At 66.8% G+C, this 56,517-nt stretch carries 57 protein-coding genes, 1 tRNA gene and 1 pseudogene (1 of these 59 only partly in view); 21 read left to right on the top strand and 38 right to left on the bottom strand.

Going from position 1 to position 56,517, the window contains the following annotated elements:
* The 19 genes from atpA to A5744_RS09120 all read right to left on the bottom strand — a co-directional run.
* Nucleotides 1-57: the 5' portion of a F0F1 ATP synthase subunit alpha gene (gene atpA, locus A5744_RS09215; RefSeq protein WP_076060290.1), read on the bottom strand. The gene continues 1,647 nt to the left of window position 1, outside the view; only the first 57 of its 1,704 coding nucleotides appear in the window; its start codon is at nt 55-57; its stop codon lies off the left edge, out of view.
* Nucleotides 58-112: 55 nt separating this feature from the next.
* Complete coding sequence (locus A5744_RS09210; protein WP_076060289.1) at nt 113-1,453, bottom strand: F0F1 ATP synthase subunit B/delta; 1,341 nt, start codon at nt 1,451-1,453, stop codon at nt 113-115.
* 6 nt (nt 1,454-1,459) lie between these two features.
* A complete protein-coding gene (locus A5744_RS09205) occupies nt 1,460-1,978 on the bottom strand; it encodes a F0F1 ATP synthase subunit B (RefSeq protein ID WP_076060287.1) in 519 nt (172 codons plus the stop codon).
* A 20-nt stretch (nt 1,979-1,998) separates the two neighbouring features.
* Complete coding sequence (locus A5744_RS09200) at nt 1,999-2,244, bottom strand: F0F1 ATP synthase subunit C (protein WP_066928722.1); 246 nt, start codon at nt 2,242-2,244, stop codon at nt 1,999-2,001.
* Between the two features lie 47 nt (nt 2,245-2,291).
* Nucleotides 2,292-3,047 (bottom strand): F0F1 ATP synthase subunit A, encoded by a 756-nt coding sequence (atpB, locus tag A5744_RS09195; protein ID WP_076060285.1) that lies wholly within the window; start codon nt 3,045-3,047, stop codon nt 2,292-2,294.
* Nucleotides 3,040-3,501, bottom strand: a complete 462-nt coding sequence (locus A5744_RS09190; RefSeq protein ID WP_076060283.1) for an ATP synthase subunit I — start codon at nt 3,499-3,501, stop codon at nt 3,040-3,042. The genes atpB and A5744_RS09190 overlap by 8 nt, the downstream gene beginning before the upstream one ends.
* 228 nt (nt 3,502-3,729) lie before the next feature.
* The gene (locus A5744_RS09185) at nt 3,730-4,947 is read right to left on the bottom strand and encodes an MraY family glycosyltransferase (protein WP_139331303.1); all 1,218 of its coding nucleotides are present in this window, start codon (nt 4,945-4,947) and stop codon (nt 3,730-3,732) included.
* A gap of 24 nt (nt 4,948-4,971) precedes the next feature.
* On the bottom strand, nt 4,972-5,625 hold the full coding sequence (locus A5744_RS09180) for an L-threonylcarbamoyladenylate synthase (protein ID WP_076060282.1): 654 nt from the start codon (nt 5,623-5,625) through the stop codon (nt 4,972-4,974).
* Nucleotides 5,618-6,466, bottom strand: coding sequence for a peptide chain release factor N(5)-glutamine methyltransferase (prmC, locus tag A5744_RS09175; RefSeq protein WP_076060280.1), 849 nt, complete (start codon nt 6,464-6,466; stop codon nt 5,618-5,620). Before prmC ends, A5744_RS09180 begins: the two co-directional genes overlap by 8 nt.
* Nucleotides 6,463-7,536, bottom strand: a complete 1,074-nt coding sequence (gene prfA, locus A5744_RS09170; protein ID WP_076060278.1) for a peptide chain release factor 1 — start codon at nt 7,534-7,536, stop codon at nt 6,463-6,465. Before prfA ends, prmC begins: the two co-directional genes overlap by 4 nt.
* Before the next feature lie 75 nt (nt 7,537-7,611).
* The gene (gene rpmE / locus A5744_RS09165; RefSeq protein ID WP_076060276.1) at nt 7,612-7,863 is read right to left on the bottom strand and encodes a 50S ribosomal protein L31; all 252 of its coding nucleotides are present in this window, start codon (nt 7,861-7,863) and stop codon (nt 7,612-7,614) included.
* Nucleotides 7,864-8,017: 154 nt separating this feature from the next.
* Nucleotides 8,018-9,592: a fatty-acid--CoA ligase FadD1 gene (fadD1, locus tag A5744_RS09160; protein ID WP_076060274.1), complete on the bottom strand. Its 1,575-nt coding sequence runs from the start codon at nt 9,590-9,592 to the stop codon at nt 8,018-8,020.
* Between the two features lie 24 nt (nt 9,593-9,616).
* Complete coding sequence (gene rho / locus A5744_RS09155) at nt 9,617-11,473, bottom strand: transcription termination factor Rho (RefSeq protein ID WP_076060272.1); 1,857 nt, start codon at nt 11,471-11,473, stop codon at nt 9,617-9,619.
* A 266-nt stretch (nt 11,474-11,739) separates the two neighbouring features.
* Nucleotides 11,740-12,687: a homoserine kinase gene (gene thrB, locus A5744_RS09145; RefSeq protein WP_170874455.1), complete on the bottom strand. Its 948-nt coding sequence runs from the start codon at nt 12,685-12,687 to the stop codon at nt 11,740-11,742.
* A 13-nt stretch (nt 12,688-12,700) separates the two neighbouring features.
* Nucleotides 12,701-13,792: a threonine synthase gene (gene thrC, locus A5744_RS09140; RefSeq protein WP_076060270.1), complete on the bottom strand. Its 1,092-nt coding sequence runs from the start codon at nt 13,790-13,792 to the stop codon at nt 12,701-12,703.
* Complete coding sequence (locus A5744_RS09135; RefSeq protein ID WP_076060268.1) at nt 13,789-15,114, bottom strand: homoserine dehydrogenase; 1,326 nt, start codon at nt 15,112-15,114, stop codon at nt 13,789-13,791. The genes thrC and A5744_RS09135 overlap by 4 nt, the downstream gene beginning before the upstream one ends.
* Complete coding sequence (gene lysA, locus A5744_RS09130) at nt 15,104-16,531, bottom strand: diaminopimelate decarboxylase (protein ID WP_076060266.1); 1,428 nt, start codon at nt 16,529-16,531, stop codon at nt 15,104-15,106. The genes A5744_RS09135 and lysA overlap by 11 nt, the downstream gene beginning before the upstream one ends.
* Entirely contained in the window at nt 16,528-18,180 is a 1,653-nt protein-coding gene (argS, locus tag A5744_RS09125) for an arginine--tRNA ligase (protein ID WP_076060264.1), read from the bottom strand. Before argS ends, lysA begins: the two co-directional genes overlap by 4 nt.
* 189 nt (nt 18,181-18,369) lie before the next feature.
* Nucleotides 18,370-18,717, bottom strand: coding sequence for a hypothetical protein (locus A5744_RS09120; protein ID WP_076060262.1), 348 nt, complete (start codon nt 18,715-18,717; stop codon nt 18,370-18,372).
* A 79-nt stretch (nt 18,718-18,796) separates the two neighbouring features.
* Here A5744_RS09120 and A5744_RS09115 point away from each other — a divergent pair, with 79 nt between their 5' ends.
* Both A5744_RS09115 and A5744_RS09110 read left to right on the top strand, forming a co-directional pair.
* Entirely contained in the window at nt 18,797-19,021 is a 225-nt protein-coding gene (locus A5744_RS09115) for a helix-turn-helix domain-containing protein (RefSeq protein ID WP_076060260.1), read from the top strand.
* 74 nt (nt 19,022-19,095) lie between these two features.
* Nucleotides 19,096-19,168, top strand: a tRNA-Arg gene (locus tag A5744_RS09110).
* Nucleotides 19,169-19,224: 56 nt separating this feature from the next.
* Here the strand turns inward: A5744_RS09110 and A5744_RS09105 are convergent.
* Nucleotides 19,225-20,991, bottom strand: coding sequence for a GNAT family N-acetyltransferase (locus tag A5744_RS09105; RefSeq protein ID WP_076060258.1), 1,767 nt, complete (start codon nt 20,989-20,991; stop codon nt 19,225-19,227).
* 80 nt (nt 20,992-21,071) lie between these two features.
* On the opposite strand from A5744_RS09105, the gene A5744_RS09100 reads away from it, so the two are divergent.
* Both A5744_RS09100 and A5744_RS09095 read left to right on the top strand, forming a co-directional pair.
* Nucleotides 21,072-21,851, top strand: coding sequence for an alpha/beta fold hydrolase (locus A5744_RS09100; RefSeq protein ID WP_076060257.1), 780 nt, complete (start codon nt 21,072-21,074; stop codon nt 21,849-21,851).
* Nucleotides 21,852-22,141: 290 nt separating this feature from the next.
* Nucleotides 22,142-22,525, top strand: a complete 384-nt coding sequence (locus A5744_RS09095; protein ID WP_076060255.1) for a hypothetical protein — start codon at nt 22,142-22,144, stop codon at nt 22,523-22,525.
* A gap of 107 nt (nt 22,526-22,632) precedes the next feature.
* Here the strand turns inward: A5744_RS09095 and A5744_RS09090 are convergent, their stop codons facing one another.
* Nucleotides 22,633-23,133 (bottom strand): hypothetical protein, encoded by a 501-nt coding sequence (locus A5744_RS09090; RefSeq protein WP_076060254.1) that lies wholly within the window; start codon nt 23,131-23,133, stop codon nt 22,633-22,635.
* Nucleotides 23,134-23,277: 144 nt separating this feature from the next.
* On the opposite strand from A5744_RS09090, the gene A5744_RS09085 reads away from it, so the two are divergent.
* From A5744_RS09085 to A5744_RS09070, 4 genes are all read left to right on the top strand, one after another.
* Complete coding sequence (locus A5744_RS09085; protein WP_139331294.1) at nt 23,278-23,808, top strand: hypothetical protein; 531 nt, start codon at nt 23,278-23,280, stop codon at nt 23,806-23,808.
* Nucleotides 23,809-23,835: 27 nt separating this feature from the next.
* On the top strand, nt 23,836-24,516 hold the full coding sequence (locus A5744_RS09080; RefSeq protein WP_076060250.1) for an alpha/beta fold hydrolase: 681 nt from the start codon (nt 23,836-23,838) through the stop codon (nt 24,514-24,516).
* A gap of 90 nt (nt 24,517-24,606) precedes the next feature.
* On the top strand, nt 24,607-24,996 hold the full coding sequence (locus A5744_RS09075) for a heme-binding protein (RefSeq protein WP_076060248.1): 390 nt from the start codon (nt 24,607-24,609) through the stop codon (nt 24,994-24,996).
* A gap of 28 nt (nt 24,997-25,024) precedes the next feature.
* The gene (locus tag A5744_RS09070) at nt 25,025-25,327 is read left to right on the top strand and encodes a hypothetical protein (protein ID WP_076060247.1); all 303 of its coding nucleotides are present in this window, start codon (nt 25,025-25,027) and stop codon (nt 25,325-25,327) included.
* On the opposite strand, the gene A5744_RS09065 is transcribed toward A5744_RS09070, so the two are convergent.
* From A5744_RS09065 to A5744_RS09050, 4 genes are all read right to left on the bottom strand, one after another.
* Nucleotides 25,324-25,713 (bottom strand): DUF4189 domain-containing protein, encoded by a 390-nt coding sequence (locus A5744_RS09065; protein ID WP_170874462.1) that lies wholly within the window; start codon nt 25,711-25,713, stop codon nt 25,324-25,326. The genes A5744_RS09070 and A5744_RS09065 overlap by 4 nt on opposite strands.
* 49 nt (nt 25,714-25,762) lie before the next feature.
* Nucleotides 25,763-27,262: a DUF4185 domain-containing protein gene (locus A5744_RS09060; protein WP_076060244.1), complete on the bottom strand. Its 1,500-nt coding sequence runs from the start codon at nt 27,260-27,262 to the stop codon at nt 25,763-25,765.
* 179 nt (nt 27,263-27,441) lie between these two features.
* A complete protein-coding gene (locus tag A5744_RS09055; protein WP_076060648.1) occupies nt 27,442-27,864 on the bottom strand; it encodes a hypothetical protein in 423 nt (140 codons plus the stop codon).
* Nucleotides 27,865-28,042: 178 nt separating this feature from the next.
* Nucleotides 28,043-28,585, bottom strand: coding sequence for a carboxymuconolactone decarboxylase family protein (locus tag A5744_RS09050; RefSeq protein ID WP_240563004.1), 543 nt, complete (start codon nt 28,583-28,585; stop codon nt 28,043-28,045).
* Between the two features lie 81 nt (nt 28,586-28,666).
* Here A5744_RS09050 and A5744_RS09045 point away from each other — a divergent pair, with 81 nt between their 5' ends.
* Nucleotides 28,667-29,455: an SDR family oxidoreductase gene (locus A5744_RS09045; RefSeq protein WP_076060240.1), complete on the top strand. Its 789-nt coding sequence runs from the start codon at nt 28,667-28,669 to the stop codon at nt 29,453-29,455.
* Here the strand turns inward: A5744_RS09045 and A5744_RS09040 are convergent.
* Complete coding sequence (locus A5744_RS09040; RefSeq protein ID WP_076060238.1) at nt 29,452-30,264, bottom strand: SDR family oxidoreductase; 813 nt, start codon at nt 30,262-30,264, stop codon at nt 29,452-29,454. The genes A5744_RS09045 and A5744_RS09040 overlap by 4 nt on opposite strands.
* A gap of 83 nt (nt 30,265-30,347) precedes the next feature.
* Between A5744_RS09040 and A5744_RS09035 the strand changes: the two genes are divergently transcribed.
* Entirely contained in the window at nt 30,348-31,337 is a 990-nt protein-coding gene (locus A5744_RS09035; protein ID WP_076060236.1) for an NAD-dependent epimerase/dehydratase family protein, read from the top strand.
* The gene (locus tag A5744_RS09030) at nt 31,310-31,876 is read left to right on the top strand and encodes a TetR/AcrR family transcriptional regulator (protein ID WP_076060234.1); all 567 of its coding nucleotides are present in this window, start codon (nt 31,310-31,312) and stop codon (nt 31,874-31,876) included. Before A5744_RS09035 ends, A5744_RS09030 begins: the two co-directional genes overlap by 28 nt.
* 10 nt (nt 31,877-31,886) lie before the next feature.
* On the opposite strand, the gene A5744_RS09025 is transcribed toward A5744_RS09030, so the two are convergent.
* The 3 genes from A5744_RS09025 to A5744_RS09015 form a co-directional block, all read right to left on the bottom strand.
* Complete coding sequence (locus tag A5744_RS09025; protein WP_076060232.1) at nt 31,887-32,417, bottom strand: pyridoxamine 5'-phosphate oxidase family protein; 531 nt, start codon at nt 32,415-32,417, stop codon at nt 31,887-31,889.
* Nucleotides 32,418-32,447: 30 nt separating this feature from the next.
* A complete protein-coding gene (locus A5744_RS09020; protein ID WP_170874461.1) occupies nt 32,448-32,933 on the bottom strand; it encodes an NUDIX hydrolase in 486 nt (161 codons plus the stop codon).
* 85 nt (nt 32,934-33,018) lie between these two features.
* Nucleotides 33,019-33,489 carry an SRPBCC family protein gene (locus tag A5744_RS09015; protein ID WP_076060228.1) on the bottom strand — a complete coding sequence of 157 codons (471 nt, stop codon included), beginning with the start codon at nt 33,487-33,489 and terminating at the stop codon, nt 33,019-33,021.
* Between the two features lie 83 nt (nt 33,490-33,572).
* On the opposite strand from A5744_RS09015, the gene A5744_RS09010 reads away from it, so the two are divergent.
* A complete protein-coding gene (locus A5744_RS09010; RefSeq protein ID WP_076060226.1) occupies nt 33,573-35,297 on the top strand; it encodes an NAD-binding protein in 1,725 nt (574 codons plus the stop codon).
* Here the strand turns inward: A5744_RS09010 and A5744_RS09005 are convergent.
* Nucleotides 35,294-36,172 (bottom strand): LLM class flavin-dependent oxidoreductase, encoded by an 879-nt coding sequence (locus tag A5744_RS09005; protein ID WP_076060224.1) that lies wholly within the window; start codon nt 36,170-36,172, stop codon nt 35,294-35,296. The genes A5744_RS09010 and A5744_RS09005 overlap by 4 nt on opposite strands.
* A 68-nt stretch (nt 36,173-36,240) precedes the next feature.
* Here A5744_RS09005 and A5744_RS09000 point away from each other — a divergent pair, with 68 nt between their 5' ends.
* Genes A5744_RS09000 through A5744_RS08990 form a run of 3 tightly spaced genes read left to right on the top strand, consistent with a single transcriptional unit; the run spans nt 36,241 to nt 38,259 of the window.
* Nucleotides 36,241-36,654: a VOC family protein gene (locus A5744_RS09000; RefSeq protein WP_076060646.1), complete on the top strand. Its 414-nt coding sequence runs from the start codon at nt 36,241-36,243 to the stop codon at nt 36,652-36,654.
* A 2-nt stretch (nt 36,655-36,656) separates the two neighbouring features.
* Nucleotides 36,657-37,844 carry a class I SAM-dependent methyltransferase gene (locus tag A5744_RS08995; RefSeq protein ID WP_076060222.1) on the top strand — a complete coding sequence of 396 codons (1,188 nt, stop codon included), beginning with the start codon at nt 36,657-36,659 and terminating at the stop codon, nt 37,842-37,844.
* 25 nt (nt 37,845-37,869) lie between these two features.
* Complete coding sequence (locus A5744_RS08990; protein ID WP_076060221.1) at nt 37,870-38,259, top strand: VOC family protein; 390 nt, start codon at nt 37,870-37,872, stop codon at nt 38,257-38,259.
* Here the strand turns inward: A5744_RS08990 and A5744_RS08985 are convergent.
* From A5744_RS08985 to cysD, 3 genes and pseudogenes are all read right to left on the bottom strand, one after another.
* Complete coding sequence (locus A5744_RS08985; RefSeq protein ID WP_076060219.1) at nt 38,256-38,741, bottom strand: RrF2 family transcriptional regulator; 486 nt, start codon at nt 38,739-38,741, stop codon at nt 38,256-38,258. The two genes, A5744_RS08990 and A5744_RS08985, sit on opposite strands and share 4 nt — an antisense overlap.
* A 104-nt stretch (nt 38,742-38,845) precedes the next feature.
* Nucleotides 38,846-40,699 carry an adenylyl-sulfate kinase gene (cysC, locus tag A5744_RS08980; protein WP_076060218.1) on the bottom strand — a complete coding sequence of 618 codons (1,854 nt, stop codon included), beginning with the start codon at nt 40,697-40,699 and terminating at the stop codon, nt 38,846-38,848.
* Nucleotides 40,699-41,683 (bottom strand): annotated as a pseudogene (gene cysD / locus A5744_RS08975) (sulfate adenylyltransferase subunit CysD). The gene cysC and the pseudogene cysD overlap by 1 nt, the downstream one beginning before the upstream one ends.
* A gap of 113 nt (nt 41,684-41,796) precedes the next feature.
* Between cysD and kasB the strand changes: the two are divergent.
* Together kasB and A5744_RS08965 are read left to right on the top strand one after the other, a co-directional pair.
* A complete protein-coding gene (gene kasB, locus A5744_RS08970; protein ID WP_076060645.1) occupies nt 41,797-43,053 on the top strand; it encodes a 3-oxoacyl-ACP synthase KasB in 1,257 nt (418 codons plus the stop codon).
* A gap of 9 nt (nt 43,054-43,062) precedes the next feature.
* Nucleotides 43,063-43,476 carry a PaaI family thioesterase gene (locus A5744_RS08965; protein ID WP_076060216.1) on the top strand — a complete coding sequence of 138 codons (414 nt, stop codon included), beginning with the start codon at nt 43,063-43,065 and terminating at the stop codon, nt 43,474-43,476.
* Nucleotides 43,477-43,545: 69 nt separating this feature from the next.
* Here A5744_RS08965 and A5744_RS08960 read toward each other — a convergent pair whose 3' ends face one another.
* Nucleotides 43,546-44,037 carry a carbonic anhydrase gene (locus A5744_RS08960; RefSeq protein WP_076060215.1) on the bottom strand — a complete coding sequence of 164 codons (492 nt, stop codon included), beginning with the start codon at nt 44,035-44,037 and terminating at the stop codon, nt 43,546-43,548.
* A gap of 136 nt (nt 44,038-44,173) precedes the next feature.
* On the opposite strand from A5744_RS08960, the gene A5744_RS08955 reads away from it, so the two are divergent.
* The 4 genes from A5744_RS08955 to A5744_RS08940 are packed head-to-tail and all read left to right on the top strand — an operon-like array spanning nt 44,174 to nt 49,590.
* Nucleotides 44,174-45,148, top strand: coding sequence for an ABC transporter permease (locus A5744_RS08955; RefSeq protein WP_076060213.1), 975 nt, complete (start codon nt 44,174-44,176; stop codon nt 45,146-45,148).
* Nucleotides 45,149-45,195: 47 nt separating this feature from the next.
* The gene (locus A5744_RS08950; RefSeq protein ID WP_139329701.1) at nt 45,196-46,071 is read left to right on the top strand and encodes an ABC transporter permease; all 876 of its coding nucleotides are present in this window, start codon (nt 45,196-45,198) and stop codon (nt 46,069-46,071) included.
* Entirely contained in the window at nt 46,068-47,903 is a 1,836-nt protein-coding gene (locus tag A5744_RS08945) for an ABC transporter ATP-binding protein (RefSeq protein WP_076060210.1), read from the top strand. The genes A5744_RS08950 and A5744_RS08945 overlap by 4 nt, the downstream gene beginning before the upstream one ends.
* A complete protein-coding gene (locus tag A5744_RS08940; protein ID WP_083679246.1) occupies nt 47,896-49,590 on the top strand; it encodes an ABC transporter family substrate-binding protein in 1,695 nt (564 codons plus the stop codon). The genes A5744_RS08945 and A5744_RS08940 overlap by 8 nt, the downstream gene beginning before the upstream one ends.
* Here the strand turns inward: A5744_RS08940 and A5744_RS08935 are convergent.
* The 4 genes from A5744_RS08935 to A5744_RS08920 are packed head-to-tail and all read right to left on the bottom strand — an operon-like array spanning nt 49,577 to nt 56,234.
* Nucleotides 49,577-50,821 carry an alpha/beta fold hydrolase gene (locus tag A5744_RS08935; protein WP_076060207.1) on the bottom strand — a complete coding sequence of 415 codons (1,245 nt, stop codon included), beginning with the start codon at nt 50,819-50,821 and terminating at the stop codon, nt 49,577-49,579. The genes A5744_RS08940 and A5744_RS08935 overlap by 14 nt on opposite strands.
* Before the next feature lie 46 nt (nt 50,822-50,867).
* Nucleotides 50,868-52,481: a GMC family oxidoreductase N-terminal domain-containing protein gene (locus A5744_RS08930; RefSeq protein WP_076060205.1), complete on the bottom strand. Its 1,614-nt coding sequence runs from the start codon at nt 52,479-52,481 to the stop codon at nt 50,868-50,870.
* A 52-nt stretch (nt 52,482-52,533) separates the two neighbouring features.
* Nucleotides 52,534-55,095 (bottom strand): ATP-binding protein, encoded by a 2,562-nt coding sequence (locus A5744_RS08925; RefSeq protein ID WP_076060203.1) that lies wholly within the window; start codon nt 55,093-55,095, stop codon nt 52,534-52,536.
* Nucleotides 55,092-56,234: an exonuclease SbcCD subunit D gene (locus A5744_RS08920; RefSeq protein ID WP_076060201.1), complete on the bottom strand. Its 1,143-nt coding sequence runs from the start codon at nt 56,232-56,234 to the stop codon at nt 55,092-55,094. Before A5744_RS08920 ends, A5744_RS08925 begins: the two co-directional genes overlap by 4 nt.
* Nucleotides 56,235-56,517 lie beyond the last annotated feature (283 nt).

Below are 56,517 nucleotides of genomic sequence, written 5' to 3'. Positions count from 1 at the left end.
TACGTACTCCTCGACAGCGCTTTGGATGTCGTCAGCCGAGATTGTCAACTCTGCCATGGCTTTTCGTTCTTCCTACTTGATCGTCGTTCGCGTGGGATGTGGTTCGGGTGCTTTAGTCGGGTAGCTGGGCTTTGGCCGCGGCCAGACGGGACGCGAGCGTACCGTCGATCACCTCGTCGGCCACGGCGATGAGCAGTCCACCCAGCAGTTCGGCGTCGATCTGGAGATGCACCGTGACCGGATGACCGTAGATGCGGCTGAGCACTTCGGTGAGGCGAGTGCGCTGGGCGTCGCTGAGTTCGGCCGCGGCACTGACTTGCGCGACGATTTCGCCGCGCCGCGCCACCGCCACTTCGGCCAGGAGCTTCATGGCCTCCTCGGCCGGCTGGCCCCTCAGCAGCTCGACGGTCTGGGTGAGCAACGCCCTCGCGATCGGGGTGACCCTGCCGCTTGCGCTGTCAAGCACCTTGCGCAGCAACGCAACCCGTCCCTCGGCGGGGGCGGCGTAGTCGCCCAACAGGATGCCGAGCCGGGGCTGTGCCTCGAGGATGCGGGAAAACCGGAACAGTTGGTCTTCCACGTCATCGACCCGATCCTCGCGCTCGGCGACTTCCAGCAGCGCTTGCCGTGACACGTGCTCGATGGCATCGACCAGATCGGAGTTGGCGGACCAATGCTCCGAGACGGCCAACCGCAGCACGTCGAGCGTGGCGTCACCGACCTTGCCGGATACCAGCCGCTCGATCAGCCGGACACGGGGACCCGCGTCCTCGGCAGGCACGGTGAGATAGCGGGTGACAACGATTTCGCGGTCGAGCATTCGGGCTACCGACACCAGCTCGGCCGAGAGCGTGGTGAGCCCCTTGTTGTCCAGGTCCTTGGCCAGGTCGTTGAACCGCTCCGACAGGTCGCCCAGCGCCAGCCGACTGGCCGAGCGCATCTTCTTCAGCAGCGGGTACTCGACCAGGGCCGATGCGGGCGCCATCTCGTCGAGCTCGTCGAGAAATCGGTCGACCGTCGCCGCCTGCTGGTCCGCATCGGCGACATAGCTGCGCACCAATTCGCCTGCCTGGCGCACGGATTCGTGGCCCAGCTCCAGGCGAAGCTGACGGGTGAGCTGGGTCCGCATGAGCTCGATCTGGCTGGCGCCCTGCGCCTTGATGCGTTCGGCCTCGACCTCGGCCTGGGCCTGCAATTGCTCGGCGATGCGTACCGCGTCCGTCTTGGCCTCTTCGACGACCCGCTTCGCCTCTTCCTTGGCGGCTTCCACGGCCTTGCTGTGTGCCTCGGTCGACTCGGTCAACCGGGTGGCGGCCGCGGCCGAGTCCTCCAGCTGTTGGCGCACCGCGCTCTGCCGGGCGGTCATCAGGTTACGCACCGGCGGCACGACGTACCGCACCACCAGGAACACGATGACCGCGAACCCGATTAATTGTCCGATGAAGGTCGACATTGATGATTACCTTGTCGCGGCCGAGGTCGTCACGTCGACGCCGAGGATCCGGCTGGCCAGGGTCGCCGACATCGTTCCGACGTTGGCGCGCAGATCCAGTTCCACTGCGTCCCTTTCCCGTTTCAATTGCTCGGAGGCAACCTGCACCGTCGACATCACCTCTTGCTCGGCACGGGCCCGCGCGTCTTCGACGACCTTGCGGCCGTCCGCGCGCGCGTCGTCGCGGAACGACGATGCCTGCACGCGGGCTTCCTTCATGGCCGCCTCGTAATCGGCCTGCGCCGCTTCGAACTGCTCGGCCGATTTCTTGTTGTCGGCAGCGGTTTTGGCGACCATGGCGTCGCGTTCGCGCAGCACCTTCAGAATCGGCGGCACCACGAAGGTGCCGATGACGGCGAGCACGATCAGGAAGATGGCCAGCACAAAGAAGAAGGTGCCGTTGGGGACGAGGAAGTTACTGCCACCCTTGCCGCCCTCTGCTACCACCTGGCTGGCCGCCAAAACCATAGGGTTCACTTCACCCATTGCAACCCATCACAGCCGAACTACGTGACGGGGGTGGCGAAGACGAACAACGCCATGAACGCCAGGTTGATGAAGTAGGCCGCCTCAACCAGACCGACCGTGATGAAGAACGGCGTGAACAACCGGCCCTGCGCCTCCGGTTGCCGGGCGATACCCGAAACCAGCGCGTTACCGGCGATACCGTCACCTATACCGGCTCCGATTGCGCCGCCACCCATGATGATTCCACCGCCGATGAGAGCACCGGCAGCGATAGTGGGGTCCATTCTTTCCTCCTTTATGTGGTGGCTATCTGGTAGCGGTCTACCAGGTTTCAGTCATGGTGCTCCTCGAGCTCCATGGCTTGGCTGAAGTACAAGATCGTCAGAATCGAGAAGATGAAGGCCTGGATCGCCCCGACGAACAAGTCGAACGATTTCCAGATCGCGTTGGGCGCCCACATGATGTACGGCGGGAACATCGCGATCAGGGCGACCAAGATGCCGCCGGCGAAGATGTTGCCAAAGAGTCGGAGCGACAACGAGATCGGCTTCGCCAGCTCTTCGACGACGTTGATCGGCGCCAGAAATGCCACGTGCCCCTTGAGCACCTTGATGGGGTGCCCGACGATGCCGCGGCGCCAGATTCCGGCGACGTGATAGCAAACGAACACGAAAAGAGCCAGCGCCAGAACGTAATTGATGTCCGCCGCCGCCGACTTGAGCAACTCGGTGGTGTGGCCGGATTTGTCGGTGTACTGCAGCGGCAGCACCGACAGCCAGTTGGAGATCAGGATGAACACGAAGATCGTGACCGCCAGCGGCAGCACGAACGGCGCGATGCGCATCCCGACGGCGGCCTCGATCTGGTTGCGCATCTGGATGGTGAGCGCCTCCCAGAACAACTGGACTCCGCTGGGAACGCCGCTCGACGTGATCTTGGCGCGCAGGAAGAAGGCCAGGGCGATCACGATCACCGCCGCGATCGCGGTCGACAGGACGGTGTCGGTGTTGACGGTCATTCCGAGCCAGGTCGCGGTGGTGTGCTCGCCGACCTCGATTTGGGACCCGGCCAGGATCGTCTCAGTCATCGCTGGTGCTCCCTCCTTCCGCATCCGAGCCGGTCGCCGCCGGCTCGCCGGTGCGCAGCTTCTTCCAGACCGGCAGCGCGGTCGACGCGACCAGCAGCACCTGGAAGAGCGCCAGTCCGAACATCGCACCCAAGCCGTTCGGCCGGAAGACGTAGGCAATGATCAGCGCGACCACGGTGATGATCGCCAACCGTGTCGCCGAGTTGAGGGCCATCGAGCTCTTCAGTGGATGGTCTTTCGCGGTGATCGAGGCGACCGAGCGCCGCACCAGGAGTGCGTTGAGCAAACCCAACAGCAACCCGACGCCGAAGAACACGCCGAACATGAGGTGACCCGACAATCCGGCGGCCAGGATCGCCAGCGCGGTGATCCCGGCGCTGATCACAAACAGCCGAACCGGACGGAAAGCAACAGAGGGAAACACCAACGGCGCGTCCTGCGCTGGTGTCGTCACTGCAGCACCTCAATCCCAGGTAGTGGAGCGGAAGTCCCCCGACCGACCGATCGGTGGCCCGCCGAGCGTATCGCACGTCACACTGGAATCACCCAAGGGGTAGCTCCCTTTGTCGGTCGTGAATCGGCGCGACCGGATAAGCGTCCGGCGGGCCGGCTGGCCGGCAACCCTCGAGGCTTCAATTCGGGGTTCTACCAGCACCGTATCATACGGCGACCGAAACTACTACTAGCTGTCGTAGTCCTCGTCTTCGTAGTCGTCGCGGCGGCGCAGGAGCGGGATCGCCGTCGCCACCCCGGCCACCACGATGGCCCCCAGCATCACCGCGCCGGTATCGCGGGGGTTGAAAAATATCGTGCTCGCGGCGCCGAACGCGACGATGCCGACCCATAGATAGATGAGCAGGACCACCCGGCGATGCGAATGACCGATCTGCAGCAACCGATGGTGCAGGTGCATCTTGTCGGGGCTGAACGCGCTGCGCCCGGCGCGGGTCCGGCGCACGATCGCCAGCAGCAGATCGAGCATCGGAAAGAACATGACCGCCACCACCAGCAGGAAGGGCGACAGCAGAGCAAACACATCGCGAGCACCGTAGGCGTTCTGCGAGATGGGTCCGGCGGCCGTCGTGGATGCCGCGGCGAGCATCAAACCGATCAGCATCGAGCCGGAGTCGCCCATGAAGATCTTGGCCCGGTGGAAGTTGTGCGGCAGAAAGCCCAGACAGGCCCCCGCCAGCACCACCGAAATCACCGCGGGCGGGTAGAACAGCACGTCACCGCCGTGGTCGCGGAGCAGACCTACCGAGAACATGCATATCGCCATCGCCATGATGAGACCCACCCCGGCGGCCAGCCCGTCGAGCCCGTCCACGAAGTTCATCGCGTTGACGACCGACACGGTCAGCGCCAGGGTGAGCAGGATCGACGAGGCCTGGTCAAGGACCACCGTGCCGACACCGCCCAACGGGATATAGATGACACTCCATGCGACGCCCATGGTGACCAGCACGCTCGCCGCGGTGATCTGGCCGGCGAACTTGGTCAGCGCATCCAGGCCCCAGCGGTCGTCGATCAGGCCGATGCCCATGATCACCGCGCCGGCCACCAGCACCGCGGGCATTCCGGTGGAATAGACGAATCCGCGGGTCAGCGCGGGAAGCTGCGACGCCAGGAAGACGGCGCTGACAACGCCGACAAACATGGCTAGCCCGCCCATCCGCGGGGTCGGGGTCACGTGCACATCGCGTTCCCGCGGATAGGCGACCGCTCCCAATCGGGTGGCCAGTACCCGCACCGGTCCGGTGGCGAAGTAGGTGATGATGGCCGCGGTCAGCCCGACGAGGGCAAGCTCGCGCAGCGGGACACCGGCGCCGCGATCGGACAGGGCGAACAAGCCACCGGCAAGGCTGGCTAGGTCGCTGGACACGTCGAGACCGTACTGCACCAACCTGAGATCCACCGCGCCGAGCTAGGCGATGAGGCTTCCCGGGTCCGTCCCGAGCACTTCGGCGATCCGTTCGGCGCTGACCGGCCCCGCCCGCAGGATGCGCGGCGCGGCTCCGGTCAGGTCGACGATCGTGGACGCGGCCTGTTGCTCGGATGGGCCCGCGTCGAGATAGACGTCGACGAGGTCGCCGAGTTGGTTGCGCGCTTCGTCGGCGTTCACCGCCGGCGAGCGGCCGGAGACGTTGGCGCTGGAAACCGCCATCGGTCCGACCTCACGCAACAGCTCGATGGCGACGGGGTGCAGCGGCATTCGCAGCATCACGGTTCCGCGGGCATCGCCGAGATCCCACTGCAGCGACGGCGCTTGTGTCACTACCAAACTCAGTGCGCCCGGCCAGAATGCGCGGATCAGTTCGCGGGCGCCGTCGGGCATCGTGTAGACCAGCCCCTCGATCGTGTGCCAGGAGCCGACCAGCACCCCCACCGGCATGTCGCGGCCGCGGCCCTTCGCCGAGAGCAGCGCGGCCACGGCGGTGCCGTCGAACGCGTCGGCACCGATGCCGTACACGGTGTCCGTCGGCATGACGACCAGCCGGCCGCCCTTCAACGCCCCCGCCGCCGAGGAGATTCCCAGCGAACGCTGGTCGGGGTCGGCACAGTCGAATACCTCAGCCACGGATCCCCCTTCTGCGCGCCGTCACAAACCTTGGCCTGCCGGTCAGATCATGCCGCGCCTGGACGTCATCGAAAAGCCCTGTGCTCTCCACCAATTCGACGGTCCGCGACGACGTGGTGTCATCGTGCTCGACGGCGAACAGACCACCGACGCCCAGCCAGCGCCCGGCGAGGCGCACCACGGCGGCGATCACCGTCATGCCGTCCGGCCCGCCGAACACCGCGTGCGGCGGATCATGTTGGGCCACTTCGGGTTCCAGGACGACGCTGTCGGGAACGTAGGGCGGGTTCGCGACGAGTAGGTCAACCCGCCCGTCCAACTCGGGCAGCAGGCCCGATGCGGTGACATCGGCGCGGACGAGTTCGACTTCGGTGCCCTCGATGTTGTGGCGCGCGTAGTCGAGCGCGGCCTCGTCGTCGTCGATACCGATGACCCGGGCGGCGGGACGGTGCCGGGCCAGCGCCACGGCCAATGCGCCGGATCCGGTGCACACATCGACGATCAGCGGTCGGGCGGCCAGTGGCTGCGCGGAGGCCCACGCGAACAGCGACTCCGTCTCCGGGCGCGGTATGAAGACGCCGGGGCCGACGTGCAGCAGCACCGGGCCAAACGCCGCCGTCCCGATGAGATGCTGCAGCGGAACCCGCCGCGAGCGCGCGGCGACGGCGTCGGCGTAACGCGGGAGAAATTCGTCGTCGATGGACTCGACCAGGCTCAGCCGACCGCGATCGGTGCCCGCGAGATGCGCGGCCAATTCCTCCGCGTCGAAACGCGCAGAGTCGATCCCCGCTTCGGCCAGTTGCGCCGCAGCAGAGTCGATTGCGCGCCGCAGGACTGTCATGCCTGTTGCAACCGCGACTGCTTGTCGGCGGCGCTCAGCGCGTCGAACAACGCGTCCAGGTCGCCGTCGAGCACCTGGTCGAGATTGTGTGACTTGTAACCGATTCGGTGATCCGTGATCCGGTTCTCCGGGAAGTTGTAGGTGCGAATTCGTTCGCTGCGGTCTACCGTGCGGATCTGGCTCGCGCGGTCCGCCGACGCGTCGGCCAGCGCCTGCTCCTCGGCGATCGCCTGCAGGCGCGCCGCCAGCACCTGCAACGCGCGGGTTTTGTTCTGCAGCTGGGAGCGTTCGTTTTGACAGGTGACGACGATCCCGGTGGGCAGGTGCGTGATTCGCACCGCGGAGTCGGTGGTGTTGACGCCCTGCCCGCCCTTGCCGGACGAGCGGTACACGTCGATGCGCAGATCCGACTCGTCGATCTGCACCTCGCCGACCTCCTCGGGCTCCGGATAGACCAGCACGCCCGCCGCCGAAGTGTGCACGCGGCCTTGGGATTCCGTCACCGGGACGCGCTGCACCCGGTGCACGCCGCCCTCGAATTTCATTCGCGACCAGACGCCGTCGGCCGTGTCGCCCTTGCTGGAAATAGCCAGCGTCGCGTCTTTGTAGCCGCCGAGGTCCGACGTGGTTTCGTCCAGGACAGTCACGTTCCAGCCGTGCCGCTCGGCGTAGCGGATGTACATCCTGGCCAGGTCGGCGGCGAACAGTGCCGATTCTTCGCCGCCCTCACCGGATTTGACTTCCAGCACGATGTCGTCGGCGTCATGCGGGTCGCGCGGCGCCAGCATGTCGGTGAGTTGGGTATCCAGTTCAGCGACCCGGGATTCCAGTTCGGTGACCTCGTCGGCGAACGACTCGTCGTCGGCGGCCAGTTCGCGGGCGGTCTCCAGATCACCGCGGGCCGCCACCAGCTTGTTATAGGTGGCGATGATCGGGGCCAGCCGGGCGAACCGGCGTCCGGCTTTGCGCGCCTCGTCGGGATTGCTGTGCAGCTCGGGATCGGCCAGCCGCTGCTCGAGGGCGGCATGCTCGGCGAGCAGCACGTCGATCGTCTGCACCGGCTGCGTCATGTCACCTCCTCCCGCAAACGCAAACCGACGCCCGGCCTGTGCGAAATCAGCACAGTTCGGGCGTCGGTGAGCCAGCTATTTGTCGGCCTGCTCCGGCGCGGCCGCCTCCGCGGCGCCGCCCTTGCGCTTGCCGTAGCGCTTTTCGAAACGCGCCACCCGGCCGCCGCTGTCCAGGATCTTCTGCTTGCCGGTGTAGAACGGGTGGCATTGCGAGCAGACCTCGACGACGATGTGGCCGCCGGGCTTGGTGCTACGGGTGGTGAAGGTATTGCCGCACCCGCAGTGGACCGTGGTCTCCTCGTACGCGGGGTGAATGTCAGCTTTCATGTGTCCTCTTTGATCGTTGGCCGCCCGGACCGGGCGCGAACTCCATTGACCTGATCTGGTCCTTTGGGGTAGTCGACCGTCGATTATGCCAGGTCAACCTACATCAGCCCAAACGCCGAGCAGGGCGCCGGCATTCCCGGGGACGCCGGCGGCATCAGGCCGGGTTGTAGACGCCGGTTTTTCCGATACGCGTCCACAGCACACCGCCGTCGGGCTTGGTGCCGCGGGCGGCCAGCTCCCGCTTGATGATCTTGTTGGTCGCCGTGGTGGGCAGTCGGTCGGTGAGCCACACATGCCGCGGCCACGCCTTGGGGGATAGATCGGGCTGTTCGGCCAGGAACCGGCCGAACTCCTCGGGCGTCAGGGCGACGCCGTCGCGCAACACGATCGCCGCCATGACCTGGTCGCCGACCTGTTCGTCGGGTACCGCATAGACCGCCGCGTGGCTGACCGATGTCAACCTTTGCAGGATCCGCTCGATGGGCGCCGTGGTCATGTTCTCCCCGTCGACGCGCAACCAGTCACCGCTGCGTCCGGCGAAGTAGATCCAGCCGTCGGCGTCCCGGTAGGCGAGATCGCCCGACCAGAACATGCCGTTTCGAAGTCGGCTGTCGGTGGCCTGCGGGTCGTTGTAGTAGCCGGCGAACAATCCCGCGCCGGTGGTGTTGACCAGCTCCCCTATCGCCTCGTCGGCGTTGGTGAGCGCGCCGTCGTCGCCGAAAGTCGCGACCGGACACTCGGCCAGGGTGTCCGGGTTGTAGATGGCGACACCGGGAAAACCCCGGCCCAACGACCCGGGCGGGCAGCCGTCCTCGCGAGTGATGATGATGGCGCCCTCGGTGGAGCCGAAGCCGTCCCACACCGTGCAGTCGAAGCGACGGCTGAACTCGGCGATGTCGCGATCGCTCGCCTCGTTGCCGACCGCGACCCGCAGCGGGTTGTCGCGGTCGTCGGGCCGCTCGGGCGTGGCGAGCACAAAGGCCAGTGGTTTGCCGACGTAGTTCATGAAGGTGGCCCCGTAGCGGCGCAGGTCGGCCAGCAGCCGGGATGCCGAGAAGGTGGCGGGAACCATCGCCGCTCCGGCGCCCGCCGCCACGCTCCACCCGGTGAATAGGGCGTTGGCGTGAAACAGCGGCATCGCCATGTAGCAGACATCGGACGCGTCCAGCCCGAACCGCGCGATCAGCGTAGCGCCGGCGAACAGCACGGTGAGATGGGTGACCTGCACCGCCTTCGGGTCGCCGCTGGTGCCCGAGGTGAACATCATCATGAACGTGTCGGTAGCGCTGACCTCGCGATAGGGAGTCAGCGGCCCGGCCTCGTCGAGCAGCGCCCGCCAGGCCTCACCGGACACGTCGAACACCCGCACACCGGGCAGCTCGAGACCGTCCAGCATTGCCTTGTGCGCCGGATCGGTGAGCAGGATCTGGCAGTCCGCGTGCACGATGTCCCTGGCCAGGGCGGCGCCACGGCGGGTGTCATTGATCCCGCAGAGCACGTACCCGCCCAATGCCGCCGCCGCCATGGCGGTGAGCATCTCGGGGGTATTACCCAGGAGCGTGCCGACGTGCAGCGGGCGGTCCGGATCGGCGACGCGGATCAGGGCCGCGGCGGTGGCGGCCGCATCGGAAAGATGCTGGCGCCAGGTCCAGACCCGCTCGCCGCATTTCAGCGCCGGGGTGTCCTGGTCCAGGCGTTCGCGAAGCAGCTGCTGAAGCGTTTCCGCCACGGCCGGCCTCGCGCGAGCTGCCCGCTAGTCGGTATCCATGGATCCAGGCGTCGTCTTGGACACCTGAACCAGGAACTCGTAGTTGGTCTTCGTCTTGCGCAGCTGCGACATCAGCAAATCGATGGCCTGGTGGGAATCCAGCCCCGACAGCACGCGGCGAAGCTTGTGCACAATGCCGAACTCGTCGGGCGAGAGCAACAGCTCGTCCTTTCGGGTGCCCGACGGGTTCACGTCGACCGCGGGGAAGACACGGCGTTCGGAGATCTTGCGGTCCAGCTTGAGCTCGGCGTTACCGGTGCCCTTGAACTCCTCGAAGATGACCGTGTCACCGGTGGACCCCGTCTCGACCATCGCGGTGGCGATGATGGTCAGCGACCCGCCTTCCTCGATGTTGCGCGCGGCGCCCAGGAAGCGCTTGGGCGGATACAGCGCGGTGGAGTCGACACCACCGGACAGGATGCGGCCCGACGCGGGCGATGCGTTGTTGTAAGCGCGCCCCAGGCGGGTGATCGAGTCCAGCAGCACGACGACGTCCTTGCCCTGCTCGACGAGCCGCTTGGCACGCTCGATCGCCAGCTCGGCGACCGAGGTGTGGTCCGAAGGCGGCCGGTCGAACGTCGACGCGATGACCTCGCCCTTGACCGAGCGCTGCATGTCGGTGACCTCCTCCGGCCGCTCGTCGACGAGCACGACCATGAGGTGGCATTCCGGGTTGTTCTTGGTGATCGCGTTGGCGATGTCCTGCAGGATCGTCGTCTTACCGGCCTTGGGCGGCGACACGATCAGCGCGCGCTGCCCCTTGCCGATCGGCATGATCAGGTCGATGACGCGGGTGGTGAGCCGGTCCGGGGTGGTTTCCAGACGCAGCCGCTGGTTGGGGTACAACGGCGTCAGCTTGGAGAAATCGGGCCGCTTCTTGGCGTCTTCGACGGATCCGCCGTTGATGGTGTCGAGGCGGACCAGCGGGTTGAACTTCTGGCGCTGGTTGGGCTGCTCGCCTTCGCGGGGCACCCGAACCGCGCCTGTCACCGCGTCGCCGCGGCGCAGGCCGTTCTTGCGGACCATGTTCATGGAGACGTAGACGTCGTGCGGACCGGCGAGGTAGCCGGAGGTGCGGACGAACGCGTAATTGTCGAGGACGTCAAGGATGCCGGCCACCGGCTGAACGACGTCGTCCTCGCGCAGTTCGGCGTCGGCGCCGTCGCCACCTCGTTCACCGCGGCGCCGGCGGTCGCGCTCGCGGAACCGGCGTCCCCGCCGGCCCTGACGCCCCTCGCCGTCGTCGTCTTGCTGGTTCGAGCCGCCGCGATTCTGCTGGCCGCCCGACGCTTGCTGGTCGCCGCCGGCGTCCTGCCCCCGCTCGTCGGTCTTGGTGTCCTGTCGGCCCCCTTGACGCTTGTCGGCCTCGCCAGACTTCTCGGCCTCGCCGGAGGTCTTGCTGTCGCGGACGCCCTCGCGATCCGCCTCGTCGGCGGTGCGGGTGCCCGATCCTGCGTCACGGGTCGCGGCGCGCCGTTCCCGGCGCGGGCCGTCGGTCGCCGAATCGTTCTGTTCCCCTTGGGGTTCCCCTTCGGCGACAGGCGCTTCGACAGTTGTCGTGTCGGATTTGTCGGCGGCGTCAGGAGAGGCAGTGGGGGCCGACGCACCGTTGGCCTGTCCCCTGATTTCCTGAATCGCTGCAATTAGTTCGTTTTTGCGCATGCCTGACGTCCCCTTGACGCCGGCACGGTTAGCCAGCGCGCGCAGCTCGGGTAGCACCATGGTGGACAGGGAGCCAACCGGGACTTCGCTTTTGGCGTCTGGCGTGTCTGTGTTCACGGGATTCGACGGCTGACTGCCATCGGTACTTTCGCTCGCCGTGAACAGGTCCGTATCGGTCACGGATTTCCTTTCTTCCCCCGTTGATCACGTGATATGGGGGTTCGTTGCATTCAGCCAAATTGCCGAGTGCGACCAATCATCGACTCTGCAACGGTGATCGCCTTGATCGGCGGAGTAAGCGGCGAACCTCGTTCACGAGAAGAATTGGTGTTGTCCTAGCGGCAAGGCAGTATGTATGCAGATGCAGATCCTGCGATTGCTGGACGGCTCCGAGGATAACCCGCATCCCTGTCGGAAGCAAGCAAACCCTCCGGCCACGCTGTGGATTAACTGGGAACCGTGACTCCCGGGCTCCAGCGAACTGCTTCGCCGGCGGTCATCTCGGTGATGGTAAATCCGTTCGCGGCGCCGTACTCCAGCACTTCCGAGGGTAGTTCCGGCTCTGTAGTCAGTGCGATGAGCGACGGCCCAGCCCCCGAAAGTGTCGCTACCACGTTATTACGCCGCAGCAGTCGCAAATATTCCGACGAGGCGGGCATCGCCGGTGCGCGCTGGGGTTGATGGAGCACGTCCTCGGTGGCCGCCATCAACAGATCCGGCCGCTCGGTCAGCGCCACCACCAGCAACGCGGCGCGGCTGACGTTGAACGTCGCATCGTCGTGGCTGACCTGGGCGGGTAACAGCACCCGGGTCTCCGCGGTCAATGAGCGCGCTTCGGGGATCGCGCAGTACAGATGGATGCCGGGGTGAAGTCGCAGCGGAACGGCCGAGTATTTGGCATCGTCGCCCGCACGGTCGGTCCACGACACGACCGCACCACCTAAGACCGCCGCGGCGGCGTTGTCGGGATGACCTTCGAACTCGGAGGACAGCTGGATCAGCTCAGCGTCGGTCAGCGGCATCGAATCCGTTTGTGCGACAAGGCCGTTCACCGCCGCGAGGCCGCCGACCACCGCCGCCGCGGAGGAGCCCAGGCCACACGAATGCGGGATGGCGTTGCGGCAGCGCACCACCAGGCCCGCGGCCTTGACTCCTACGGCGCGCAACCCGCATTCGACGGCGCGCACCACGAGATGCTCGGGACCGAGTGGCACCTGCCCGGCGCCCTCCCCCTCGACTTCGACGGTCAGGCCGGAATCCGTTGTCTCCACGATGATCTCGTCGATGAGGCTCAGGGCCAGGCCGATGCTGTCGAAACCCGGGCCGAGATTCGCGCTTGACGCCGACACCACGGCGCTCGCCACCAGCCCGGCCGGCAGAATCTGGCTCACCAAAAGGCCTTAACCACTAGGCCAGCCCCAACTTCTCGACGACGAGCACGGGATCGACGGGCAAGGCGGACACGCTCGGCATGTCCCGCAGCGCCGTGTCGGGATCCTTGAGGCCATTGCCGGTCACCGTACACACCACCGTCGACCCGCGGGCGACCCAACCGTCGTCGATGGCCTTGAGTAGCCCCGCGATGCTGGCGGCGGAGGCCGGCTCGACGAAGACGCCTTCGCAGCTGGCGACCAGGTGATACGCCGCGAGAATCTCCTCGTCGGTGGCGGCCAGGAACCGCCCGTTGGATTGCTGCTGCGCCGCAACCGCGGCGGTCCACGACGCCGGTGCGCCGATGCGGATTGCGGTGGCAATGGTTTCGGGGTGGCTGACCGGTTCACCCAATACCAACGGCGCCGCGCCGGCGGCCTGGGTGCCCAGCATGCGGGGCAGCTTGTCGATCACACCCGCTTGGTGATACTCGGTGTAGCCCTTCCAGTACGCGGTGATGTTGCCGGCGTTGCCGACGGGAAGGGCGTGTATGTCCGGTGCTGCGCCCAGTGCGTCGACGATTTCGAAGGCCGCCGTCTTCTGACCCTCGATGCGCACCGGGTTCACCGAGTTCACCAACGAGATGGTCGGGAAGTCGGCGGCCATCTTGCGGGCGAGTTCCAGGCAGTCGTCGAAGTTGCCGTCGATCTGGATGATCTTGGCGCCGTGCATGACCGCCTGCGCCAGCTTGCCCATCGCGATCTTGCCCTGCGGTATCAGCACCGCGCACGTGATCCCGGCGCGCGCGGCATATGCCGCCGCCGAGGCCGAGGTGTTTCCCGTCGACGCGCACAACACCGCCTGCTGGCCGCGGGCCAACGCGTCGGTGACGGCCATCGTCATGCCCCGGTCCTTGAAGGAGCCGGTGGGATTGAGGCCCTCGACCTTGAGATGGACCGTGCAGCCGGTCTTTTCCGACAGCCGGGTCGCGGCGATCAGCGGGGTGCCGCCCTCGAGCAGCGTGACCGGCGTCCAATCGTCGCCGACCGGTAACCGGTCGCGGTATGCCGCGATCACGCCCGGCCACGGCTGGTGCGTGGCCGTCGGGGTCGCCCGGGGGGCGCTCATAGGCTGGTCCCTTCCAGTCGCAGCACGCTCGCCACGCCGTGCACAGAGTCCAAATCGGCGAGGGCATCGACGGTTTCGGAAAGCGCGGCGTCGGTGGCGGTGTGGGTGACCACCACGATCCGGGCTCCCACCCGTCGCCCGCCGTCGTCGACCACGCCTTCCTGGCGGACCTCGGCGATGCTCACCTCGCGCTTGGCGAATTCCGCCGCCACCGAGGACAAGACGCCGGGCTTGTCGGCGACGTTCATGCTGACGTAATAGCGGGTATTGATGAAACCCATTGGTGCGATGGGCAGTTGGGCATACCTCGACTCTCTCGGGCCACGGCTGCCCAACACCCGGTTGCGGGCGGCCATCACCAAGTCACCGGTCACCGCCGATGCGGTGGGCGCTCCCCCGGCCCCCTGGCCATAGAACATCAGCCGCCCCGCGGCCTCGGCCTCGACGACAACGGCGTTGAATGCCCCGTTGACCGTGGCCAGGGGATGCGACATGGGCACCAGCGCCGGGTAGACGCGGGCCGAAACCCGTTGCTGGCCATCGTCACCCGTGATGCGCTCACAGATGGACAGCAGCTTGATGTTGCAGCCCAGGGACCGTGCGGACACGAAGTCGGCCGGGGTGATCTCCGTGATGCCTTCGCGGTAGACGTCGTCGGCGGTCACCCGGGTGTGGAAGGCGATGGATGCCAGAATCGCGGCCTTGGCCGCGGCGTCGTAGCCCTCGACGTCGGCGGTGGGGTCGGCCTCGGCGTAGCCCAGCGCGCTCGCGTCGGCCAGCGCGCTCTCGTAGTCGGCACCGGTGCTGTCCATCTCCGAGAGGATGTAGTTCGTGGTGCCATTGACGATGCCGGCCACCCGGTGCACCGTGTCGCCCGCCAGTGATTGGGTGAGCGGGCGGATGACCGGGATTGCGCCCGCGACCGCCGCCTCGAAATACAGGTCGACGTGCGCGCTTTCAGCGGCCTGCGCCAATTCCCCGGTGGAGGTGGACAGCAACGCCTTGTTCGCCGTGACGACGGACTTGCCGTGTTCGAGGGCGCACAGGATCGCCTTACGGGACGGCTCCACCGGCCCCATCAATTCCACGACGATGTCGACGTCCTTGCGCGAGACGAGCTCTTCGACGTTGTCGGTCAGCAGCTCGATCGGGACGCCGCGATCGTCGGCGACGCGGCGCACTCCGACGCCGCGGAGCACCACGGGTGCACCGACGCGAGCTGCGAGGTCCTGCGCGCTGTCCTCGATGATCCGGACAACCTCGCTACCGACGTTGCCCAAACCCAGTACCGCCACGCCGACCGGCTTTTCGTCACCGGGCACGGTTCACCTCCAAACTCAGCAGATCGTCGACCGTCTCGCGGCGCAGGATCAGACGGGACCGCCCCGCACGCACGGCGACCACGGCGGGCCGGCCGATCATGTTGTAACGACTCGAGAGCGAATAGCAGTAGGCGCCGGTGGCCGCCACTCCCAGCAAGTCGCCGGGGCGCAGGTCGCCGGGCACCCAAGCGTCGCGCACGACGATATCACCGGTCTCGCAGTGCTTTCCGACGATGCGGGCCAGCGCCGCCGGCGTATCGCTGGCCCGCGAGACCAGCCGGACATCGTATTGCGCGTCATAGAGCGCCGTGCGGATGTTGTCGCTCATGCCGCCGTCGACGCTGACGTAGCGCCGGTTCGCCGTGGCGCTCACGTCGACGTCCTTGACGGTGCCGACCTCGTACAAGGTGATGGTGCCCGGTCCGGCGATGGCGCGGCCGGGCTCGACGACCAGCCGAGGCGCGGGCAGCCCGACCGCCGCCGACTCGTTGCTGACGACGGCGCTCAACTTGGCCGCGAGTTCGGCCATCGGCGGCGGATCGTCGGAGGCCAGGTACGAAATACCCAGGCCGCCACCCAGATCCACCGTCGAGATCTGCGCGGTCTTGTCGACCCCGAATTGGTCGACAATCTCGTGCAGCAGGCCGATGACGCGGTGCGCGGCCAGTTCGAAGCCGGCGACGTCGAAGATCTGCGAACCGATATGGCTGTGCAACCCGACCAGTCGCAGGTGATCGGCGTCGAACACCCGGCCCACCGCCGCCAGCGCCGCGCCGCTCGCCACCGACAGGCCGAACTTCTGGTCCTCGTGCGCGGTGGAGATGAACTCGTGGGTGTGGGCTTCGACGCCGACGGTGAGCCGAACGAAGACGTCCTGGACGACACCGGCCTCGGCCGCGATCGACTCCAGGCGCTCGATTTCGGTCATCGAGTCCAAAACGACATGGCCCACACCGGCTTTCACCGCGGCGGTCAGCTCCGCGACCGATTTGTTGTTGCCGTGGAAGGTGATCCGCTCCGGCGGGAAATCGGCGTGCAGTGCCACCGCCAGCTCCCCGCCGGTGCACACGTCGAGCGAGAGGCCTTCCTCGTCGATCCAGCGGGCGACCTCGCTGCACAAGAAAGCCTTGGCGGCGTAGTGGACGTTGTGGCCGCCGCCGAAGGCCGACGCGATTTCTCGGCAGCGCGAGCGGAAGTCGTCCTCGTCGATGACGAACAGCGGCGTTCCGTACTCCTGGGCGAGGTCGGTCAGGGGAACGCCGGCGATGCTGGCGATACCGGCGTCGTCGCGAGCTGTGTTGCGCGGCCACACATTCGGCGCCAACCGCAGCAGCTCCTCGGCGGATTGCGGCCGCGGCGGACTCTCGGTGTGCCGGGTCTCTTCGGCGTGCCGGGGACCGGCGGGATGGACGTTCACATTCGCTCCGGGGCGGTGACTCCGAGGATCGCCAGCCCGTTGGCGATGACCTGGCGAGCGGCCTGGCACAGCGCCAGCCGCGCGGTGTGCAGGTCGGTGGGCTGTTCGTCGCCCTGCGGCAACACCCGGCACGAGTCGTAGAACCGGTGGTAGTCGCCGGCAAGGTCTTCTAGGTAACGGCATATGCGGTGGGGTTCGCGCAGGGAGGCCGCCGTGTTGAGTACCCGCGGGAATTCGCCGATGGTGCGCAGCAGCGCGCCCTCCTTGTCGTGGCTGAGCAGCTCGAGGTGCGCGGTGTCGGGGATCAGGCCCAGTTCGGCGGCGTTGCGGGCCAGCGCGGAAAGCCGGGCATGCGCGTATTGCACGTAATAGACCGGGTTTTCATTCGATGCCGAGGACCACAGCGCCAGGTCGATGTCGATCGGCGTGTCCACCGACGAGCGGATCAGGCTGTAGCGCGCGGCGTCGACCCCGATGGCCTCGACGAGGTCGTCGAGCGTGATCACCGTTCCGGCCCGCTTGCTCATCCGGATCGGCTGGCCGTCGCGGACCAGGTTGACCATCTGCCCGATGAGCACCTCGACCGTGGCCGGGTCGTCGCCGAAGGCGGCGGCCACTGCTTTGAGCCGGGCGATGTATCCGTGGTGATCGGCGCCGAGCATGTAGATGCACAGGTCGAAGCCGCGCCGCCTCTTGTCCAAGTAGTAGGCGATGTCGCCGGCGATATAGGCCGGCTTGCCGTCGCTCTTGATCACGACCCTGTCCTTGTCGTCACCAAAAGCACTGGTGCGCAACCAGGTTGCGCCGTCCTTCTCGTAGATGTTGCCGGTCTCGCGCAGACTGGCGATGGCCTGGTCGACTCGGCCGCTGGTGTGCATCGAGTCTTCGTGGGTGTAGACGTCGAAGTCGGTGCCGAACTCGTGCAACGACTTTTTGATGTGGGTGAACATCAAGTCGACGCCGATCGCGCGGAAAGTCTCGCGCATGTCCGGTTCGGGCAGGTTCAGCGCGTCGGGCGCCTGCTGTAATACCTGCGCGGCGATGTCGGTGATGTAGGTGCCGGCGTAGCCATCGGCCGGGGCCGGTTCGCCTTTGGCCGCGGCGATCAGCGAGCTGGCGAAGCGGTCGATCTGGGCGCCGTGGTCGTTGAAATAGTATTCGCGCACGACGTCGGCGCCCTGCGTGGACAGCAGCCGGCCAAGCGCGTCGCCGACGGCGGCCCAGCGGGTGCCGCCGATGTGGATGGGACCGGTCGGGTTGGCCGAGACGAATTCCAGGTTGACCTTGTGGGTGGCCTGGGCCCCGGAATGGCCGTAGTGGTCCCCGGCGTCAAGCACGTCGTTGACGACCTTGGCCTGGGCGGACGCCTCTAGGCGCAGGTTGATGAAGCCCGGCCCGGCGACTTCGGCCGAGGCGATGCCGTCGGCCTGGGCCAGCGCTTGGGCGAGCCATCCGGCCAGCTCACGCGGATTAGCGCCGACTTTCTTGCCCAGCTGCATGGCCAGGTTGCTGGCATAGTCGCCGTGCTCGGGGTTGCGGGGCCGCTCCACGGTGACCGGCTGCGTTAAAACGGCAGCATCCAGCCCGCGCTCGGCAAGCACCGCAGCAGCGGTGGTTTTGAGCAGCTCAGCCAGGTCAGCGGGGGTCACGAACGTCCATCCTATGGGCTTCAGTCCCTACGCCCGAATCCATTACGGTGGCGGCGCCGCCACCGCCATGCGTTAGTCTGTCGGGGCCCAATGGCGCAACGACTGTGTTGTCGCGCCCCCCGATTTCATGACCTTGCTTAGGTAGTCACTAACTAGGATTACCCAGCATGGCAGCGCCCAGGTCCTGTCCTATGGGTTGTCGTCTAAATAAGGGGTGCTGAAATAAAAACAACGCACGGCATTTTCAGCAACGTCCTGGTCGAATCCCATCTGCTGTATCTTTTGAATTTCCGCCTTCTGAAATGCCTCGTTGGGAACACCGGAATTGAGATCCTGCCGCATCACGAACCAGAGCCTATTCACTTCGATTTGCCGCCCCGCGGTGCCCGGAATACCTAACATGCAACCCTCGTAATAGGTCTGGGAAGCGCGGTTGTCAGCGCGAGCGGACGGCCCATTCAGCACAACCGATGCCATGACCGGGGCGGCGATGGCCATACCGACCGCCGCACCAACATAGATGAAACGCATGCTCACAGTAATTACACCCTCGCCGAGGCCAGTAAGTCCGAATGGAAGATTTTTCCGTGCAGGATCGACCGTAGCCGCTCGAAGAGTGCGCCGGACGCGAAACGCCGTGGGCCTCAGTCCGTTGCAGCTGGTGCAGCGGGTTCGCCTCGAACGCTCGCTACATCTGTTGCGCACCACCCGCATGCCATTCGAGGAGATCGCCGCCGCGGTGGGGTTGGCCGATCCGGCGACTCTGCACCGACTGGTGAAGAAACACACCGGGCGATCACCCGGGGCGCTGCGCCCGAGTGCGCAGGCGCGGGCCTCTTGATCTGTGGCATCGTCACGGCCGTCACGTCCATGCGTTACTCTGGCTGGGCCCGATGGCGCAGCATCGCGTTTTGCGCCCCCGTAGCTCAGGGGATAGAGCGTCTGCCTCCGGAGCAGAAGGCCGCAGGTTCGAATCCTGCCGGGGGCACAACGCATTTAAGCAGGTCAGAGGTGGTTCTTGAGCGCCACTGGAGTAAACCGGACTCAGATCGTGCATTTCAGCCCGACGTGGGCGGCGTGGTACCCGAGCCGGCGATAGAACGCCCGGGCCCTTTCGCGAGCCTCGTCGGTGGTCACCTGCGCCAGCCGTGCCCCGCGCGCTCGGCCGTAGCTGTGCGCCCACTCGACAAGTGCAGTACCAAGACCCTGTGCGCGTTCGGCTTTGGCGACCCGTAATCCCTCGATCTGCAGCCGGGTGGCGCCGCCGCGGGAAAGGCCGGGGATGATCGTCAATTGCACAGTCGCGACGACCGTATCGGACCCGTCCAGGACGACCCCGAGATAGTTGGATCGGTTGCGAACGACAATGTCGTAGGCCGCCTCGTAGCGTTCGAGTTCGGCGTCTTCGCGATCCTGACCGAATTCATCGTCGGAGAGCAGCTGGGCGATCACCCCCACGTGTTCGCGCGTCGCGCGCTGCACCCGATAGGTACGGCCCGCTACCTGCAGCAGTCCTCGAACCGAGGACTGTGCGAGTGCCTGTAGACGCGCCACCAACAGGTCCAGCCACGCCCCGACGTTGGTTCGTGCCTCCGCGGTATCCGGGTAGCGGCATCGCAGATGTAGCCCGGACTCGTCCTGGATGAACCAGAGCATGACGCCGTCGGTGTCAACGCTCGCGCTCACATACTGAGCGTCGAGTCCGACCGAGTCGATGCGCACCGGAAGTCTGCTTTGGTCCAACCAGGAAATCGCGAACATGCCTGGCGCGGTGGGCATTCCACCCCACGGAGCCAGTACGTCGGCCAGTGGCCAGGAACCAAGCTGCACGGCTTCTTTGACGGCGGCGGCCGCGGCGTGCGGCTCGGCAACCGCCGACTCCAGGACCGAATTGGTGATGAACCAACCCACCGAGTCGTGCCATTTGTCTTCAAATCGGCTGTGCACGGGGAAGACCGCGCGCAGCGGCGCCCCGGCCAACTCGCGGGTCACCGCAGTCATGGCGACCACAGCGAGTGCCAGCGTCGAGACACCGTCTTCCCGTGCCTGCGCGACGAACGCGGCGCCGTCATCGACATCGAACACGTCGCGCACTTCAACGCGTTCCGGATGCGGCCCGGACGCACCCAACGGCAGCGGAAACCGTGGCATCACCCCGCCGCTGTCGCTGATGATTTGTGCCCATCGCGCGCGCACGCGTTCCGGTGCGGCCGGACGGTCCAACAGTGCTTGCGTGTGCACGACAAATGCCGGCGGTGGCTGCGGCGACGACGTGCGTCCGATCCGCGCGTCGGCGAGCATCGACAACAGGTCCCGGGCAATCACCAGCATCGACCACATGTCCACATGGGCGTGGTCAGCAGCGATCACCACCGTTAATCCGGCGGCAGTCTCCAACACACACAACCGATGTGAGGGCCGCTGGTAGGGCGAGCATGTCGCATTGAGAACTACTCGAAGTGCGTCGTTTACCGCCTGGCCCGGAGTGATCTCGTGCTCTACCCACTTGCCTGGGTGAACATCGATCTCATGCAGCTGCGGATCGCCGTCCGCCCCGGGTGTGAATGCCGTTCGGAGGGTGCCGTGGCGGGCGATCACGCCCAGCCACGCATCGGCCAACGATTGGCGGCTCACCCCCGCCGGCAACCGAATGGACAGAGCCATCCAGGAACCGGGTCGTGCGCCCGCACCGACGTGTATGCGCTGGTCGAAAGACACCGGGAGCTGCCGGCCGAGGTCAGACACCGACACGTCGTAGCCCCAGAGTCGCCCGAAGGGCAGCCGCAGGTGCGCCACGTTCGTCAGCCGCATGGCGGTACCCTAACGCCCCAGTTAGCCTGAATGCTCGGTCAGCGCGGGGCGAGCCGTCGGGTCGTGAAACGAGTTGGGTGATGTCCACTTTCGTGGTTCCCGGAGCGGAGCTTGCGGTTGAACTGAGCGACGAAGGTGGTCATCCGGTAGTTCAACTGCACGGGCTCACCTCCAGCCGCGCGCGTGACCGGGTGCTCAATCTCGACCTCGGCAGGGGCCTAAGCGGGACCCGACTGCTGCGGTACGACGCACGCGGCCATGGCAAGTCGACAGGGCGCAAGGTCCCGGAGGATTACCGATGGGAAAGCCTTGCCGAGGATCTTCTGCAGCTGCTCGACAAATGGTTTCCCGGCGAGCAGGTGCACGGAGTCGGCCCGTCCATGGGTGCCGGCACGCTGCTGCACGCTGCCGCCCGCGAGCCGGACCGCTTCGCCGGCCTCACGCTGATGGTGCCGGCCACCGCGTGGGAAACCCGGCCCGTGCAGGCGGCGATCTACCGGGCTGCGGCCGACTTCATCGAAACCGAGGGTGTCGGTGCCTTCATCGCGTCGTCGCGTGGGGCGACTCCGCCGCCAGCCACGGTCGGCAGGCCCGAAACGGTTCCCGATGTGGCCGACGCGCTGCTGCCGTCACTGTTTCGGGGCGCGGCTCTCAGCGACCTGCCCGCTCACGAAGCGGTCGCACGAATCGATGTGCCGACGACGATTCTGGCCTGGGTCGGCGACCCCGCGCATCCGATGTCGACAGCGGAATCGCTTGCCGCACTGATGCCGCGGTCAACGCTCACCGTGGCGCACACCCCGGCCGATGTCGAGACCTGGCCCCAGATCCTGAGCCAAGACGTCGCCCGCAAAGGCTGACTTGTACGCGGACGCCGCGTCGGCTCGTGCTTGGGCCGCGTCGGCATCGTTATCCGCTGAGTTCCTGCCGGGGAGCTTCCTCACCAGGGCCGTTTGCAGGTCCATCCCATAGACCGTTGACGGGTGAATAACGAGTAGCGTCCACCGTCCGCCCTGATTAGGCGTGGACAGTCGTCCGACCGCCGGTTCCCAAAGTTGTCCGGGAAAAACTGTCCGCGTTAGCCGAGTCAGACGCTCCTAGCTGTGAGCGCGGTCCACCCGGGTCCGCCCACGAAAGTACGGAGCACAGCGTGAACATCAACCCCTGCCTGGACATGGTCGGGCCCGCGGCGGCGATACGTAGAGCCACTGGGCGCAGGGCACTACTCGAACACCAATTCCGGCGGCGCCAGAATGCCGCGCTTTTCCTGAGCCTGGCGCATGAAGCCGGCATCGCAACCGAGGAGCGCGCCGACAGCCCCGTGATCCCGTGCATCGTCGGCAGCTCGATCAAGGCGCTACGCCTGTCGGGGGCCCTGATGCGACGCGGCATCAATGCCTACCCGATCCTTTTTGCGCCGGAAGACAAAGCGGGCCTGCAGTTCTTTGTCGCCAGCTGCTACTCGGAAGACCAGATCCGGTTCATGGTCAACGCATTGGCCGAGGAGCTGGAGCTGGTGAACGCACGCAGCTAGCTCCGCAAAATTTCTAAACATCCGCCAATTAGCTTGCCGCACAGCGATTTCAGCAAGCCGCTGTTCAAGACGCAGCGTCCCCTGATCTCGGCGATCGCTGACGACTTTCACACGCGCTGGGCAGTCATGTTGATGTCAAGCGTGCCCTGGCATGGACCGCTCAGGATCTCGGTGTGCATGGTGCCGGAAAGTGAGCCGTCGGGTTGGGGCGTGTAGCGGGTGGTGCCTCGGGCCGGACTCCATTGGATTGAGGTGTCGGGCATCATGCAATCCCACTGGAAATCGCTGGCTTGCGTCCATGATGACCCATCCCAGGTGAATTGAACCGGTTGCGGAACGGTCGGGTTCCTCGGCGGCGGGCCGCCAACGATCGTGGCGACACACTTGCCGCTCGCACAGCTCGAATGGAACGTGTACGTATCGGTGTATTGCACCTCAGGCTGACTGGCCGCCACGCTCGTCCCGTCCTTTGGACCGACGATGAACGTGATCGCGTAGTCGCCGTTCCAGGATGGAGTATCGCCGGAGGCAACTGAGGGAAGCGCAAGTGCGATCGCGAGCGACGCGGCGCCCAAACCTATGCGACTAATCAGACCGTCCGGGGTCATCGGTTTCTCCTCTGGGTCCGAACCCCCCTCTCCATACTGTGCCCCCGCCACCAGCGCGGACAAGTGTCCGGGCTCCGGCTCCGCCGGTCCACAAACTCCTTCGGAAAAAACTGTCCACGTCAGCGGAGCCCGAGGCTCCTACCTGTGAGCGCGGCCCACCCGGGTCCGCCCCACGAAAGTACGGAGCACAGCATGAACACCAACCGTTGCCTCGACACGATCGCGCCTGCGGCGGCAAAACGGAGAGCCACCGGGCGCTGGACGCTACTCGAACACCTGCGCCGGCGGCGCGCGAATGAAGCGCTCTTCATGAGCCTGGCCCGCGAAGCCGACATCGACACCGGCGACCCAGCGAGCGCCCCGATGATCCCGGTCGTCGTCGGCAGCTCGACCAAGGCGCTGCAACTCTCGTATGCGCTGCAGCGCCGCGGCATCAATGCCGACCCGATCATCTTTCCCGCCGTGCCGGAAGAAGAAGCGAGGGTTCGATTCTTTGTCACCAGCTGCCATTCAGCCGAACAGATCCGCTTCATGATCAAGGCGCTGGCCGATGAGCTGAAGCTGGTGAACGCTGGCCACCCGGGCCCGGCTCGGAACACTCGCCGCCGACACCTGCGACCGCAGGGTTTCCTCTGGCATCCCCTCAAAGGGCTTGCCGGAGCGCGGTTTCAGTAAGCCTCGACGAGAAAGGCGACTGACACCGTGAAGTTGTTCTGCTTTCACCACGCCGGGGGCGGCGGGTTGGCATTCAACGCCTGGGGTAAGGCACTGAGACCGGCGATCGACGTGATTCCGGTCGAGGTCGCCGACCGGCAGCGCTTCACCACGCTGCGGCAGCTCGTCGACGAGGTGAACGATCAGCTGCGGTCCGATCTCGACGAACCGCACATGTTCTTCGGCCACAGTTTCGGCGCCCTGCAGGCATACCGATTGGCGTGCGTGCGCGCCGCGCAGGGATCGCCGCTGCCACGGGCGGTCTTCCTCTCCGCCTATGGCCCACCGCACCTTCCGCCGCCACTGCATGCCGTGGACCTCCTCGACGACGACCAGCTTGCGACGCTGCTGTCGGACCTGGGCGGGCTCCCTCCCCAACTAACGCGATGGCCGACCCTGCACGAGCGAGCCGTCACCACCACTCGACACGACTTGCGGCTGTGCATGACCGACGAGGAAGACGACACAGCCCAGCTGCCCTGCCCGATCCATGTCTTCGGCGGCAGCGAGGACCCGCTCGTGAGTGAATCCGACTTGCGCGAATGGCGTTCGCGGACAACGGCGGACTTCTCCGTGCAGATCCTCCGGGGCGGCCACTTCTATCTGCGGGATCGTCAGCCGCTGTTCCAGACGCTGCGTCCCCTGATGTCGACGATCGCGGCGGCGTAGCTATATCGGAGCAGGCCGTTGTTGATGTCTACTTAGCTTGAGGCGGCTATCGGGTGCGGCCGGATCGTTTACCGCAGGAAGGAGCCAGCGATGTTCCTCTCAGAAATCTTTCCGCGCCGGGTGGTTGTCGGCGCGATCGGCGCTGCCGCGGCCACGGGCGCGCTGTGGTGCGCCACCGCTGGGACCGCCGCGGCCGATCCGCCGCCCCGCCCGCCCAACTGCACGGCCGCGGACGTCGCCAGTGTCGCGGCCGGTGTCGCGACGGCACTGTCGACCTACCTGTTCACTCACCCCGACGTGAATGGCTTCTACACCGGCCTCCAGGATCAGCCCAAGGATCAGATCCAAGGCGACGTGCAGAACTACTTCAGCGCCAACCCACAAGAGCAAGCCGACCTTGAGGGCATCCGTCAGCCGTTGACTGACATCAGGCAGCGTTGCCAGTGGACCCCGCTACTTGGGCAGGGCGTCGCTCCCTAACGCGATCGGAGATGGAAAGGAGATCGCGATGACCCTGTTGGTCCGGTCTGGGATCGCCGCGGGGATTACGGTGTTGGCCCTTACATCGATTCCTGAGATATATGCCGTCGTGCAGCCCTCCGGCGTGGCCAACGCCGACGTCTGCGCGAGCGTCGGCAGGCGTGTTTCGGTGAGCGGCTGCACCAATGTGGCCGACACGGTCAACACCTACGTGCCGCCGCCAGCCGACTATGCGCCACTGCCGCAGGACTTTCCGCCGCCACCACCCCCGCCGCCGGTAAGCGTCTGCGTCGGAGCCGGGCGCCGAATCCACATCAGCGGGTGCACCTAGCCCCCGCCGGCGCCCCCATCACCTTGACAGTGGCCGTGCCCGGCTTGGACCGTTCCGCCGCCGGCGATCCCTAGTGCGGCCGCCTCGGCTTCTTCGCGGGTCGGGCCCCAGCCGCCGAAATATTTGGTTTTCGCGCTGTTCAAAACGAGCGCGATGCACCCACCCTGCCCGCTGGCCAGCAGACGACAGTCGCTGATGGCCTTGCGACACGTCTCCATCGCCTTCTGCTCGGCGGCACCTTGACTGGTCCCACCGTCAACGAACTTGATCTGCCCGGTGGAATCCGACATCGCCATGGCGATCCAGTTGTTGTCGGCATGCGCGACCGGCGTTGCCACGAACGCGGCCCCGATAGCGATCGCCACTGCTGCTTGTCTCTTCATCAGGCACACACTATTACACAAACGCGGCATCACCGCAGGTCAAGCCGAAAGGCTAGGGCAGCACAGTGTGCATCAACATCACGTCATAGGCCGACCACAGCGACAGGTTGAAGTACAGGTCCCTGCCCGACGACCAGGGATGAATCATCGGGGCGTAGATCCCACCGGGCATCTGGAACGACGACACCAGCGGCTGCTCGGGACTCCACGGTCCCTGGGGAGCCGGCGCCGTCCTGGCCACGACGTCGTTGCTGCCGCCGTTGGTGTAGAGCACCAAGTACTGCTTCAGATAGCTGTTGTACTGGGACGACATTTCACCCACGGGCCCCGGGAAAACCGGCGTCGCCGCGCCCGGATTGTTCGGGACCCAGCGCCCGCCGTTATCGCCGTTCCAGTATTGGTACTTGGTGAGGTCGGGCAAAGCGTTCGGGGGGACTCGCGACAGGTACGCCGCGCCGCCACGTCCCGACGGGGTCCCGAACGAGTAGAGGTAACCGTCGTTACCCCGCATGAACGAACCCATCTGAAAATTCTCGTTGCCTGGGGTGAACCCGACGCCCGGAACCGCGTCGGCCGAGGCCGTGCGGATGGAGCCGGGGTAGATCCCCCAGTTCTGGCCGTTGTCAAGGGATCTCGCGATCGCCGAGTAGTTCGTCGTCCATTCACCGTCGCGGCCCCAATGCTGGATGGACATGTAGTTCATGTATTGGGTTCGCCCGATCGAGATGGCCGACGTCGGAATGATTCCCGTCTCGTGCGCTGCCTTGTGGATGGAGTTGACCACCTGCTTGGACAGGCCGTTGTTCCACACCGGTGAGCCCGAATAATTGTTATTGGGCACACCATCCGCGACGTGGATACCCTTGGACAGGTCACGGTCGTTACTGCGGAACAGTACGTTGTACCGCCATTCTTGGCCGCGAACCTTGCAGTAGCCGAACGTGTCACCGAACGCCATCAGGGCCTGCCGGTTGGCGGGATCGCCGTTGTCCCAAATGATCCCGAGGTCCGTTCCGGAGATACCGAATCGCTGCAGCGTTTTGTTGGGGCCGTTGGGTCCGGTCACCCAGTCGACGAGCGACGTCGGCGCCCCCGCGATATTGGCGGGGGGCGGCGGCGCCGGCTGAGGCGCCGGTTGCGGTGCCGGCTGAGGATTCGGTGCCGCATTCGGCTGCAGCTGCGTGGCATTGGGCGTCTGCGGGAAGCCCGGCGCGGGCGGGTTAGGCCCGGGCGGCGGCACCACCCCGGCTTGAGGTTGCAGTGGGGCCGAGTATCGCTGCCCGGGAGCAGTCGGCCTGAGGAAGGACTGGATCAGCGGGCCCAGCTTGGGGAGCGGCGCCTGGTCATTCGTATGGGTGGGTCGGCGCCCCGTCGGCGGCACCACGACGGGCTGCGGCGCGGGCATCTCCTGCCGCGGGGGTGGATCCACGTTCGCCTCGGGCGCGCCGCAAGGAGTGGCATTCGCCGATGGCGCCGGGCCCAACGCAACGATGAATGCGATAGCGGCCGTCGACACCACCCATAGCGAAGTGCCTCGAAGAATCGCCGACAAAGGTCACACCTTTCGGGGGGCGAGACGTCGCATTGACGTCTGCGGCTGGCCTATGTGACGATAGTGACTACTGGGGCTTTTGTGACCAGTGCGCTGCGAATGGGTATGCATCCGTGACCGTGTCGCAACCGGCTGCAGCGGGTTTGCGGGCGCAGGCCGGTGTATACGGACGGCGGACCTCATCCGGGCCGCGCGGCAAACGCCGCCACCGGCATTTCGACGCTTCCGCCGCACGGCCCGCCCGCGATGTCGGTGTGCCAGGTGCCACGCAGCGAACCGTCGGGTTGGGGCGCGTAGAACGCCCACGACTTCGCTGGTGACCAGACTTTCGGGATCCCGTCCCCCATGTAGCAGTCCCATTGGAAGTCGAAGTGCTCAACCCATCGAGTCCCGTCCCAGGTGTAATGCGACGGCTGCGGCAACGTTGGGTTCTTCGGCACGGGCCCATCGGTGGCGGTGGCGACGCAGGTGCCCGACGCGCACGACGTCACGAAGACGTAGTCGGCACTGAATGTTGGTTCGGCCTGGCCGGCGGCAGCGCTCGTGCCCGTCTTGTTGACCGCGTATCTCACCAGCGAATATTTGCCGTTCCATGCCGGCATCGCCGCGTGGGCCGCCACGACTGTGGTGCCGAGGATCGCCAGCGTGATACCGCCGAACACCGCAATCCGTCGCACCACCCTCGACCGCATCGCCTACATGGTGCTGGGTCGACGACACAGCGGGATATCGGCACGGACACAGCTGAAACTCTATGTCGCCGAACGGTTCCGAGCTCCGTCACTCCGGCTTCGTGCTGTCGATCTGATCCCGGTCGTAGCCGATGACGGGCGGTGAATCGCCGTAGACGTCGAGGGTGTGGATGAACCGGTGCACGCCCATCACGCCGGCGCAGGTGAACCCCAACTCGATGATCTGCGCGGCGGTGAAATGCTCCCCGAGACGCTTGTAGAACTCGTCGTCCATGGCGTGGTGGTCGGCGGAAAGCAGGTCGAGGAACTCGATGGCCATCTGCTCCTGGGGGGTCAGCGAGCCGTGGCCCGGCGCGAGCAGGCATGCCACATCCTCGTCGGTGATCGAGTCATGCTTGCGCGATTGGCTACAGGGTTCGCATTCGCCGAGTTGGGCGCTGCGGATGCGCAGCAACTCCAGGATGCGGCCGCCGAGCAGGCTGCCCGCACCCAGGTGGTGTCGGGCCATGTCGACCTGTTCGAGTTGTGCGCTGCGATACGCGAATATCTGCAGGGGCACCGGAGTCGCGTAGAGCCCGGCGGCAACGCCGGCCTCCACGATTTCGCGGGAGCGCGAGCTCAGCTCTTCCATTGGGATTGGCGCAATACGCGGCATAAATCAGGCTAACTTTCTTGTGCGGGGCCGAAAAGCCCCGATGATTGGGAGAACTCGATGTCCAGACTTGCCGAAAAGGTCGCGATAGTCACCGGGGGTGCGGGCGGAATCGGTGCGGCAACGGCGCACGAATTGGCCCGCCAGGGCGCCGCCGTCGCCGTGGTCGACGTCGACGAGGCGAAGGCCGCCGGGGTCGCCGAGGAGATTCGGCGAACGGGGGCCCGCGCGATCGCGCTCGGCGGCGATCTCGCGCAGGAGGCGACAGCGCGAGAAGTGGTGGAATCGACCGTGGCGGAGTTCGGCCGCATCGACGTGCTGCACAACAACGCGGCCCTGACAGCCAGCGACTTCTTGTCGCGGGACACCGCGGTCACCGAAATGTCGTTGGATGTGTGGCAGCGGTCCGTGCAGGTCAACCTCGGCAGTCAGCTGCTGATGTGCAAGCACGCGGTCCCCGAAATGCGAAGGGGTGGAGGGGGATCCATCGTCAACATGTCGTCGGGGGCCGCACTCAAAGGCGACCGCACCCGCCTGGCCTACGGCGTCTCGAAGGCTGGGGTGCACACCCTGACGATGTACGTCGCGACGAGCGAGGGAAAGGCCGGCGTGCGGGCCAACACGATCGTGCCCGGATTGATCCTCACCGACGCCGTTCGCGCGCACCTGTCCGAGGACGTCATCGACCGCCTCGGCCGCGCCACGCTGACGCCGTACCTCGGGCAACCGAAGGACGTCGCCGATCTCGTCGTCTTCCTGGCTTCGGACGCGTCGCGCTACATCACCGGGCAGATGATTGCGATCGACGGCGGGATGTCCGCTCATGTCGGCCTCGACACCGGCGACTAACCGCTCGTCGGACCCAGCGCGTACGCGCCGGTCTCCGGGTGGTGATACCAGCCGCTGGCGGCATGGGTGCCGCCGTCGACATGAATCGTCTGACCGGTGATGTAGCTGGACATGTCGGACGCGAGAAAGACTGCCGCGCCGGCCATTTCATCGACATGACCCGCCCGCCCCATCGGGACGGTGAGGCCGAATCGCTGCTCGGAGCCCGGCGGCGCGATCTGCCTGATGCCCTCGGTCAGCGTGATGTCGGGCGCCAGCGCGTTGACCCGAATGCCGTGCGGCGCAAGCTCGAGCGCGGCGGTCTTCGTGTAGTTGATGACACCGGCCTTGGCCGCCGCGTAGGTCGCGTAGCCGGGCGCGGCGCGCACCCCCTCGATCGAGGTGACGCTGATGATGCTGCCCGGCAGTGTCTGCTCCACGAGGATCCGCGCCACCCGCTGCGTGCACAGGTAGACGTGCCGCAGGTTCGACTTGTACAGCGCGTCCCAACCGTTCTCGCTGGTGTCGAGGATCCCCGACCAGAAAACCCCGCCGGCGTTGTTGACCAGGATCGTCACCGTCCCGAGTTCGGCCGTCGTCTGCGCCAGCGCGGCGTCCACCGCGGCGCTGTCCCGGACGTCGACGGTCAGGCCCAGCGCGCCGATCTCCTCGGCCACAGACGCACACGAGTCGGGGTTGCGTTCCCAGATCGCGACCCGCGCGCCGAAGGCCTTCAGGCCGGCCGCGATACCGCGGCCGATGCCGGCGCCTCCGCCGGTGACGACCGCGACGCGGTCAGTCAGGAGGACGCTGGAGGGATCGAGTGTCATGGAGATGAATATAGAACATTCCCACTTCAAGGTTTACAGTCAAAACCAAATCTGTTCGATATGTAACAACCGGGGAGGCCGCGATGGCCGGCACCATCTTCGTCACCGGCGCGACGGGTCAGACCGGCGGCAACGTCTGTCAGCAACTGATCGAGCGGGGCGACCACGTCCGCGCGCTGGTTCGCGATCCCGACGACGCCGCGGCGCTGGCCGGGGTCGGCGTCGAGCTGGTCAAGGGCGACATCAGGGATGCCGACGACGTGCTGCACGCGGCGAAGGGCGCCGAGGCGGCCATCCACTGCGCCGCGCTGCTGGGCGGCGCGAGTCAGGACCTGGAGGACTTCAAAGCGGTCAACACCGTTGGGACGACCAACGTCCTGGATGCGGCCAAAGCCCACGGCATGCGCCGGGTGGTCGCCCTGAGCACCGCAACGTTCCTCGACCTGAGCACCGGCGTCGATTTCGAAGAGGCACCCGTTCTGAAGAACCCGCCCGGCGACCCCTACACCGTCACCAAGCTGGCTGCCTTTCTCGAGGCGCACCGGCGTGCCGCCGCGGGCGACGACGTGCTGACGTGTCATCCGGGCGCGATCTTCGGGCCCGGCCTGGTCGTGGAACGCGCCCTGCACCGCACCAGCTTCAACCGGGTGCTGCTGGCGGGCATGCGCGGAAAGATCAAGCGCTATCTGGCTTTTCCGGTGACGTGGGTCGCCGGGGCGGATGTCGCGAAGGGTGCCATCGCCGCGCTGGACAAGGGGATGGCCGGCGAGCGATACCTGTTGGTCGGGCGGCCCGACGACACGTTCAGCACGGCCGGTGGCATCAATCGCGCGTGCGAGATCGCCGGAATCGACCACCGTGTCGAGGATCTCGACTACCGCACCGATCCCGCGGCGCTGACCGCCGAATTCGGGCCAACCTTGATGGCGATCGCGGAGGCCGCGGCAAAGACCAACCGACGGCCCAGAGCGACCGACAATCTGACCACCCGACGCCTCGGGTATGAGCCCATGTCCTTCGACGACGGCCTGCGACGGCTGATCTCATGGCTGCGCAAACTCGGCAAGCTGTAAGCCCTGCCGCGTCGGTCGCCGATCGAATCCTCGATGCGGCGCAGCGGCTCGCGTTCCGGACCGGCGCCCGCAAGTTGTCGCTGTCCGACGTGGCGACGCTGGCCGGGGTGTCCCGGCCGACCATCTACCGCTACTTCGTATCCAAGGAAGAGCTCATCGATGCGCTGGGAAAACGCGAGCGCCGGCGCTTCACCGCCGCATTGGACGAAGCGACGTCGGGCGTCGTCGGGGTCGCACGACTGGAAGCCGCGGTCGACGTCGTAGCGACCTTCGTCGAGGCCCAGCCACCCGGGCGCCTGCTCGATCTCGAGCCGGGCTTCGCGCACGAACAGATGGCGCAGGCGCTACCCATGCTCGCCGAAGGCCTGTTGGCGGTGTTGCAGCGCTGTGCCCGCGAGGGTGCCTTCCTCACGCCGGTCGACCCTCGTGCTCTGGCCGGCGCTATCGCACGAACCGCGTTGAGCCATTACATATTTCCCGATGCCGACCGCGCCGCCGCGCGCCAGCAGATCTGCGCCGCGGCCGGTTTGTCCGCGTAGTCTTTTCGAGTTAGCCCAGCTGAAACTTGGTGGCGCCGTAGGGTTCCGACGTGCCGAGAGCGAACACCGTCTCGGGCGTGACGCGATAGAGATGCCACGGCGCGGGGCCGGCCGAGGGAGCGCTGAACTCCGCCGTCAGTGCGTCGCCCTCGACCCGGCAAGGCCACCCGTCGCGCGCGAAAACGTCTGCGACGGACGCCAATTCACCGGCGTCGGTGACCCGCCGCGCGCGCCCTTCGACAACCAGATCGAACGGATCGGTGGCAACGGACAGTACGCATCGCGGATCGCGGGCCAAGTTACGCGACTTCCTGGTCGCCAGGCCGGAGGTGAAGTACCAGCTGCCTTCCCACGGAAGCACCCCGAGCGGCATCACATGCGGGCTGCCATCGGGATTGATCGTGGTGAGCCACACCGTGTGGCGTTGCGGGCCGCCGGTTTCCGGCGCCTGCGTCAGCTGACTGTCGAGCACGGCTTTGACCCGAGCCCACTGAATGGCCGGCGCCCCGTAGCCGTCGAGATTGCGTTGTGTGATCGTCATATCGGTGTTGACCGATGCCAGACCGAGAACTCATCGCTCCCGTAGCAGGAACAGGGCGTAGGCCGCGATCGACTGCGAGTCCGTGATCACACCCGAGCGGATCATCCGCTCGACGTCGTCGCGCGAGAACCATTGGCTGTGCATGTCCTGCTCCTCGTGCTCGCGGCGGGATTCGCCCTCGGAGATCCCGGTCGCCAGGAACACCCAGCCCCGTTGGCTGCTCAGTCCCGGAGCCACATCGAGCTGGCCGAGCGCCTCGAACGATGCCGCACGTAGCCCGGTTTCCTCGCGCAGCTCGCGCGCCGCCAGCTCGGACGGCTCGCTTTCCGCCAGGTCCGGGGCCGTGCCCTGGGGAAACTCCCAGCGCCGCGCGCCGAGGGGATACCGGAACTGTTCGACCAAGCGGAAACGCTGGCCGTCGTAGGGCAGCACGAGCGCATAGGTCGGCTTGTCCACCACCGCGAAGATGCCCGGGCTGCCGTCGGCGCGGCGGATATCGTCCTCTCGAAGCACCATCCACTGGTTCCGATAGATTTCGCGGGACGCGACGCGTTCGATGAAAGGCACGCCGCCAGTATCACGGTCGACGCACTCCCGACATCTATGAGGCGGGTGTTTCGGCGGCCCGTTTGATGCGCCGCAACGTCTCCTCGATCCCCTGGTTGACCTGACGTCCCCGCGGCAACAGCGCTTCTGCGAGTCGGGTGGGCGCCGAACACCATACGAACTCAAAAGACTCGGTGAGCGACGTGCCGGACGAGGACGGCTCCATCGTGTAAAGCCAACGCGTTTCTTCACGCCCAGTGCCGTCGTTGACCGTGGTGAAGCTGAATTCACGGCCCCGGTCGGCAACAACGACCACCGCCGTCCTTTGCCACCGCAGCGGACCGCGCCGGTTGTACCCGCGAAACCGCGCGCCCGGGGCCGCCGCAGTTGTCCCATCCAGCCATTCGCAGCGATAGCATTCGGGGCTCCACTCGCCCATCCGGGTGACGTCAGCGACGAGGTCGTACACGAGATCGGGCGGCGCGACGATCTCGATGCTGCTGCGCCCGCGCTGGGCTGTGGGCATGCTGCGACTCTACTTGTGGCACAACGATGTCGTGCGAAGCGGCACTTTTGCTGGGACAAATCCGCACGGTAGCGTGGGTGAGCATGCGTCGGCACATCATCGTCAGCGGTGACGACGCGCTGGCCACGACGATCGTCGAGGAGCTCAATAGCGCCGGCGTGCACATCGTCAAAGTCACCACTGCCGCCGAGCTCGCCGACGCCGGGGTGGCCCGCGCGCTCGCCGTTGTCTGCGCCGGAGACGATGACGCGACCAATCTCGAAATCGCCCTGCTGGCAAGGAAAGCCAACCCCAATGTACGGGTGGTGGCGCGGCTGGCCAACGACGTCCTGCGCACGGCTCTGACTGCCGACAAGCGGCCGGGCGCGATTCTGGACGTGGCGGAGCTCGCTGCGCCGTCGGTTGTCGAGGCATGTCTGGCGCACACCGCGCACCCGTTCGAGGCGGCTGGCATCAAATTCGTGGTCTCGGGCGCCGAGGCGCCGCGGAACGCGACGCTGCGCGAGATCTACGGCGACCTGGCGCCGGTGGCGGTGATTCACGGCGAGAACACCTCCGCCCCGGACGAGGTGGAGGTGTGCCCGGGCCGGGATCTGCCGGTGCACGCCGGCGATTGGACCGCAATGATCGGCACCGCCGACGAGCTGGCCACCCGGGGCATCAAGATCCCCCGCTCCACCGCGAGGCGCTCACGCCGGCCCCGGCTGCGGCGAGCTCTCGATGCCATACGCGGCGTGCGGGACGACCTCAATCCGATGTTCCCGCGAGCGCTGCTGGCGGCGGCCGCCCTGCTGCTCGGATCGACAGTCGTGTTGCGCCTGTTCTATCAGCCGCATCCGAAAATGTCCTGGCTCGACGCTCTGTACTTCAGCACCGAGACGATGGCGACGGTGGGTTACGGCGACTTCAGCTTCCTGTCGCAGCCCACCTGGCTGCGGCTGTTCAGCATCATGCTGATGTTCGCCGGCGTCACGACCACCGCACTGCTTGTCGCGTTCATCGCCGACCTGCTGCTCTCGCGGCGTTTCGTTCATTCGGCCGGTCGGCGCCGGGCCCGCCACCTGCGCAATCACGTCATCGTCGTCGGGCTGGGTTCGTTCGGCATCCGCGTCGTCAGCGATTTGACCAACGCCGGGTACGACGTGGCGGTCGTCGAACGCGACGAGAACAACCGCTACTTGTCGACGGCGGCAGACCTCGACGTGCCGGTGATATTCGGTGACGCGACGCTGCGTCAGACGCTGGAATCGGCCGGTGTTGCGCGTGCCCGGGCGGTAGCGGTGCTGACCCAGGACGACATGGTGAACATCGAGACCGGAATCGTGCTGCGCGAGATGCTCGGGCCCAGGGTGATGCCCGACGTCGTCCGGACCGACGTGCCGCTGGTGCTACGCGTATACGACCGCGCGCTGGGGAACGCGGTGGCGCAGCGGTTCGGATTCGAAAACGTGCGGTCGACCGTCGAACTGGCCGCGCCGTGGTTCATCGGCGCCGCCATGGGCCTGCAAGTGCTGGGGACGTTTTCCGTCGGGCAGCGCTCGTTCATGGTCGGGGGCATGCACGTGGCGGCCGGCAGCGAACTCGACGGGCTGAAAATGTTCGAGCTGTCCACCCAGACCCGCGTCATCGCGATCACCCGCGAGGACGCGCCCGTCGCGCTCCACCCGCGCCGCGACGCCTGGCTTCGCGGCGGCGACACCGTCTACCTCGTCGGCCCCTACCGCGAGCTGCTGGCGACGCTGCGCAAGGGGCAGCCTCCCCAGGAACCTGCCGCCGGCCCCGATACCACTGAGCGCGCGTCGGCCTAAAGCTGCCCAGCCACGTCGGTCGCGCGGCGCAGCTGGTCGAGATCCGAACTGGTCGGAATCAGCTGGACCTCGTCGGCGCCGATCGCTTCGAACTTTCGCAGGACGGCGAGCAACTCGTCTTCGCTGCCGGCCCAGCCGGTCATCGGTGCCATCGCGTCGACGTACTCCGGCGGTATCCAGTTCATATAGCGGCGCAGATGACGATGTACCTGGGCGCGCGCGCCCTCGGGCGGCCCGAACGCGAACCAAAACGACGTCACCAGGTGGGGTTTCGGCTTGCCGGCCTGCGCCCACGCCGTCCGGGCCACGTCGAACAACTCGTTCTGCTTGGCGGCGTCCAGATCCAGGGTGGTGCCGGCCAACCCGTCGGCCCAGGCCGCCGCGCTGCGGATGGCCTTGGGTCCCATGCTTCCCACGAGCAGCGGCGGACCACCGGCCTGGACCGGCAGCGGCCCCACCGGCAGCACCGACTCGCTGATCTTTTCGCCGGCCCACACCCGCTTCATCACCGCCACGCGGTCAGCCAAGGCGCGCATCGTCTGGGTCGCCGGATCGGCGCCGACGGCGTGGTAGTCCTCGTGCCTGCCGCCCACGCCGACCCCCACGGTCAGGCGCCCGCCGCAGAGCACGTCGCCGGTCGCCAGGGCCTTCGCCAGCAGCACCGGGTCGTGCAGCTGCGGCACGATCACCGTGCTCACCAGCCGTACCCGGCCGGTCCACGCGGCCAGCGCCCCGAGCAGCGTCAGGTGGTCCGGATTGTCGAAAGCGATGCGCTCGCCCCAGCACAGCGACGAGAACGGTCCTTCGTCGATGCCGCTGGCCCAGCTCTGCAAAATTCCCGCATCCAGATCCGGCTCCATCACCGGCATCGTCATGGCTATTCGCACGACGGCGATTCTGGCATGCCTTCAATATGCGGATCCTCAAGTGGCAGCATGGTCACGTGGGCGTCAACTGTTCTTCGATCGCGCATGTCCGCCTCACGGTCAGCGACATCGAGCGATCCCGGCGGTTCTACGAAAGCGTCTTCGATTGGCCGGTGTTGCTGGAGGTCCCCGAGAATGCCGACGAAGCAACCCGCGATCAGTTGAGCTTCCTGTTCGGCGGCGTGATCTACGACCTGGGCGGGACGCTGCTCGGATTGCGGCCGGTCGCCACCGACCGATTTCACGAGGACCGCGCCGGCCTCGACCACATCGCGTTCCGGCTGAACACCAGGGCCGAATTGGATTCCGCGGCTACACATCTCGATGAAATCGGTGTCGAGCACGAGCCGGTCAAGGACATCGGGCCGTCGTACATCCTGGAGTTCCGCGACCCCGACAACATCGCCCTTGAGCTGACGGCGCCGAAGTAGCCGTGACCGAGGATCCGCGCGCCGACGTCGTGTCTCGGCAATACGATCGGTGGCGCTATCCGCCCCCGATCCAGGACCTCGAGGTCTACTCCAAAACGAACTGGGAGTGGTTCGACCCGTTTCGATCCCATCGGATCTTGTGGCCCGACCGGGACTACCGACCCGACCTCGACATCCTGATCGCGGGATGCGGTGCGAATCAGGCGGCGGTGTTCGCCTTCAGCAACCGGGCAGCCAAAGTGGTGGCGGTCGACGTCAGCCAGTCGGCGCTGGATCATCAGCACTACCTCAAGGACAAGCACGGGCTGCACAACCTCGAACTGCACAAGCTCGCGATCGAAGAGTTGTCAGCGCTGCAACGAGACTTCGACCTGATCGTGTCCACCGGCGTGCTGCACCACATGGCGGATCCCTTGAAAGGCATGAAGGCACTCGCCAGCTGCCTGCGGCGCGACGGCACGATCGGTGTGATGCTCTATGCGAAATACGGCCGGATCGGGGTCGAATTGCTCGAGTCGGTCTTCCGGGATTTGGGGCTGTCCCAGGATGACGCGTCGGTGCAGCTGGTCAAGGAGGCGATCCCGACGCTGCCCGCGGAGCATCCCGTCCGGAATTACTTCAAGGTGGCACGCGATCTGCACGACGACGGCGCCGTCGTCGACACGTTCTTACACGGCCGCCAGCGAAGCTACACGGTCCAGGAGTGCCTGGAGCTCGTCTCCTCAGCGGGGCTCGAATTCCAGGGCTGGTTTCACAAGACGCCGTACTATCCGCACGAAATCCTCTTGCCGTCGAGCAGATTTCACGCCGCCCTGGCGGAACTGCCTGACATCAAACTCTGGTCGGCGATGGAGCGGATACAAACTCTGAATGCGACGCACTTCTTCATGGCGTGTCGCCCGGACCGTCCGAAAGAGCAGTACACGATCGACTTCTCGACGGCCGAATCCCTGGACTACGTTCCGGAATTCCGCACCGCGTGCGTCTTGTCCGAAGCCGACCTCATCTGGCCCGGCGGCGCCAGGCTGACGCTCAGCGCCGATCGGCTGCCCCTCGTGCAACTCGTCGACGGACGCCGCAGCATCCGTGAGATCGCGGCGAGCGTCGCACAGCCCGCTGAGGTGGCTCGCGAGCTCTTTCAGGCGCTGTGGCGTCTCGACGTGCTCGCCGTGGTGCTCGCCACGAGCTGATGTCGAGGGAATACTGGAAAGAACTATGTCCATCAGTTTCAACCACACCATCGTCGCCTCGCGCGACAAGCAGCAGTCCGCGGAATTTCTCGCCGACCTATTCGGCCTACCCAGCCCGAAGCCGCTCGGCCACTTCATGGTTCTCTCACTCGATCACGGCGCCAGCCTCGACTACGCGGACGCGCCCGAGGGTGAGGAGATCCGGCGGCAGCACTATGCCTTCCTCGTCTCCGAGCCGGAGTTCGACGCGATCTACGACAAGATCAAATCGCGCGGCATGCAGCACTGGGCGGATCCCCGCCAACAGCGGCCCGGTGAGATCAACCAGCGCGATGGCGGGCGCGGGGTGTACTTCCTGGATCCGTCCGGCCACGCCATGGAGATTCTCACCCGCCCCTACGGCTCGGGCGGCTAGTCGCCCGTGTGCGGTGAGCCGTGCCGGACGCTCTCCTGCGCCCGATAGTCATTCGCGAGCTGCGCGACATGCTTGGGCAGCGCTCCGGCTGCGACATCCGCCAACGTCGTTTCCTCCAGCACCGAGCGCATGCTGGCGCGCAGTGCGCGCCAGACGTCGGTCAGCGCCGTCGTCGGGCCCGAGTACGGCAGGTCCCCGAGCCCGATGTCGCGGACGCTGGCCAGCGGTCCGTCGATGCAGCGCAGCACGTCGGCGATGCTGATCTCGTTTCCCGGCCGGGCCAGCTCGTAGCCGCCTTCGCGGCCGCGGTGGCTTCGCACCAGGCGGTCGGTGCGCAGGTTGGTCAGGATATCGACGAGAAATTGCGGCGGTATGCCCTGTGCGTGCGCGAGGTCATCCGTCTTGACCAGCGAGCCAGCGCTGGCCGTCGCGAGCTGCACCATCGCCCGCACCGCATACTCCGCCTTGGCTGACATGCGCACCCTGAGGATTGTGCCATCCGCCCATAGCGACGATGCGGAACGCGGAGCGTTCCGAGGAGGAGCGGGGCAATTGAACCCCGCCGATAGCGACGACGCGGTCCGCGTTAGGGCCGGGACTCCAGCAGCTCGATGACGCTCTCCGCCAGCTCATCGAGCGGACGATCGGAGGTCAGCCGCAAGTCGGGATTCTTGGGCCGTTGATACGGGCTGTCGACGCCAGTGAAATGCGTGATCTCGCCCGCGCGAGCTTTGGCGTACAGCCCCTTGGGATCACGCCGCTCGCACTCCGAGAGCGGAGTGTCACAGAAGACCTCGACGAAGTCGAAGCCGGCGTCGGCGTGCACTCGACGGGCCATCTCCCGGTGTTCGGCCAGCGGACTGATCGCGGGCACCAGCACGATTTGGCCGGAGTCGGCGAGCAGCGTCGCCACATGGGCCAGCCGCCGCAGGTTCTCCGCGCGGTCGGCCATGCTGAACCCGAGGTCGGCGTTCAGCCCATGACGTAGGTTGTCGCCGTCGAGAACGTATGCGGGAATTCCCTTTTCGATCAGCTTCCGCTCGACGAGCATGGCCACCGACGACTTCCCGGCGCCCGACAGGCCGGTCAGCCACACCGTCCTGCCCCGGACTGCCCGGTCCGCGGCGGTTACCAGCGACGCGTGCCGCACGGTGTTGGGGCTCGCGGACTGCGCCGACACATCGCGCAACACCATGCCCGCCGCCACCGTGCCGTTGGTGTCGGGGTCGATGAGGATGAACGACCCGGTGCTGGCGTTGCGCGTGTACTCGTCGAGCAGCAGCGGCACCCGGGTGCGCAGCGAGATGCGGCCAAGTTCGTTGAGCTTCAACGCCGTTGCGGACTTGTCGCGGTGCAAAGTGTTGACGTCGAGCCGGTACTCCAGCGCGGTGACCCGCGCCCGCGTGGTCCGGGTGGTGTGCTTGATGACGTATTCGCGGCCGGGCTCCAGCGCGGAACCGTCGGCCATCCAGCAGACGGTCGCATCGAATTCCTGCGCGACCCGCGGGTGGTTGTTGGTGCGGGCGATCATGTCGCCGCGGGATATGTCGATGTCGTCCGCGAGGCTCACCGAGACGGCCATCGGCGGAAACGCTTCTGCCACAGGGCCGGTCGGCCCATCGATCGAGGTGATGCGGGTGCTCTTGCCGGTCGGCAGCACCACCACCTCGTCACCGGGGCGCATGACCCCGCTGGCCACCGTTCCCGCATAGCTGCGGTGGTCTTGATGCTCGTGGGTCTGTGGCCGAATCACGTATTGCACCGGGAAGCGCACGTCGACCAGGTTGCGGTCACCGGCGATGTAGACCTCTTCGAGGTGCGACAGCAGCGCGGGTCCCTCGTACCAGGGCGTCCGGTCCGACTTGGTCACCACGTTGTCGCCGTGCAGCGCGGAGATCGGTATGGTCGCCACGTCCTGCACATCCAGGCGTGCGGCAAAGGCGTGGAACTCGTCGCGGATCGCCTCGAATTTCTCTCTGTCCCAGTCGATCAGGTCCATCTTGTTGACCGCCAGCACGATGTGCTGGATGCCCAACAGCGAGGCCAGGAAGGCGTGCCGGCGCGATTGTTCGAGCAGGCCCTGCCGCGCATCGACGAGCACGATGACCAGTTGGGCGGTCGACGCCCCGGTCACCATGTTGCGGGTGTACTGGATGTGCCCCGGGGTGTCGGCGATGATGAATTTCCGCTTGGGAGTGGCGAAGTAGCGGTACGCGACGTCGATCGTGATGCCCTGCTCGCGTTCGGCCCGCAGGCCGTCGGTGACCAGCGCCAGGTCGGTGTATTCGTGGCCGCGCTCCTTGGACGTCCGCTCCACCGACGCCCACTGGTCTTCCATTACGGCCTTGGAGTCGTAGAGCAGGCGTCCGATCAGCGTGGACTTGCCGTCGTCGACGGAGCCGGCGGTTGCGATGCGAAGTAGCGTGGCGGGTGCGGCCATCAGAAGTAACCCTGTCGCTTACGGTCTTCCATTCCGGCTTCCGAGATCCGATCGTCGGCGCGGGTCGCGCCCCGCTCGGTCAAGCGGGACACCGCGGTTTCGGCGATCACCTCCGACACGGTCGCGGCCGCCGATTCCACACATCCGGTACAGGTGACATCCCCGACCGTGCGGAACCGCACCATGGCCTCGAACACCGGTTCGTCGGCGCGCGGCTGCATGTGCCGGTGTACCGCCAGCAGCATTCCGTCGCGGCTGAACACCTTGCGCCGGTGCGCGAAATAGATCGACGGCAACTTGATCTTTTCGGCGCCGATGTAGGACCAGATGTCGAACTCGGTCCAGTTGGACAGCGGGAAGACGCGAATGTGCTCGCCCTTGTGGTGGCGTCCGTTGTAAAGGTTCCACAGCTCGGGCCGCTGGGCCTTCGGGTCCCACTGGCCGAACTCGTCGCGGAAGCTGAACACTCGCTCCTTGGCCCGCGCCTTCTCCTCGTCGCGCCGCGCTCCCCCGAACGCCGCGTCGAACTTGTTCTCCCGGATGGCGCGCAGCAGCGTCACGGTCTGGATCGGGTTTCGCGAGGGGATGGTTTCGACGACCCGGCCGGCATCGATGTCTTCCTGCACCGACGCGACCACCAGGCGCACCCCGGCCTCGGCGACCAGTTCGTCGCGGGTCGCGATCACCTCGTCGAAATTGTGGCCGGTGTCGACATGCATCACCGGGAACGGCAACCGCCCCGGACGGAATGCCTTGAGCGCCAGGTGCAGCATGACGATGGAGTCCTTGCCGCCCGAGAACAGCAGCACCGGCCGCTCGAACTCGGCGGCCACCTCCCGAATGATGTGGATCGCCTCGGCTTCCAGCGAGCGCAGATGGCTCAGCTCGTACTGCCCGGCCGCCGGGGCGGCCTTCACATCGCTGGTCATGGGCCCCTCAAATAATCCCAATAAACTTGGTAGAACTGACCATGTTTACGGTCATTGCCGTATATAAAACCAGCCTCCCCCGTCGATGTCAATGACCTCCCACGTGGCGTACCTTGGGGCACGTCTCCGCTCGTCTGGAGCATGGAGGGGAAGGGTTTAGCGGACCTGATGGCACCGTTGGCTACGGGGAACGGTTTGCCAAACGTCGTCGTCACCGGCATGGCCATGACGACGGCGCTGGCGACCGACACCGAAAAGACCTGGAAATTGTTGCTGGACGGGCAAAGCGGCATCCGAACCCTCGACGACTCGTTCATTGAGCACTACGACCTGCCGGTGCGCATCGGGGGGCACCTGCTGGAGGATTTCGACGACGGATTGACGCGCGCCGAGCGGCACCGGATGGGTTACCTGGCGCAGATGTCCACCGTTCTGGGCCGCCGGGCGTGGGAAAACGCCGGCTCGCCCGATGTCGACGGCAACCGGCTGATGGTATCCATCGGCACCGGCCTGGGCTCGGCCGAGCAGATCGTGTTCAGCTACGAAGACTTGCGCGCTCGTGGGAAGAACGCCGTCTCGCCGCTGGCGGTGCAGAAATACATGCCCAACTCCGCCGCGGCGGCGGTCGGCCTGGAACGGCACGCTAAGGCCGGCGTGATCGCCCCGGTTTCGGCGTGTGCATCCGGTTCGGAAGGCATCGCCCAGGCGTGGCGCAACATCGTGTTGGGTGAGGCGGACATCGCCATCTGCGGCGGCGTCGAGGTGAGGATCGAGGCGGTCGCGATCGCCGCGTTCGCTCAGATGCGCATCGTGATGTCCACGAAAAACGACGACCCGGCGGGCGCCTGTCGCCCGTTCGACAAGGACCGCACCGGGTTCGTCTTCGGCGAAGCCGGCGCCCTGATGGTGATCGAGACCGAGGAGCACGCCAAGGCGCGTGGTGCCCCGATCGTGGCCCGCATCATGGGTGCCAGCATCACCTCCGACGGCTTCCACATGGTGGCGCCGGACCCCAACGGCGTGCGCGCCGGGCACGCGATGACCCGGGCGATCGAGCTCGCCGGCATCACCCCGCACGAGATCGACCACGTCAACGCCCACGCCACCGGCACCTCGGTCGGCGACGTCGCCGAGGGCAAGGCCATCAACAACGCGCTGGGCAGTAACAAGGCCGCGGTCTACGCACCCAAAGCGGCGTTGGGCCACTCGGTCGGGGCGGTGGGCGCTGTGGAGTCGATCCTGACCGTGCTGGCGCTGCGCGACCAGGTCATTCCGCCGACCCTGAACCTGGTCAACCTGGACCCCGAGATCGACCTGGACGTGGTGGCCGGCAAGCCGAGGCCCGGCAATTATCGGTATGCCATCAACAACTCGTTCGGATTCGGCGGGCACAACGTCGCCATAGCCTTCGGCCGGTACCCCTAGCCTGGACGGATGACCAACCCCTCGGGTCGCGATGTCATCGCGCAGTTTCTGCCGCAATCGCCGTTCGTCGCCAAACTGGGAATCGTCGCCGACCACCTCAGCGATGACGAAGTGCGGCTGCGGCTGCCGTGGGATCCCTCCAATGTCACCCTCGGCGACATGGTCCACGGCGGCGCCATCGCCACCCTCGCCGATGTCACCGTCATGGCGGCGGCCTGGTGCGGCGCCGCGGCACCACCCGACCTGCGCGGCGTGACGGTGTCGATGACGCTGGACTTCATGGCGCCGGCCCGCGCCACCGACGTGATCGGCGTGGGCCGGGTGCTACGCCGGGGCCGCTCGCTGACCAACTGCGAGGCCGAGATCCTCGACACGCACGGCACGCTGGTCGCCAAGGCCCTCGCGACCTACAAGGTGGGTTAGGTTTCCCGGCGAGCAGACGCAGAATCGCACTCGGTCGAGGCTTTTGATGCGATTCTGCGTCTGCTCGCGCTATAGGGTGACTTCGTCGAGCTTGCCGGTGGCGACGTCGAAGACGAACCCGCGCAACGAGACGTGCTTGGTCACGAACGGACTGTTTTCGATGCGGCGCATCGATTGCCGCACATCCTCGGCGGCATCCGGAAACGCCTCCGCGGCCCACGGCGGCTTGACCCCGGTCTCCTCCTGAATGGCGCGCTTGAAGTCGTCGTCGGTGAACGTGAGCATCCCGCAGTCGGTGTGGTGAATCAGGATGATCTCCCGCGTGCCCAGCAATCGCTGGCTGATTGCCAGCGAGCGGATCGCGTCGTCGGTGGCGACGCCGCCGGCGTTGCGGATCACGTGGGCCTCCCCTTCGCCCAGACCCAGGATGCGGTAGACGTCGAGCCGGGCATCCATGCATGCGAGGACCGCGACGTGTTTGCTCGGCGGCATGGGTAGCGGTCCCTTGAAACCGCTCGCGTACTGGGCGTTGTTGGCCAGGTAGTCATCGGTGACCGTCATAGCAGCCTCCTGCGGTATTGCGGCTTGAAATTAGCAACGGACCACCCGTAATTCACGCATGAAAATCAGGCGGATCACAAGGACGCCTCGAGACGCCTTAACCTGTCCCAATGCGGCACGGGCGGCTCGGTCGGGCATGATTCGCTTCCTGGCGCGCCGGTTGCTCAACTATGTCGTGCTGTTGGCGCTGGCATCGTTTCTGACCTACGGCCTGACGTCGCTGGCCTTCTCGCCGCTGGACAGCCTGCTCCAGCGCAATCCCCGCCCCCCGCAGGCCGTCATCGACGCCAAGGCCCACGCGCTTGGTCTGGACAAACCCATACCCCTGCGCTACGGGCACTGGGCCTCGCACGTCGTGCGCGGCGACTTCGGCACGACCATCACCGGCCAGCCGGTCGCCGCCACGCTGTGGCGCCGCGTCGGAGTCAGCCTGCGGTTGCTGGTGATCGGCTCGGTGGCGGGCACCTTGCTGGGCATCGCGGCGGGCGCGTGGGGCGCGATCCGCCAGTACCGACTCAGTGACCGTGTCGTCACCATGCTGGCGCTACTGGTGCTGAGCACACCGTCGTTCGTCATCGCCAGCCTCTTGATTCTCGGTGCCCTGCGGGTGAATTGGGCCGTCGGCGTCCAGCTCTTCGACTACACCGGGGAGACGTCGCCCGGGGTGACGGGTGCCGGGCACGAATTGCTCGACCGGCTGCGGCATTTGATCCTGCCCACGCTGACGCTGACTCTGATGGCCGCCGCGGGATACAGCCGATATCAGCGCAACGCCATGCTCGACGTCCTCGGCCAGGATTTCATTCGCACCGCCCGCGCCAAGGGCCTCACCCGCCGGCGCGCGCTGCTGAAGCACGGGCTGCGCACCGCGCTGATCCCGCTGGCGACGCTGTTCGCCTACGGGGTGGCCGGGCTGGTCGTCGGAGCCGTGTTCGTCGAGAAGATCTACGGATGGCACGGCATGGGCGAGTGGCTGGTACAGGGCATCTCGACCCAGGACACCAACATCATCGCCGCGATCACCCTGTTCTCCGGCACGGTGGTGCTGCTGGCCGGCCTGCTGTCCGACGTCATCTACGCGGCGCTTGATCCAAGGGTCCGGGTGTCATGACGTCTAGCTCGCAAACCGCTGCGGCCCAGGGGGTTTCGGTTCCGGAGGTGGCAGGTTTCGCCTCGCGGCGCACCCTGGTGCTGCGCCGGTTCGCCCGCAACCGGCTGGCGGTGGCGTCGCTGGTGCTGTTGGCGCTGCTGTTCGTCGGCTGCTACGCGCTGCCTTCGCTGCTGCCCTATTCCTACGACGACCTCGACTTCAACGCGCTGCTGCAGCCGCCGAGCACCCGTCACTGGCTGGGCACCAACGCGCTGGGCCAGGACTTGTTGGCGCAAATCCTGCGCGGAATGCAGAAGTCGATGCTGATCGGCGTCTGCGTGGCGTTCATCTCCACCGGCATCGCCGCCACCGTCGGGTCCATCGCCGGCTATTTCGGCGGGTGGCGGGACCGGGTGCTGATGTGGGTGGTCGACCTGCTGTTGGTGGTGCCCAGCTTCATACTCATCGCCATCCTCACGCCGCGGGTCAAGAAGTCGTCCAGCATCCTGTTGCTGGTGCTGCTGCTGGCCGGCTTCGGCTGGATGATCAGCTCGCGCATGGTCCGTGGCATGACCATGAGCCTGCGGGAACGCGAATTCATCCGCGCCGCGCGGTATATGGGAGTCTCCAGCCGCCGGATCATCGTCGGTCATGTGGTGCCCAACGTGGCGTCCATCCTAATAATCGATGCCGCGCTCAACGTCGCCTCGGCCATCCTCGCCGAAACCGGCTTGAGCTTCCTCGGTTTCGGCGTCCAACCGCCCGATGTGTCGCTGGGCACCCTGATCGCCAACGGCACGCAGTCCGCGACCACCTTCCCCTGGGTGTTCTTGTTTCCCGCCGGGGTCTTGGTGCTGATCCTGGTGTGCGCCAACATGACCGGCGACGGCCTGCGCGACGCGCTGGACCCCGGCAGCGGGATGCTGGGGGGCGGTACCCGATGAGCCTCTTGCAAGTGACGGACCTGGCCGTCAGCTTTCCGACCGACGGCCAACCGGTCGCCGCAGTGCGCGGCATCAGCTACCACATCGAGCCCGGCGAAGTGGTGGCGATGGTCGGCGAATCGGGATCGGGCAAGTCGGTGTCGGCGATGGCGGTGGTCGGGCTGCTGCCCGAGCATGCGCGGGTGCGCGGTTCGGTGCGGTTACACGACACCGAGCTGCTCGGGCTTGGCGACGAGGCGATGTCGCGCTTCCGCGGCAAGACGGTCGGCATGGTGTTCCAGGATCCGATGTCGGCGCTGACACCGGTCTACAGCGTCGGCGACCAGATCGCCGAGGCGATCGAAGTCCACCAGCCACGCGTGGGCCGCAGGGCCGCCCGCGGGCGCGCGGTCGAACTGCTCGAGCTGGTGGGGATTTCGCAGCCGGAGCGACGGGCCAGGGCGTTTCCGCACGAGCTGTCCGGCGGCGAGCGGCAACGGGTCGTCATCGCGATCGCGATCGCCAACGATCCCGACCTGTTGATCTGCGACGAGCCCACCACCGCGCTGGATGTCACCGTGCAGGCGCAGATCCTCGACGTGCTCAAGACCGCGCGCGACGTGACCGGCGCCGGTGTACTCATCATCACGCACGACCTCGGCGTTGTCGCGGAGTTCGCCGACCGGGCGCTGGTGATGTATGCGGGACGGATCGTCGAGTTCGCCAGCGTGGCCGATCTGTACCGCGGCCGCCAGATGCCCTACACCGTGGGACTGCTGGGATCGGTTCCCCGGTTGGACGCCGCGCAAGGTACCCGGCTGGTACCCATTCCCGGTGCGCCCCCGTCGCTGGCCGGGCTCGAGCCCGGCTGTCCGTTCGCGCCGCGCTGCCCGCTGGTCATCGACGAATGCCGTTCCGCAGAGCCGGAATTGGTCGAGGTCGGTATGGATCACCGGGCGGCCTGCATCCGCACCGATCAGGTCGGCGACCGTAGCGCCGCGGACATCTACGGGGTCAACACCTCCGCACCTGCCACGGCGGCCGGCGACTCACCCGTCGTCGTGCGGGTGCGCGATCTCGTCAAGACCTACCGGCTGACCAAAGGCGTGGTGTTGCGCCGCGCGGTCGGGGAGGTCCGCGCCGTCGACCGCATCAGCTTCGAGTTGCGGCAGGGGCGCACCCTGGGCATCGTCGGCGAGTCCGGCTCGGGCAAGTCGACGACGCTGCACGAGATCCTGGAACTCGTTGCGCCGCAATCGGGATCGATCGAGGTGCTGGGCGCGGATGTTGCCGTCATGAGCCCGACGAGTCGGCGGACGCTGCGACGCGACATCCAGGTCGTCTTCCAGGACCCGGTCGCCTCGCTGGACCCGCGATTGCCCGTCTTCGAGCTGCTCGCCGAACCGTTGCGGGCCAATGGTTTCGGCAAGAGCGACACCAACGCGCGGGTCGCCGAGCTGCTCGACATCGTGGGCTTGCGCCGCGCGGACGCGGCCCGCTACCCCGCCGAGTTCTCCGGCGGGCAGAAGCAGCGCATCGGCATCGCGCGGGCGCTGGCGTTGCAGCCGAAGATCCTGGCCCTCGACGAACCGGTGTCCGCCCTCGACGTCTCCATCCAGGCGGGGATCATCAACCTGCTGCTCGATCTGCAAGAGCGGTTCGGCCTGTCGTATCTCTTTGTTTCCCATGATCTTTCGGTGGTCAAACACCTCGCCCACGACGTGGCGGTGATGTATGCCGGCGCGATCGTGGAACAGGGCGACAGCGACGAGATTTTCAGCAATCCGCAACACGACTACACGCGGCGGCTCCTGGACGCGGTCCCGCAACCCGATCCGGGCCGTTATGTCTAGGCGGGGCGTGTCGAGGCGTGGCGTGTCTAGGCGTCTTCGGGCGCTTGTCCTCGTTGCGCTCGTGGTGTCCGGCTGCTCGCCGGCCATCAGCCTCCCGCCCCCGACGGGCGACGTCGCGTCGATCGGCACGACCAGCGACCTCAACCCGCGAGACCCGGCCACGCTGCAAGCCGGCGGGGATTTGCGGCTGCCGCTCAGCGATTTTCCGCCGAACTTCAACATCCTGAACATCGACGGCAACTCGGCCGAAGTCGCCGCGATGATGAAGGCCACCCTGCCGCGGGCGTTCATCATCGGGCCGGACGGCTCGACGACCGTCGACACCGACTACTTCACCAGCGTCGAGCTCACCGGGACCAACCCGCAGGTGGTCACCTACACCATCAATCCCAAGGCCGTGTGGTCGGACGGCACGCCGATCACGTGGCGCGACATCGCGAGCCAAATCCACGCCCTCAGCGGGGCGGACAAGAACTTCGCGATCGCCGCACCTGGCGGCGCCGACCGCGTCGCGTCGGTGACCCGCGGGGTCGACGACCGGCAGGCCGTCATGACCTTCGCCAAGCCCTACGCCGAGTGGCGGGGCATGTTCGCCGGCAACGGCATGCTGTTGCCGGAAAGCATGACCGCGACGGCCGAGGCGTTCAACAACGGGCAGCTCGGCGGTCCGGGTCCGTCCGCCGGTCCGTTCATCGTCTCGTCCCTTGACCGGACCACGCAGCGAATTGTGTTGACCCGCAACCCGAAATGGTGGGGACGGCCGCCGCGCCTGAACACCATCACCTTCCTGGTGCTCGACGACGCGGCCCGGCTGCCCGCGCTGCAGAACAACACGATCGACGCGACCGGTGTCGGCACACTGGACCAGCTGACCATCGCGCAGCGGACCAAAGGCATCTCCATCCGGCGCGCCCCCGCCCCGAGTTGGTCGCACTTCACGTTCAACGGCGCCCCTGGGGCCATCCTGGAAGACAAGGCTTTACGGGTCGCGGTGGCCAAGGGCATCGACCGCCAGACCATCGCCCGGGTCGTCCAATACGGCCTCACCGGTCACCCGGTGGCATTGGACAACCACATCTATGTCGCCGGCCAGGAGGGCTACCAGGACAACAGCGCCACCGTCCCTTACGACCCCGCCGCAGCGAGACGAGAGCTCGACGCGCTGGGCTGGAAGCAGCGCGGCCAGTTCCGCGAAAAGGACGGGCGCCAGCTGGTCATCCGCGACCTGTTCTACGACGCACAGGGCAGCAAGGTGTTTGCCCAGATCGCCCAGCACGACCTGGCCCAGATCGGGGTCAAACTCGAACTGGTCGCCCGGTCCGGCAGCGGGTTCTTCACCAACTACATCAACGTCGGGGCCTTCGACATGGCCCAGTTCGGCTGGCTCGGCGACGCGTTCCCGCTGTCCGCGCTGACCCAGATCTATCAGTCCGACGGGGCCAGCAACTTCGGCAAGATCGGCAGCCCGGAGATCGACGCCGCAATCGAGCGCACGCTCGAAGAGCTCGATCCCGGAAAGGCCCGGGCGCTGGCCAACGACCTCGACAAGCTCATCTGGGCCGAGGGCTTCAGCCTGCCGCTGACCCAGTCGCCCGGCGACGTCGCCGTGCGCAGCACGCTGGCCAACTTCGGCGCACCCGGACTGGCCGACCTGGACTACACCGCGATCGGATTCATGCGGACCTGAGCCGTCGTCGCATCGCCGGCACGGTGGGCACCGCGCTCTCGGCGATGGCGGCCGCCGCAATCGCCTTCCACAGCAAGCGGACTGCGGCGCGCGGGGGGATCTCGTCGAGAGCCGGGGCCTGGGCAACCAGCCCGTCGAGATCGCCGCGGAACACGGCGCCCGCGATGGCCAGGGCCGCGGGCTCACGAAAGTCCAGCGCGCTGTGGGCCATCGTGGGCAATTTCATCAGCACGGCGTTCGGCAGCACCGACGCCACCCGCTCGGCCACCGCGGGCGGAGTGATCAGGTCGCGGCCGCCGGAAACCACCACGGTGGGCCAACCGAAGTTCGGCATCTCGGCCGGCAGGTCGTACGGCTCGTCGTCGAAACTGACCTTTTGCGTCCGGATTTCGCGCTCGGCCACGGCCGGGTCGAGCGGCAGGCCGTCGGGCTCGGCGGCGTAGTCAAGCTCCCGGAACGCGATCCGGCTCACCAGGTCTTCCTCGTAACGGAACGGCAGGTTGGACAGGGTGGTGAATCGGGATATTGCCCACCACAACATCTTTCGTCCGTCGAGCAACAGATCCAGTTGACGATCCAGCAGGCCGGCGCCGCCGTGTCCGTAGATCGTCGCGATGATCTGCGTCGCCGATGCGGTCATCACGCCCGCGTCGACGAGCTTGCGGACCTTGGGTGCCAGGGGCGCGGTTTCGGGGCTGTCTCCCTTGAGCAATAGCCGGCGAATTGCGCGGCGCACGATCACGATGTCGTGCCGTGACAGCAGCGGGGAATCGAGGACCATCGCGCGCAACCGCGCCGGATGGCGAACTCCGACGCCGGCCGCGATGTAGGTGCCGTACGAGGTGCCATAGATGACGGCCGAATCCGCGCGGGCGTCGTCGAGCACCGCGGCCACGTCGTCGACGACCTGGTTCACGGTGAGCGCGCGGGGCGGCAGGTCGGCACCCGAGTCGTCATGGCGTGACATTCCCACCCCGCGGTGCTCGATCATGATCACGTCGAGACCGGCGGCGGCGGCGCGCCGTCGTAGTCCTTTGTACATCTGCACCGACGCGACACCCGGGCCGCCGGGGATGATCACCAACGGGTGGGTGGACCGGCGGCCGGTGCGTACGTAGAACAGGTCGAACTCGTCAGCGCTGGCCGGCGAGACGGGCCGGCGTACCCGGCGCACGCCCGGCAGCCTCGCCAGCTTTTCGTGCGCCCGGCGCCGCTTCGCGTCCATCGTCATCGGTGTCGGCCCGCCATCGTCCCATTCTGCCGACACTCCGCGCGCGTCAGCCTCGGATCAGGTCGGCCGCCTTCTCGCCGATCAGCACCGACGGTGCATGCGTGTGCCCGCGCACGGTGCTGGGCATCACCGACGCGTCGGCCACCCGAAGCCCGAAGACGCCCCGGACCCGCAACTGCGGATCCACCACGCTTGAATCGTCGCTGCCCATGCGGCAGGTACCGAGCGGGTGGTACAGGGTGTGGGAGTTCGCGGCGAGCGCGACCTCGAGGGTGGCCTCGTTCAGCTCGGTGCAACCGCGCGGCCGGGCGATTCGCCCGAGCAGGTCTTTCAAGGCGGGAGCCGCGGCAAGCCGGGCGCATATGCGCAGGCCTTCCATCATCGCGGCACGGTCGACGCCGCCGGGATCCGACAGATAGCGCGGTTCGATGACCGGCTTGTCCCGCGGGTCGGCCGAGCGCAGGGTGATCTGGCCGCGGCTTTCCGGGGCGACCAGGATGGGCCCGAACACCACTCCGTGCCCCGGTTGCTCGATCAGCAGGCCCTCGTCGTAGAAGGGCGCCGGAGCAAAGATCAGCTCGAGGTCAGGAAGGTCCAGCTCGGGGCGGCTGCGGACAAATCCGTAGGCCTCGCCGACATTGGAAGTGAGCATGCCGCGCCGCCGCAGCAGGTACTTGAGCAACTGTCCTGGCTTTTGCGCGTCGGCCAGGCTGTCGCCGGCGACCTCGAAGCCCAGGGGTGTGACCAGGTGGTCGAGTAGGTTCTGCCCCACCTCGGGCGAGTGGGCGACGGTGTCGATGCCGAGATCGGCGAGGTGATCACGATCGCCGATGCCGGAAAGCATCAGCAGCTGGGGGCTGTTGATGGCACCGCCGCAGAGCACCACCTCGCGGCGGGCGTGAGCGACGCATAGTTCATCGTGTTGCCGGCGGTGTTGGTGGCCGTGCCGTCGGAATTCGACGCCGACCGCGCGGGGTCCTTCGAACAGCACTCGGGTAGCGGTGGCACCGGTGAGCACGGTGAGGTTCTTGCGGCGCATGGCCGGCTTCAGGTAGGCGTCGGCGATGCTGAACCGGGCACCACGGCGCTGAGTGACAACTGTTTCGCAAAAGCCTTCCGGCCGAGGCGAATTCGGTTGAGCCGGGGGAAATCCGCACTCGCGGGTGGCGGCCAGCCAGGCGGCGGTTGAGGGCCGCGGGCTACGTTGGCGCGAAATCTGCAGTGGCCCGGTGACCCCGCTGTCGTCGCCGCTCACGAAGTGCCACGCGGCGGTGACGTCCTCAATGCGACGGAAGTATCCGAGCACGTCGGCGAAGGACCACTGCGGCCCGGCTCGCACCGCCCATTCGTCGTAGTCGGCGGCGAATCCGCGCACCCACATCATGGCGTTCATCGCCGACGACCCGCCGAGAACTTTGCCTCGGGGCCAATAGATCTCGCGGCCGTCGAGCTCCGGCTGCGGTTCGGTCAGGTAATCCCAGTCGATTTCGCTGCGGAACAGCTTGGAAAAGGCGGCCGGGATCGGAATGAATCGGTTCTTGTCCGGCGGCCCCGCCTCGAGCGCAACCACCACGGTGGACGGATCGCTGCTGAGCCGATTCGCGACGACCGCGCCAGCAGATCCGGTACCGACCACAAGGTAGTCGCACTGAATGTCCATGGTGCACTCCCGTTTCGGGGTGAGTGTAAGACGCTCCCGACCGCCGACGGTGCTAAACGTTCAGATCGATGCGCTGCGCGCCCGTGACGCCGTCGTAGCGGTCGGGACTGCACGTCAGGACGATCACCTGACCGTGGACGCCCACGGTGTCGAAGACCTGACCCATCTTGGCCAGCCGATTCGGGTCGGTGAACCCGAGCGCGTCGTCGACGACTACCGGGACGGAGTCCTCCTTGGCGACCAGTGCCGCGCCGGCCAGCCGCGCCAGAATGCCGAGTTGCTCCTTGGCCCCGCCGGACAGGGATTCGTAGGGCACCGTGACGCCGTCCAGCGTTCGGCTGCGGATGCATAGGTCGCTGTCGATGTCGACCTCGAACGTCGGCCCGAACACGGGACGGCCGAGCCGCTGCAGTTCCGTGCGGTAGGGCTCGACATAGCGCAGCCGGGTGGTGTCGCGGTGGCGTGCCATTACCGACCGCAATAGCTCCGCGGCGCGGGCCCGCTGGCCGACCCGGGTGTGTTCGCTGGTGGCGTGTTCGAGTTCGGTTTCCGCCGCGTCGAGCTTGCCGTGGCGACCCTCGCTGCCGATGACGGACAGTTCAATGCTGATCTCGCGCAGCGCGCGGGCGGCGTCTTCGTAGCGATCGTCCAGAGACTCCGCCGCCCGCTTGGCTTCGGCCAATTCCGCGGCGACCGCGTCGGGTGCCGCGGCGGCCAGTTCCTCGGCCAGCTCCGCGGCGCGTTGCTGCGCGGTGGTGGCGGCCCGCTGGCTCGACTCCGCCGATGCCGACAGAACCTCATCGCTCACCGACGCACGCTCGAGGGCAAGTTGGTTGGTTGCCCTTTCGAGCTCGGCGCGTTGTGTTGCCGCCTTGTCGATCAAAACCGTTGCGCGGGTGGATGTCTCGGTCAGGCGCGACGCGGCCGCCACCGCCGCGTCGCGAAGCGCCTGCCATTCGGCCTGCGCGGTCGCCCTCGCGTCCTCTGCCGCGCCGGCGGTGGTATCCGTGGGTTCCGGCGGCTGCTTAGCATGCAACTGCGCCAGGCGCGCGCGCAGCTGGTCTACGTCTTCATCTCCGCACAGGCCGGACAGCGTCGCGTTCAGCTGGTCGCGGCTAATCTGCAATTCGCGACGCCGTTGGTCGGCGCTGCGCGCGGCCGTGAGGTCGGCGACGCCTGCGGCGGCGAGCGCGGCGACCAGCTCCTGTTGTGCCGCAGCATGTTTCGCCTGAACATCGAGCGCGGTCGCGCCGGGCGTGATCCGCGCGTTCAGGACCCCGGGAATATCGACTTCGGTTGGGCCGGTGGCCGTGGTGGACCAGGTTTGACCGGCCGGCAACGTGATCCGTTGGTCGCCGAGGGTGAGCTCGAGGTCGGCCGCGGCGGTGAATTCAACCGCCGCCGAGATCGCCGCCAGCTGGTCGGCGGTGCGATCGACCGCGGCCACCGCGTTTTCGATTCGTCGCAGCGTCTCATCGCTGAGGACGATTGCGGAGAGCTCCTGACTGAGCCCGTCGCGGTCACGCTGGATGGTCTCGATTTTCGCCAGCCGGGCGCTCAGCCGGGCGGATTCGATGCGGCGTTGCAGCTCCTCCAGGGCCTGGTCGGCCTTCTCGGCCGCCGCGACGGAGGCCTCGGCATCGGCGCGCGCCGTCGACTCGGCGTCGGCGGCTTCCTTCGCCTCGGCCTCGGCGGCGGCGACAGCTGCGGTGCGGGTTTGGATTTCGGTGAGCAGCCGCGACCGTCCGCTGTGCGCGACGGACGCCGCGTCGCTGGTCGCGGTCGCGGCCTCGGCGACGAGCTTGGCTTCACGCGCTTGGCGGGTGAGTTCGGCGATCTTGTTGGCGGCGGCCTGCGCGGCGGCCAACCGCGGGCCGGCGGCCAGGCGCAGCTGCGAAAGCTCGGCGACTTCCTCGGTCAAATCGGCGTGGCGCCGCACCCGGTCGTCGACCTCGGCAACCGCCGCAGCGCATTCGGCGACCGCGGCCTCGGCGTCGGCCAGCCGGGAGATCGCGGCGGCCCATTCCCCGGTGGGCCGGCCGGTGGGGGTGAAGTAGCGCGCGTACTCGGTGTCGATCCGCTCGATGAGCAACGGCTCGGTACCGGACAGCGCCGCGTCGGTGTCGGATTGCGCGGCCGCCACGTCGAGCGCACGCGACAGCGCGTCGCAACCGGACAGGTCCACCGCGGCGGTCGACGCGGCCTGCAGCACCCGCTGGGCGTGCCACAGGTCGCTGTCCACCGTTTCGGCGAGCATCGCCCGGACGCGTTCGTGCGCCTCGTCGCCCGTCAGCTGTTCGCGACGGGGCGCCAGCACCGTCAATTCCGTTTCGCACTTCTTGTGGAACCGTTTGCGGTAGATGAAACGATAAGCGCCGCAGCTGATTTCGGCAGTCACCTCGGAGCCGACGTCACTGTTGGTCGGCTTGACCTGCTTGACTTCCTTCTTCGTCGAGCGATCCCTGGATTCCAGCAGTAGGTCCAACGCTTCGATCATCGACGACTTGCCGATCTCGTTGGCGCCGCTGACCACGACCACGCCGTGGTCGGGAAACTCGATCTCGCGGTGTGCGATGCCGCGGTAATTCGTCAGGACCAACCGATGCAGCTTCATGCGGCGCCCCGGTCGGTGAGCCGCAGCAAGAGTGCCAGCGCCGCCTGCGCGTCGACCGCCGATTCGGTGTCGCCTTCGCGCGCCGTGGCCACCAGCTCCTCGACGGCCGCGGCGGCGAACCCCCCGATGCCGAGGTCGGTGAATTCGCCGTCGGCGGGTATCACGGCCAGATCCGTGTGGCTGTCCCAGGTGCGTAGGTGGGCGAACAGCCGGGCGTATCGGTCCAGGCAGGCATCCAACGCGGCACGGTCGGTGACGGTCAGCGAACCCGTCAGCGCCAGCCGCACCACAGTTCGGTCCTTCTTTGTCAATTGGTCGAGGTTCATGTCGAGGTCGGCGATGTCGCGACTGCTGTCGACCTGGCGCTGCAACGTGACGAACCGCCAGCGGCCGATGTGCCGGGGCGTTACGGACACTTTGTGGTTTTCATCGATGTCGACGACAAGGACGTGGCCGGGGTCGGATTCGACGTCGTCGAAATTGGTGACTTCCGGCGATCCGGAATACCAGACTCGGCCGGTGTCGCCGACCCGGGTGAGCGAATGCTTGTCCCCCAGCGCCACATAGTGCAACGCGCCGCGGGCCAGCGCGTCGTCGAGCTTGGCCAGCCGGATCAGCGAGGGTTTGTCGCGGTCGGGGTCCAGCACGTCGACGCCGCCGTGGGCGACGAGGATGCGGGTCGTCGGGCTGGAGGTGAGGCCGTCGAGGACTTCGGCGACCAGGTCGGTGGTCGGGGCCTTGGACCGCCACGGCGCGGCCACGATCTCCACGCCCGGCCGCACCTGATGGATGCCGGCGTCCTGGAGCACCACGACGTTGTCGGGGCGTTCGGCGGTGAACAATGCGCTGGTGTAGACGGATGACGCGTCCAGCGGATCGTGGTTGCCCGGCAGGAGGTAGACCGGAATGCCTATGGCGCGCATGGCTTCCAGGGACTGGCCGATCACCTGCGGGGCGAGCTGATTGTGCTCGAAGACGTCGCCGGCCACCACGACAAATTCGGCGCCCACCTCGGCCGCCAGCGCCCCCAGGCCGGCCACCGCGTCGCGGCGGGCGGCCGAATACCGCGGTTGGGCGTCGCCGGCGAGGAAGTGCCTGGTCATGCCCAGCTGCCAATCGGCGGTGTGCAGGAATCGCATCCCGGCGAACCCCCTTCCGAACTGCGTGGCTATCGAGGCACCGCGAGTCTAGGTCCGGACACCGACAAGTCGGGGGACGCTCACCGGCATGCCTCCAGGTGTGTTGTTCGTCCGTCGGGCCGAGGGTCGTTTTGCCCGCCTCCGAGCGACAATTCAGCTGGCTGAAATTTCTTGTGTCACTTTGGTTTCAGTGGTCACTCGTCAGTGATTTCTGTCGGTGGGTGGTCCTAGTTTGGCGGTATGAGTTCGGGCGGGGTTGTCGATCGTGAGGCGCTGGCGGCGG

Source organism: Mycobacterium sp. IS-1264 (assembly GCF_001954195.1).
Classification (GTDB): Bacteria; Actinomycetota; Actinomycetes; order Mycobacteriales; family Mycobacteriaceae; genus Mycobacterium.
Note: the sequence above shows the minus strand (reverse complement) of the source record. Positions and strands in the feature narration are given on the sequence as shown.

Excerpts from the sequence above, each read along its gene's own strand:
- A5744_RS08960 (WP_076060215.1), bottom strand. The coding sequence starts at position 44,037 with ATGACGGTCACCGATGACTACCTGGCCAACAACGCCCAGTACGCGAGC.
- A5744_RS09100 (WP_076060257.1), top strand. The coding sequence starts at position 21,072 with ATGTCCACTTTCGTGGTTCCCGGAGCGGAGCTTGCGGTTGAACTGAGC.
- A5744_RS09075 (WP_076060248.1), top strand. The coding sequence starts at position 24,607 with ATGTTCCTCTCAGAAATCTTTCCGCGCCGGGTGGTTGTCGGCGCGATC.
- A5744_RS09105 (WP_076060258.1), bottom strand. The coding sequence starts at position 20,991 with ATGCGGCTGACGAACGTGGCGCACCTGCGGCTGCCCTTCGGGCGACTC.
- A5744_RS09200 (WP_066928722.1), bottom strand. The coding sequence starts at position 2,244 with ATGGACCCCACTATCGCTGCCGGTGCTCTCATCGGCGGTGGAATCATC.
- A5744_RS09050 (WP_240563004.1), bottom strand. The coding sequence starts at position 28,585 with ATGGAAGAGCTGAGCTCGCGCTCCCGCGAAATCGTGGAGGCCGGCGTT.
- A5744_RS08945 (WP_076060210.1), top strand. The coding sequence starts at position 46,068 with ATGAGCCTCTTGCAAGTGACGGACCTGGCCGTCAGCTTTCCGACCGAC.
- A5744_RS08955 (WP_076060213.1), top strand. The coding sequence starts at position 44,174 with ATGATTCGCTTCCTGGCGCGCCGGTTGCTCAACTATGTCGTGCTGTTG.
- cysC (WP_076060218.1), bottom strand. The coding sequence starts at position 40,699 with ATGGCCGCACCCGCCACGCTACTTCGCATCGCAACCGCCGGCTCCGTC.
- A5744_RS08990 (WP_076060221.1), top strand. The coding sequence starts at position 37,870 with ATGTCCATCAGTTTCAACCACACCATCGTCGCCTCGCGCGACAAGCAG.
- A5744_RS09035 (WP_076060236.1), top strand. The coding sequence starts at position 30,348 with ATGGCCGGCACCATCTTCGTCACCGGCGCGACGGGTCAGACCGGCGGC.
- prmC (WP_076060280.1), bottom strand. The coding sequence starts at position 6,466 with ATGACAGTCCTGCGGCGCGCAATCGACTCTGCTGCGGCGCAACTGGCC.
- A5744_RS08920 (WP_076060201.1), bottom strand. The coding sequence starts at position 56,234 with ATGCGATTCCTGCACACCGCCGATTGGCAGCTGGGCATGACCAGGCAC.
- A5744_RS08925 (WP_076060203.1), bottom strand. The coding sequence starts at position 55,095 with ATGAAGCTGCATCGGTTGGTCCTGACGAATTACCGCGGCATCGCACAC.
- atpB (WP_076060285.1), bottom strand. The coding sequence starts at position 3,047 with ATGACTGAGACGATCCTGGCCGGGTCCCAAATCGAGGTCGGCGAGCAC.
- A5744_RS09210 (WP_076060289.1), bottom strand. The coding sequence starts at position 1,453 with ATGTCGACCTTCATCGGACAATTAATCGGGTTCGCGGTCATCGTGTTC.
- A5744_RS09020 (WP_170874461.1), bottom strand. The coding sequence starts at position 32,933 with ATGGTGCTTCGAGAGGACGATATCCGCCGCGCCGACGGCAGCCCGGGC.
- A5744_RS09025 (WP_076060232.1), bottom strand. The coding sequence starts at position 32,417 with ATGACGATCACACAACGCAATCTCGACGGCTACGGGGCGCCGGCCATT.
- A5744_RS09030 (WP_076060234.1), top strand. The coding sequence starts at position 31,310 with ATGGCTGCGCAAACTCGGCAAGCTGTAAGCCCTGCCGCGTCGGTCGCC.
- A5744_RS09010 (WP_076060226.1), top strand. The coding sequence starts at position 33,573 with ATGCGTCGGCACATCATCGTCAGCGGTGACGACGCGCTGGCCACGACG.
- prfA (WP_076060278.1), bottom strand. The coding sequence starts at position 7,536 with ATGACGCAGCCGGTGCAGACGATCGACGTGCTGCTCGCCGAGCATGCC.
- A5744_RS09205 (WP_076060287.1), bottom strand. The coding sequence starts at position 1,978 with ATGGGTGAAGTGAACCCTATGGTTTTGGCGGCCAGCCAGGTGGTAGCA.
- A5744_RS09045 (WP_076060240.1), top strand. The coding sequence starts at position 28,667 with ATGTCCAGACTTGCCGAAAAGGTCGCGATAGTCACCGGGGGTGCGGGC.
- A5744_RS09015 (WP_076060228.1), bottom strand. The coding sequence starts at position 33,489 with ATGCCCACAGCCCAGCGCGGGCGCAGCAGCATCGAGATCGTCGCGCCG.
- A5744_RS08935 (WP_076060207.1), bottom strand. The coding sequence starts at position 50,821 with ATGACGATGGACGCGAAGCGGCGCCGGGCGCACGAAAAGCTGGCGAGG.
- A5744_RS08965 (WP_076060216.1), top strand. The coding sequence starts at position 43,063 with ATGACCAACCCCTCGGGTCGCGATGTCATCGCGCAGTTTCTGCCGCAA.
- rpmE (WP_076060276.1), bottom strand. The coding sequence starts at position 7,863 with ATGAAAGCTGACATTCACCCCGCGTACGAGGAGACCACGGTCCACTGC.
- A5744_RS08930 (WP_076060205.1), bottom strand. The coding sequence starts at position 52,481 with ATGGACATTCAGTGCGACTACCTTGTGGTCGGTACCGGATCTGCTGGC.
- A5744_RS09070 (WP_076060247.1), top strand. The coding sequence starts at position 25,025 with ATGACCCTGTTGGTCCGGTCTGGGATCGCCGCGGGGATTACGGTGTTG.
- kasB (WP_076060645.1), top strand. The coding sequence starts at position 41,797 with ATGGCACCGTTGGCTACGGGGAACGGTTTGCCAAACGTCGTCGTCACC.
- thrC (WP_076060270.1), bottom strand. The coding sequence starts at position 13,792 with ATGAGCGCCCCCCGGGCGACCCCGACGGCCACGCACCAGCCGTGGCCG.
- A5744_RS09055 (WP_076060648.1), bottom strand. The coding sequence starts at position 27,864 with ATGCCGGCATGGAACGGCAAATATTCGCTGGTGAGATACGCGGTCAAC.
- A5744_RS09090 (WP_076060254.1), bottom strand. The coding sequence starts at position 23,133 with ATGACCCCGGACGGTCTGATTAGTCGCATAGGTTTGGGCGCCGCGTCG.
- A5744_RS08940 (WP_083679246.1), top strand. The coding sequence starts at position 47,896 with ATGTCTAGGCGGGGCGTGTCGAGGCGTGGCGTGTCTAGGCGTCTTCGG.
- A5744_RS09040 (WP_076060238.1), bottom strand. The coding sequence starts at position 30,264 with ATGACACTCGATCCCTCCAGCGTCCTCCTGACTGACCGCGTCGCGGTC.
- A5744_RS09005 (WP_076060224.1), bottom strand. The coding sequence starts at position 36,172 with ATGACGATGCCGGTGATGGAGCCGGATCTGGATGCGGGAATTTTGCAG.